The 46,895-nt window shown below is 30.0% G+C and carries 57 protein-coding genes and 5 pseudogenes; 14 read left to right on the top strand and 48 right to left on the bottom strand.

Features of this window, described 5'->3' with window-relative positions; genetic code table 11:
* From EDD60_RS13205 to EDD60_RS16495, 7 genes and pseudogenes are all read right to left on the bottom strand, one after another.
* Window positions 1-226: pseudogene (locus tag EDD60_RS13205) on the bottom strand (hypothetical protein); the annotation flags it as partial.
* 205 nt (window positions 227-431) lie between these two features.
* Window positions 432-674, bottom strand: a complete 243-nt coding sequence (locus EDD60_RS13200; protein WP_066444538.1) for a stage VI sporulation protein F — start codon at window positions 672-674, stop codon at window positions 432-434.
* Between the two features lie 32 nt (window positions 675-706).
* Window positions 707-1,714: an NAD(P)H-dependent glycerol-3-phosphate dehydrogenase gene (locus tag EDD60_RS13195; protein WP_066444545.1), complete on the bottom strand. Its 1,008-nt coding sequence runs from the start codon at window positions 1,712-1,714 to the stop codon at window positions 707-709.
* Between the two features lies 1 nt (window position 1,715).
* The gene (gene der, locus EDD60_RS13190; protein ID WP_066444547.1) at window positions 1,716-3,023 is read right to left on the bottom strand and encodes a ribosome biogenesis GTPase Der; all 1,308 of its coding nucleotides are present in this window, start codon (window positions 3,021-3,023) and stop codon (window positions 1,716-1,718) included.
* A gap of 15 nt (window positions 3,024-3,038) precedes the next feature.
* Window positions 3,039-3,698 carry a (d)CMP kinase gene (cmk, locus tag EDD60_RS13185; RefSeq protein ID WP_066444548.1) on the bottom strand — a complete coding sequence of 220 codons (660 nt, stop codon included), beginning with the start codon at window positions 3,696-3,698 and terminating at the stop codon, window positions 3,039-3,041.
* A 40-nt stretch (window positions 3,699-3,738) separates the two neighbouring features.
* Window positions 3,739-4,044: a hypothetical protein gene (locus EDD60_RS16500; RefSeq protein WP_243646689.1), complete on the bottom strand. Its 306-nt coding sequence runs from the start codon at window positions 4,042-4,044 to the stop codon at window positions 3,739-3,741.
* Window positions 4,041-4,403: a hypothetical protein gene (locus EDD60_RS16495; protein ID WP_243646688.1), complete on the bottom strand. Its 363-nt coding sequence runs from the start codon at window positions 4,401-4,403 to the stop codon at window positions 4,041-4,043. The genes EDD60_RS16500 and EDD60_RS16495 overlap by 4 nt, the downstream gene beginning before the upstream one ends.
* Window positions 4,404-4,512: 109 nt before the next feature.
* Between EDD60_RS16495 and EDD60_RS13175 the strand changes: the two genes are divergently transcribed.
* Window positions 4,513-4,695 carry a ferredoxin gene (locus EDD60_RS13175; protein WP_066444553.1) on the top strand — a complete coding sequence of 61 codons (183 nt, stop codon included), beginning with the start codon at window positions 4,513-4,515 and terminating at the stop codon, window positions 4,693-4,695.
* A gap of 33 nt (window positions 4,696-4,728) precedes the next feature.
* Here the strand turns inward: EDD60_RS13175 and EDD60_RS13170 are convergent, their stop codons facing one another.
* The 5 genes from EDD60_RS13170 to EDD60_RS13150 form a co-directional block, all read right to left on the bottom strand.
* On the bottom strand, window positions 4,729-4,944 hold the full coding sequence (locus EDD60_RS13170; protein WP_066444556.1) for a hypothetical protein: 216 nt from the start codon (window positions 4,942-4,944) through the stop codon (window positions 4,729-4,731).
* 119 nt (window positions 4,945-5,063) lie between these two features.
* A complete protein-coding gene (locus EDD60_RS13165; RefSeq protein ID WP_132226489.1) occupies window positions 5,064-5,807 on the bottom strand; it encodes a pseudouridine synthase in 744 nt (247 codons plus the stop codon).
* Between the two features lie 42 nt (window positions 5,808-5,849).
* Window positions 5,850-6,359: a spore maturation protein B gene (locus tag EDD60_RS13160; RefSeq protein ID WP_066444559.1), complete on the bottom strand. Its 510-nt coding sequence runs from the start codon at window positions 6,357-6,359 to the stop codon at window positions 5,850-5,852.
* Complete coding sequence (locus EDD60_RS13155) at window positions 6,352-6,921, bottom strand: hypothetical protein (protein WP_066444562.1); 570 nt, start codon at window positions 6,919-6,921, stop codon at window positions 6,352-6,354. Before EDD60_RS13155 ends, EDD60_RS13160 begins: the two co-directional genes overlap by 8 nt.
* Window positions 6,914-7,927: a D-alanyl-D-alanine carboxypeptidase family protein gene (locus EDD60_RS13150; protein ID WP_066444563.1), complete on the bottom strand. Its 1,014-nt coding sequence runs from the start codon at window positions 7,925-7,927 to the stop codon at window positions 6,914-6,916. The genes EDD60_RS13155 and EDD60_RS13150 overlap by 8 nt, the downstream gene beginning before the upstream one ends.
* 112 nt (window positions 7,928-8,039) lie before the next feature.
* On the opposite strand from EDD60_RS13150, the gene EDD60_RS13145 reads away from it, so the two are divergent.
* Window positions 8,040-9,038 carry a LacI family DNA-binding transcriptional regulator gene (locus EDD60_RS13145; RefSeq protein ID WP_066444566.1) on the top strand — a complete coding sequence of 333 codons (999 nt, stop codon included), beginning with the start codon at window positions 8,040-8,042 and terminating at the stop codon, window positions 9,036-9,038.
* 5 nt (window positions 9,039-9,043) lie between these two features.
* Here the strand turns inward: EDD60_RS13145 and EDD60_RS13140 are convergent, their stop codons facing one another.
* A complete protein-coding gene (locus EDD60_RS13140) occupies window positions 9,044-9,571 on the bottom strand; it encodes a DUF5662 family protein (RefSeq protein ID WP_066444573.1) in 528 nt (175 codons plus the stop codon).
* A gap of 108 nt (window positions 9,572-9,679) precedes the next feature.
* Between EDD60_RS13140 and EDD60_RS13135 the strand changes: the two genes are divergently transcribed.
* A complete protein-coding gene (locus tag EDD60_RS13135) occupies window positions 9,680-10,051 on the top strand; it encodes a hypothetical protein (protein WP_066444576.1) in 372 nt (123 codons plus the stop codon).
* A gap of 22 nt (window positions 10,052-10,073) precedes the next feature.
* Here the strand turns inward: EDD60_RS13135 and EDD60_RS13130 are convergent, their stop codons facing one another.
* The 5 genes and pseudogenes from EDD60_RS13130 to EDD60_RS13115 all read right to left on the bottom strand — a co-directional run bounded on the left by EDD60_RS13130 (window position 10,074) and on the right by EDD60_RS13115 (window position 11,763).
* Window positions 10,074-10,349 (bottom strand): DUF6429 family protein, encoded by a 276-nt coding sequence (locus tag EDD60_RS13130; RefSeq protein WP_066444835.1) that lies wholly within the window; start codon window positions 10,347-10,349, stop codon window positions 10,074-10,076.
* A 20-nt stretch (window positions 10,350-10,369) separates the two neighbouring features.
* Entirely contained in the window at window positions 10,370-10,840 is a 471-nt protein-coding gene (locus EDD60_RS13125; protein WP_066444579.1) for a hypothetical protein, read from the bottom strand.
* Window positions 10,837-10,971 (bottom strand): annotated as a pseudogene (locus EDD60_RS16755) (DUF3990 domain-containing protein); the annotation flags it as partial. The gene EDD60_RS13125 and the pseudogene EDD60_RS16755, both read right to left, overlap by 4 nt.
* A 108-nt stretch (window positions 10,972-11,079) precedes the next feature.
* On the bottom strand, window positions 11,080-11,190 hold the full coding sequence (locus EDD60_RS16490; RefSeq protein ID WP_243646687.1) for a DUF3990 domain-containing protein: 111 nt from the start codon (window positions 11,188-11,190) through the stop codon (window positions 11,080-11,082).
* Between the two features lie 15 nt (window positions 11,191-11,205).
* The gene (locus EDD60_RS13115; protein WP_066444582.1) at window positions 11,206-11,763 is read right to left on the bottom strand and encodes a Sir2 family NAD-dependent protein deacetylase; all 558 of its coding nucleotides are present in this window, start codon (window positions 11,761-11,763) and stop codon (window positions 11,206-11,208) included.
* Window positions 11,764-12,649: 886 nt separating this feature from the next.
* Here EDD60_RS13115 and EDD60_RS16750 point away from each other — a divergent pair.
* The 7 genes from EDD60_RS16750 (at window position 12,650) to brxF (ending at window position 19,879) form a co-directional block, all read left to right on the top strand.
* The gene (locus EDD60_RS16750) at window positions 12,650-12,763 is read left to right on the top strand and encodes a DUF4368 domain-containing protein (protein ID WP_082787337.1); all 114 of its coding nucleotides are present in this window, start codon (window positions 12,650-12,652) and stop codon (window positions 12,761-12,763) included.
* A 1,057-nt stretch (window positions 12,764-13,820) separates the two neighbouring features.
* Window positions 13,821-14,438, top strand: a complete 618-nt coding sequence (locus tag EDD60_RS13105) for a TetR/AcrR family transcriptional regulator (RefSeq protein WP_066444586.1) — start codon at window positions 13,821-13,823, stop codon at window positions 14,436-14,438.
* 48 nt (window positions 14,439-14,486) lie between these two features.
* Complete coding sequence (locus tag EDD60_RS13100) at window positions 14,487-15,263, top strand: SDR family NAD(P)-dependent oxidoreductase (RefSeq protein ID WP_066444589.1); 777 nt, start codon at window positions 14,487-14,489, stop codon at window positions 15,261-15,263.
* 18 nt (window positions 15,264-15,281) lie between these two features.
* On the top strand, window positions 15,282-16,457 hold the full coding sequence (locus tag EDD60_RS13095; RefSeq protein ID WP_066444592.1) for an MFS transporter: 1,176 nt from the start codon (window positions 15,282-15,284) through the stop codon (window positions 16,455-16,457).
* A gap of 18 nt (window positions 16,458-16,475) precedes the next feature.
* Window positions 16,476-17,321, top strand: a complete 846-nt coding sequence (locus EDD60_RS13090; RefSeq protein ID WP_066444595.1) for an SDR family NAD(P)-dependent oxidoreductase — start codon at window positions 16,476-16,478, stop codon at window positions 17,319-17,321.
* Window positions 17,322-17,925: 604 nt separating this feature from the next.
* Complete coding sequence (locus EDD60_RS13085) at window positions 17,926-19,335, top strand: ROK family protein (RefSeq protein ID WP_066444598.1); 1,410 nt, start codon at window positions 17,926-17,928, stop codon at window positions 19,333-19,335.
* A 115-nt stretch (window positions 19,336-19,450) separates the two neighbouring features.
* Window positions 19,451-19,879, top strand: a complete 429-nt coding sequence (gene brxF / locus EDD60_RS13080) for a BREX-3 system P-loop-containing protein BrxF (RefSeq protein WP_066444601.1) — start codon at window positions 19,451-19,453, stop codon at window positions 19,877-19,879.
* Window positions 19,880-19,900: 21 nt separating this feature from the next.
* Here the strand turns inward: brxF and EDD60_RS13075 are convergent, their stop codons facing one another.
* Together EDD60_RS13075 and EDD60_RS13070 are read right to left on the bottom strand one after the other, a co-directional pair.
* Window positions 19,901-20,092: an alpha/beta-type small acid-soluble spore protein gene (locus tag EDD60_RS13075; protein WP_132226488.1), complete on the bottom strand. Its 192-nt coding sequence runs from the start codon at window positions 20,090-20,092 to the stop codon at window positions 19,901-19,903.
* 46 nt (window positions 20,093-20,138) lie between these two features.
* Window positions 20,139-20,666 carry a tRNA (mnm(5)s(2)U34)-methyltransferase gene (locus EDD60_RS13070; RefSeq protein ID WP_066444605.1) on the bottom strand — a complete coding sequence of 176 codons (528 nt, stop codon included), beginning with the start codon at window positions 20,664-20,666 and terminating at the stop codon, window positions 20,139-20,141.
* A 13-nt stretch (window positions 20,667-20,679) separates the two neighbouring features.
* On the opposite strand from EDD60_RS13070, the gene EDD60_RS16745 reads away from it, so the two are divergent.
* On the top strand, window positions 20,680-21,282 hold the full coding sequence (locus EDD60_RS16745; protein WP_082787334.1) for a DUF2238 domain-containing protein: 603 nt from the start codon (window positions 20,680-20,682) through the stop codon (window positions 21,280-21,282).
* On the opposite strand, the gene EDD60_RS13060 is transcribed toward EDD60_RS16745, so the two are convergent.
* Together EDD60_RS13060 and EDD60_RS13055 are read right to left on the bottom strand one after the other, a co-directional pair.
* A complete protein-coding gene (locus tag EDD60_RS13060) occupies window positions 21,194-22,816 on the bottom strand; it encodes a B12-binding domain-containing radical SAM protein (protein WP_066444611.1) in 1,623 nt (540 codons plus the stop codon). The genes EDD60_RS16745 and EDD60_RS13060 overlap by 89 nt on opposite strands.
* 37 nt (window positions 22,817-22,853) lie before the next feature.
* Window positions 22,854-24,113 carry a M15 family metallopeptidase gene (locus EDD60_RS13055; protein WP_066444613.1) on the bottom strand — a complete coding sequence of 420 codons (1,260 nt, stop codon included), beginning with the start codon at window positions 24,111-24,113 and terminating at the stop codon, window positions 22,854-22,856.
* Window positions 24,114-24,276: 163 nt separating this feature from the next.
* Between EDD60_RS13055 and EDD60_RS13050 the strand changes: the two genes are divergently transcribed.
* Window positions 24,277-24,549, top strand: coding sequence for a hypothetical protein (locus EDD60_RS13050; RefSeq protein ID WP_066444616.1), 273 nt, complete (start codon window positions 24,277-24,279; stop codon window positions 24,547-24,549).
* A gap of 33 nt (window positions 24,550-24,582) precedes the next feature.
* Here EDD60_RS13050 and EDD60_RS13045 read toward each other — a convergent pair whose 3' ends face one another.
* Genes EDD60_RS13045 through EDD60_RS13035 form a run of 3 tightly spaced genes read right to left on the bottom strand, consistent with a single transcriptional unit; the run spans window position 24,583 to window position 26,465 of the window.
* Entirely contained in the window at window positions 24,583-25,242 is a 660-nt protein-coding gene (locus tag EDD60_RS13045) for an ABC-2 transporter permease (protein ID WP_066444619.1), read from the bottom strand.
* Entirely contained in the window at window positions 25,239-26,090 is an 852-nt protein-coding gene (locus tag EDD60_RS13040; protein ID WP_066444621.1) for an ATP-binding cassette domain-containing protein, read from the bottom strand. Before EDD60_RS13040 ends, EDD60_RS13045 begins: the two co-directional genes overlap by 4 nt.
* A gap of 3 nt (window positions 26,091-26,093) precedes the next feature.
* A complete protein-coding gene (locus EDD60_RS13035; protein ID WP_066444623.1) occupies window positions 26,094-26,465 on the bottom strand; it encodes a GntR family transcriptional regulator in 372 nt (123 codons plus the stop codon).
* 162 nt (window positions 26,466-26,627) lie between these two features.
* On the opposite strand from EDD60_RS13035, the gene EDD60_RS13030 reads away from it, so the two are divergent.
* Window positions 26,628-26,867, top strand: a complete 240-nt coding sequence (locus tag EDD60_RS13030) for a hypothetical protein (RefSeq protein ID WP_066444625.1) — start codon at window positions 26,628-26,630, stop codon at window positions 26,865-26,867.
* Window positions 26,868-26,891: 24 nt separating this feature from the next.
* On the opposite strand, the gene EDD60_RS13025 is transcribed toward EDD60_RS13030, so the two are convergent.
* From EDD60_RS13025 to EDD60_RS12950, 17 genes and pseudogenes are all read right to left on the bottom strand, one after another.
* Window positions 26,892-27,761, bottom strand: coding sequence for a DMT family transporter (locus EDD60_RS13025; protein WP_066444628.1), 870 nt, complete (start codon window positions 27,759-27,761; stop codon window positions 26,892-26,894).
* On the bottom strand, window positions 27,754-29,199 hold the full coding sequence (locus EDD60_RS13020; RefSeq protein WP_066444629.1) for an alpha-amylase: 1,446 nt from the start codon (window positions 29,197-29,199) through the stop codon (window positions 27,754-27,756). The genes EDD60_RS13025 and EDD60_RS13020 overlap by 8 nt, the downstream gene beginning before the upstream one ends.
* Window positions 29,200-29,262: 63 nt before the next feature.
* Window positions 29,263-29,526 carry a metal-sensing transcriptional repressor gene (locus tag EDD60_RS13015; RefSeq protein ID WP_066444631.1) on the bottom strand — a complete coding sequence of 88 codons (264 nt, stop codon included), beginning with the start codon at window positions 29,524-29,526 and terminating at the stop codon, window positions 29,263-29,265.
* Window positions 29,526-32,003 (bottom strand): heavy metal translocating P-type ATPase, encoded by a 2,478-nt coding sequence (locus EDD60_RS13010; protein ID WP_066444634.1) that lies wholly within the window; start codon window positions 32,001-32,003, stop codon window positions 29,526-29,528. Before EDD60_RS13010 ends, EDD60_RS13015 begins: the two co-directional genes overlap by 1 nt.
* A gap of 106 nt (window positions 32,004-32,109) precedes the next feature.
* On the bottom strand, window positions 32,110-33,078 hold the full coding sequence (locus tag EDD60_RS13005; protein WP_066444637.1) for a D-2-hydroxyacid dehydrogenase: 969 nt from the start codon (window positions 33,076-33,078) through the stop codon (window positions 32,110-32,112).
* Between the two features lie 15 nt (window positions 33,079-33,093).
* Window positions 33,094-33,468: a hypothetical protein gene (locus tag EDD60_RS13000; protein ID WP_066444641.1), complete on the bottom strand. Its 375-nt coding sequence runs from the start codon at window positions 33,466-33,468 to the stop codon at window positions 33,094-33,096.
* 7 nt (window positions 33,469-33,475) lie between these two features.
* Entirely contained in the window at window positions 33,476-33,982 is a 507-nt protein-coding gene (locus EDD60_RS12995; RefSeq protein ID WP_066444644.1) for a LytTR family DNA-binding domain-containing protein, read from the bottom strand.
* Window positions 33,963-35,237 (bottom strand): hypothetical protein, encoded by a 1,275-nt coding sequence (locus EDD60_RS12990; RefSeq protein ID WP_066444647.1) that lies wholly within the window; start codon window positions 35,235-35,237, stop codon window positions 33,963-33,965. The genes EDD60_RS12995 and EDD60_RS12990 overlap by 20 nt, the downstream gene beginning before the upstream one ends.
* A 516-nt stretch (window positions 35,238-35,753) precedes the next feature.
* On the bottom strand, window positions 35,754-36,746 hold the full coding sequence (locus EDD60_RS12985) for an alpha/beta hydrolase (RefSeq protein ID WP_066444650.1): 993 nt from the start codon (window positions 36,744-36,746) through the stop codon (window positions 35,754-35,756).
* Between the two features lie 35 nt (window positions 36,747-36,781).
* A complete protein-coding gene (locus tag EDD60_RS12980; protein ID WP_066444652.1) occupies window positions 36,782-37,006 on the bottom strand; it encodes a hypothetical protein in 225 nt (74 codons plus the stop codon).
* 15 nt (window positions 37,007-37,021) lie between these two features.
* Window positions 37,022-37,507, bottom strand: coding sequence for a cyclophilin-like fold protein (locus EDD60_RS12975; protein WP_207905364.1), 486 nt, complete (start codon window positions 37,505-37,507; stop codon window positions 37,022-37,024).
* Complete coding sequence (locus EDD60_RS12970; RefSeq protein WP_243646685.1) at window positions 37,485-38,045, bottom strand: flavodoxin family protein; 561 nt, start codon at window positions 38,043-38,045, stop codon at window positions 37,485-37,487. The genes EDD60_RS12975 and EDD60_RS12970 overlap by 23 nt, the downstream gene beginning before the upstream one ends.
* Window positions 38,046-38,205: 160 nt before the next feature.
* Window positions 38,206-39,012 (bottom strand): alpha/beta fold hydrolase, encoded by an 807-nt coding sequence (locus tag EDD60_RS12965; RefSeq protein ID WP_066444655.1) that lies wholly within the window; start codon window positions 39,010-39,012, stop codon window positions 38,206-38,208.
* 12 nt (window positions 39,013-39,024) lie between these two features.
* Window positions 39,025-39,870: an aldo/keto reductase gene (locus EDD60_RS12960; protein ID WP_066444659.1), complete on the bottom strand. Its 846-nt coding sequence runs from the start codon at window positions 39,868-39,870 to the stop codon at window positions 39,025-39,027.
* A 19-nt stretch (window positions 39,871-39,889) separates the two neighbouring features.
* Window positions 39,890-40,057 (bottom strand): DUF3737 family protein, encoded by a 168-nt coding sequence (locus tag EDD60_RS16625; RefSeq protein WP_207905362.1) that lies wholly within the window; start codon window positions 40,055-40,057, stop codon window positions 39,890-39,892.
* Between the two features lies 1 nt (window position 40,058).
* Window positions 40,059-40,720, bottom strand: a pseudogene (locus tag EDD60_RS16485) (DUF3737 family protein).
* Between the two features lie 38 nt (window positions 40,721-40,758).
* Window positions 40,759-41,307, bottom strand: coding sequence for a flavodoxin family protein (locus tag EDD60_RS12950; RefSeq protein ID WP_066444662.1), 549 nt, complete (start codon window positions 41,305-41,307; stop codon window positions 40,759-40,761).
* Between the two features lie 164 nt (window positions 41,308-41,471).
* Here EDD60_RS12950 and EDD60_RS12945 point away from each other — a divergent pair, with 164 nt between their 5' ends.
* On the top strand, window positions 41,472-42,362 hold the full coding sequence (locus EDD60_RS12945) for a LysR family transcriptional regulator (protein ID WP_066444664.1): 891 nt from the start codon (window positions 41,472-41,474) through the stop codon (window positions 42,360-42,362).
* Window positions 42,363-42,454: 92 nt separating this feature from the next.
* Here the strand turns inward: EDD60_RS12945 and EDD60_RS12940 are convergent, their stop codons facing one another.
* The 6 genes and pseudogenes from EDD60_RS12940 to EDD60_RS12915 all read right to left on the bottom strand — a co-directional run.
* Complete coding sequence (locus EDD60_RS12940) at window positions 42,455-42,808, bottom strand: TnpV protein (RefSeq protein WP_066444667.1); 354 nt, start codon at window positions 42,806-42,808, stop codon at window positions 42,455-42,457.
* Window positions 42,795-44,075: pseudogene (locus EDD60_RS12935) on the bottom strand (relaxase/mobilization nuclease domain-containing protein). The gene EDD60_RS12940 and the pseudogene EDD60_RS12935 overlap by 14 nt, the downstream one beginning before the upstream one ends.
* Before the next feature lie 14 nt (window positions 44,076-44,089).
* On the bottom strand, window positions 44,090-44,407 hold the full coding sequence (locus EDD60_RS12930; protein ID WP_066444669.1) for a plasmid mobilization protein: 318 nt from the start codon (window positions 44,405-44,407) through the stop codon (window positions 44,090-44,092).
* A gap of 176 nt (window positions 44,408-44,583) precedes the next feature.
* Window positions 44,584-46,281 carry a bifunctional DNA primase/polymerase gene (locus tag EDD60_RS12925; RefSeq protein ID WP_066444672.1) on the bottom strand — a complete coding sequence of 566 codons (1,698 nt, stop codon included), beginning with the start codon at window positions 46,279-46,281 and terminating at the stop codon, window positions 44,584-44,586.
* Complete coding sequence (locus tag EDD60_RS12920; RefSeq protein WP_066444674.1) at window positions 46,278-46,637, bottom strand: plasmid mobilization protein; 360 nt, start codon at window positions 46,635-46,637, stop codon at window positions 46,278-46,280. Before EDD60_RS12920 ends, EDD60_RS12925 begins: the two co-directional genes overlap by 4 nt.
* Window positions 46,594-46,806, bottom strand: a pseudogene (locus EDD60_RS12915) (site-specific integrase); the annotation flags it as partial. The pseudogene EDD60_RS12915 and the gene EDD60_RS12920, both read right to left, overlap by 44 nt.
* Window positions 46,807-46,895: the final 89 nt, after the last annotated feature.

Below are 46,895 nucleotides of genomic sequence, written 5' to 3'. Positions count from 1 at the left end.
GACAAGATATCAATGATAGAGGAAGATGGGCAAAACAACCAAAACTGGTGAAACTTAAACTAACATTTTTGGTGAAATTTATATTGACATTAACAACATCTTTCCCTTCAAAAAGCATGGCATTGATGATATCGGCAAAATGGGCCTTGACCTTAAAGAATCCTCTTAAAATCTTATCCTGTTTGGACTGTTGTTGTGGTTCTTGATATGTAAGCGTATTTATCATATAGATTTTCCTCCTTTTTATAGTTGAGAAACTCTAAGGAAATATAACCCCTATACTTATATATACGCTTGCAAAGTCTCATTTTTCTTCTTTTTAAGGCAAAAAAGTTGAAAAAGTTTATTGATACACTCTTATTATAGCACAAAGCAAACATTTATCAATTGCTTAAAGCATATTTTAAAATAAAAAAGAGTCCTCACGGACTCTAAACCAATTTATCAATATCTTGAGGTATTTGGTTATTTTGAATAATAGAAATAATTTTATTCATTTGTTCAGGTTTCACTTGTTTATTTGTCATTTTTGATATCTTATAAACAAATTCCTTGATATTTCTTTCATCATTTAGATCTTTCGTTTGTAAATCACTTGCAAGCGAAAGAATATCCTGTTTAGAAACATGTGTTTTACTAGAAACCTTATCCAGTAACTTATCTTGTTTATCCACTTTTATCACCTAAGATATTATATGCTTTTTATTTATAATTGTTCAGATTTTAAATCACGATTCATCAAAGAAGCAACAACTTCTTGAGGAGAGGCATTTTTATATAAAACTTCATAAACAGCATCAACTATTGGTGTCTCAATTCCATAATCATGACTCATGACATCATCATGAATGACTTTACAAGTTCTTACTCCCTCACAAGTCTTTGTATTATGTGTCATAAAATCCAGTGCTCGATGACTTTGACCAATTTCATATCCTGCCTGAAAGTTTCTTGAATGAACAGATGAGCAAGTTACAACAAGATCACCAATTCCAGTCAAACCAAAATAAGTTTCTTGTTTAGCCCCTTTAATCATCCCATATAGACTCATTTCATGAAGTCCTCGCGTAATTAAAGCTGCTCTCGTATTATCACCATAACCAAGTCCAGCAATCACCCCAGAAGCCACAGCAATAACATTTTTATATGCCGCACCATATTCAGCACCAATCTCATCGTTTGACGTATACACTCTAAAATAATGATTAGAAAATAATTTCTGAACATCTTTAGCTGTAGTCTCATCCAAAGAAACCGAACAAACAGCAGTTAATATTCTTTCCACCACTTCTTCAGCATGAGATGGACCAATTAAAGAAACAACCGGATTGATTTCATCTTCTGTTAAAACACTACGAATAGTATCTGACATACGCATATTCGTATTCATATCAAATCCTTTGGCTGCATTAATAATTGTCACTTTTTCTTTTAAGAGTGGCTTGATTTTTTGTAAAGTTTCTCTAACAAATTGCGTTGGAATAGTAATTAAAATATAATGCGCATCCTTAATTGTCATTTCCAAAGAAGAAGTAGCTACAATAGTTTCTTCTAATTGCACATCTTTAAAATACTTATAATTACAATGTCTGATATTGATATCATCAATTTCATCTGGATTAATTCCATACAACATCACTTGATGACCATTATCATTTAAAACACGAGCAAGCCCTGTTGCCCAACTCCCTGTTCCTAAAATTGCAACCTTCATATTAGTCCCTCTTTCTACAAATAATATGTATTGGCGTTCCTTCAAAACCAAACGCATCACGTAAACGATTTTCTAAATAACGTTTATAACTAAAATGTAAATATTGAGGATCATTAGTAAATAAAACAAATGTTGGTGGACAAATACTCACTTGATTAGCATAATAAATTTTTAATCGACCACCATTAAATGTTGTTGTTGGATTCATTGTTTGTGCATCAATTAAAACATCATTCAAGACACTTGTAGAAACACGTTTATGACTATTAGCATAAACTTCCTGAATCATTGGTAATAACAAATCAACACGTTTATTTTCTTTAGCAGAAACAAAAACAATTGGAGCATAATCTAAATACTTAAATTGTTCACGTAATTCATTTTCCATCTTTTGCATTGTCTTAGAATCTTTCGCAACCAAATCCCACTTATTAACAACCAGAATAACTGCTTTTCCTGCTTCATGAGCATTTCCAGCAACATGTTTATCTTGTTCAATAATACCTCGATCACCATCAATAACAACCAAAACAACATCACTTTTTTCAACTGCCGTTAAAGCACGTAAAATAGAATATTTTTCAACACTTTCATAAATCTTTCCTTTTTTACGCATTCCTGCTGTATCAACAACACAATATTTTTGACCATCTTTTTCAAAAGCTGTATCAATCGCATCACGCGTTGTTCCTTCAACATCAGAAACAATAACACGATCTTCACCTAAAATCGCATTTGTTAATGAAGATTTTCCAACATTTGGTCGCCCAATAATTGAAAAACGAATAACATCTTCCTCTTTTTCTTCTTCAACTTGAGGAAGCAATTGAACAATCTCATCCAAGATATCACCAATTCCAATCCCGTGACTTCCTGAAACCGCAATTGGATCACCTATTCCAAGACTATAAAAATCATAAATACTATCCTTAAAAGCTTGATCATCAATTTTATTAACCGCTAAAATAATCGGTTTATTTGATTTTTGTAACATTCTTGCAACAAATTCATCTTCCCTTGTTACACTTTCACGACCACTCACAACAAAAATAATAACATCTGCTTCTTCAATAGCTATTTGCGCCTGCATCTTAATTTGTTCTGTAAATGACGCATTTGCTAACTCAATTCCTCCCGTATCAATTAAACGAAACTCTCTTGTTAACCAAGAAGCATTTGCATAAATACGATCACGGGTAACTCCTGGAATATCTTCAACTATCGAAACTCTTTCTCCAACAATACGATTAAAAATCGTTGATTTTCCTACATTTGCACGCCCAACTATCGCAACAATTCCTTTGCGCATACCTTCACTTCCTTCCTATATTTTACTTTCAACAAGTTCCATAACGCGACTCACAACTTCTTCTAATGACATTTCAGATGTATCTATTTCAATCGCATCATCAGCCTTTTTTAAAGGTGAAATCTGACGATTCATATCTTGTTCATCACGCATTGCAATTTCTTTTTTAATCGCTTCTAAATCAGATGCCATCCCACGCTCCAAATTTTCTTTATGACGACGTAATGCACGACATTCAATACTTGCAATTTGATAAATCTTTAATTCAGCATCTTTTAAAACAACTGTACCAATATCACGACCATCTAAGATAACCCCACCACCTTGAGCCATCTCTCTTTGTTTTTCTACTAAAAATTCTCTCACTGCCTGATATTTTGATACAATACTTGCTCCCATTGAAACTTCATTTTGACGAATAGAAGATGTTACATCTTCACCATTCAAATAAATTGTTCCCTCTGGTTTCATTTCTATTTGCATATTTTTTAATAAATCACTAACCGCTTTTTCATCTTCAAAAGCCAATCCCTGTTTTAAAGTCGCATAAGCGACACAACGATACATAGCTCCTGTATCAATATAAGTATAATTTAATTTTTTGGCAACCATTTTAGCAATAGTACTCTTCCCCGCAGCCGCTGGTCCATCAATCGCAATTGAAATTTTTTTCATTTTCTTATCCTCCTTAAAAAACTAAGGTTTCCCCTTAGTCTTAAAATAATAACTGTTTTACAATAAAGAAAGCTAAAACTATAAAGACAACAATAAAGACAATAATGACATAATTCAAGACAGTCACAACTTTACTTTCTTCTTCCTCATCATCATCGATTTCATCTTCTATTATAGCTTGTTTTCTTTTAGACTCTACTGTCTTTGTTTCTTCAACAGCCTTTTCTCTTTTTGGTTTCTTTTGATTCTTCATCAAATCTGCAACCGTTAAATCTTCTTCAAATTTTCTTAATTCTTCAGCATCTTCTTCCGGTGACATTGCTGCTAATTTTTCAAGTAATGTCATTTTTTATGTGGTTCTTCAATATCTTCTTCAACATATCCTCCATGAGCCGGAACATGTTCTTCTTGTTTAATTTTATTTAAAATATCTAAACGTGTGTTATATTGTTCTTTACCAACATTCACTTTGGCTTCATTTAATGCCACACGAACTTCTTCATTATCTTTTTTTAGAGTTTCATAAGATAATGGCTCCATTAATGTATCATCAAGCTTTGGTTTTTCATCGCGAGGTAGAAAAGCCAAAAAGTCATCATCATCTTCATCAATAGCTGGAACACTTTGATGTTGATTAATCGCAACTTCTTCTTTCATTTCTTCTCTTAAATCTTTATATTTGTTAATTCTTGTTTGTTTTTCCATTCTTATCACCTCATTCATTATAACATAACTACAAAAATTATAAAATAATCTTTAAAAATAAATCCAATTAGTTTATAATAGGGTTATAACGAAATAGGAGGAATAAAAAATGTATAAAGTAAATGAAACTTGCATCGGATGTGGAGCATGTACTGGTGTATGTCCAGAAGTATTCGATTTAAATGATGATGGATTAGCTGAAAACATTATCGGTGAAGTACCTGCTGAATTAGAAGCTGCTGCTCAAGAAGCTGCTGAAGCTTGCCCAGTTGGTGCAATTGTTAACGAATAGTATTGAAAAAGATCTCGCTTTTGAGATCTTTTTTTATTTTTTTAAATCTGTTTTATAAAAATTCATTTCATTTTCAATCAATCTTTTTTTATCATCACTTTGAGGTTGTTTAAAAAAAGTAATTGTATGACATTTGTTACACCAAATAAAATGAATATCCTCCAATTGTTTATATTCAATAAAAGGCTCCTTTGCCCCACAAATTCCACACATATTTGCTTTTTGTTCATCTAAAACCACACTACGCATATTTCATTATACCTCCTTGTTTATCATTATAACCACTATTTTATTGACTGCAATAAACTTCACCATACAAATTTCTACAAAAAAAGAACACCTCTATAAAGATGTTCTATAATCTGACATTATCTTGTCAATTGAGTATTCTTTTTTGCGATTGCCATGTTCTTTAATTCTTTCACTTCTTGTGGCTTTAAGATACGATAACGTCCTGGTTTTAATCCTTTTAAATTAATTCCACCAACTTGCACACGATGTAACCTTTTCACATTATGCCCCATTGTTTCAAACATTTTCTTAACTTGACGATTTTTACCTTCAACAAGTTTAATCATTAACATCGTTGTCTTATGTTCATTATCCTTACCAACAACTTTAATCTTACATGGTAAAGTTTTCACTCCTTCAAGATAAATTCCCTTTTCTAATTTATGCAATGTTTCACCATTAACAAGTCCTGTAACAGTCACTTCATAAACCTTTTCTAAATGGGATGAAGGATGCATCATTAAATTAGCAAATTCTCCATCATTTGTCATCAATAATAAACCTGTCGTATCATAATCTAGTCGACCCACTGGATAAATTCTTTCCTTAACATCAGAAAAATAATCAATAACAGTTTCTCGACCTAATTCATCATTCAATGAACAAATACATCCTTTAGGTTTATAGAAAACATAATAAACTTTGTTTTCTCCTTCCAAGGCTTTATCATCAACTAAAATCAAATCACCTTGTTTCACCTTAAAGCCTAATTCACTAACGACTTCACCATTGACTTTGACTCTCCCTTGGCGAATGAGATCTTCTGCTTTTCTTCGTGAAGTTAACCCACTTGCCGCAATTGCTTTTTGTAGTCTTTCCATAGTCTCACGTCCTTTCGTATCCATTATACACAGATTTTTAAATTAAACAAACATTTTTAAATAAATCATAATAGCAAAGACAACCGAAAGGAAATCCATTGTTAAACCAACCCATAAAGCATAGCGAGTATCTTTCATTTTAATCGATGAAAAATATAAAGCAACGACATACATGGTTGTATCACTCCCACTTTGAATTAGTGAAGCCAAAAGACTTAATGGATGATCAACGCCAAAAACTTCATAAAATGAATATAAAAACGAAAGCGATGCATTTGCACTTATAGGACGTAGAAAACCAAGAATAAAAATATCAATGGGTAAATGTAATGATTGAATAAGCGGTTGAAATAAAGAACTTAAAACTTCTATTGTTCCACTACTTCTTAACAGTTGAACAAATAACATAAATGCCATTAAGGTTGTAAATATTGGTTTTAATAAAGTTAAAGCATCTTTTACACCATCAATAAATAATTCAAACATAGAACAACGTTTAAAAAGACCATCGATAAAAACAATCAATAAGAAAATAATTACAATTTTATTCATGATCAATCACCCTTTGTAATAACAGACCTATAATAATAATGGTGATTGAAATTATTAACATATATGGATAAAAAGCATATAAAGATGTTGACCCCATTTGTTTACGTAACATAATTAATGAAGATGGAAATAAGCACAGACCAGCCGTATTAACAATAACAAGCGTCAACATTTCTCGACTTGGTTTATTAGGATGAGGATTTAATTCATTTAAACGTTGAAATGCTTTAATTCCACTTAAAGTGGCTAATGAACCTAAGCCTAATAAATTAGCAACAACATTGGATGAAAGATAAGCATAAACATTATCTTGTTCAAGAATAGGACCATAAATCAGACGTAATAATGGTTTCAATAAAAAAGCAAGATAATTCATAAAACCCGAGTGTTCAATAATATTCAAAAAGCCACCCCATAGACAAGCCGAAAGAATAACACTCATTACTAAATCAAAAACAACATATGGCGTATCCATCATCGCATTCATCATATCTTCTTCACGATGTAAGAGTAAGCCAATCAATAAAAAGATGACAACACACCATTTCCATATCTTAGCCATTGACAAATTCTCCTAATAAAATAAGCCAATAACGAAAGATTGTCTGAATCCCATTTTCTTTTTGAACTTGATAGATTTTATCTTTTGAAACATAAACACTTAAAATATCATCGTCTTGTTGCAAAGTTGCTTTGGTTTGATCTTGACCACAATAATATAAATCTTTATCAATCAAAAAAGAGTGTCCATGATATTGATAAATGCCTTTTGGTAAAACCAATATCTTTTGATATTTTTCAAAACATTCTTCATATTTTTTTTGATGAAATTCAAAATCATTCCCACAATTAAATGTCACAATCACCAAAGAAACATCATTCTTAATAGCCCGAGTCACTAAAGTTCGCTTAGCTTTTTTTGTAAAACCAGTCTTTCCCCCAACACAATATTCATATTCTTTTAACAAACGATTTTTATTCTGCCATGTTCCTCCTCCATCTTCACGTTTATAACTTTCTTTCATAACAATATCATTAAAGATTGAATTTTGACTACAATAAGACATTAACAAAGCCATATCATAAACTGTTGATTGATTTCCTGCATCTTCTTCATCTAAACCTGTTGGATTGGAAAAATGAGTGTGAGTCATTTTTAAAGCTTGTGCTTTTTCATTCATCATTTTTACAAAAGTTGCAATATCTCCACCAACATTTTTAGCAATGACATTAGCTGCATCATTCCCACTTCTCAATAATAATCCATGAAGTAAATCTCTTAAATTTATATGGTCGCCAATATGTATATAGACGCCACTTCCCCAAGCCTGATTCACTTCTTCGCCTATTTCATATTCATCATCTAAATTGCCATTTTCAATTGCTACAATGGCTGTCATGATTTTTGAGATGGAAGCAACACTTTGTACATAGTCTTGATTTTTCCCTTCTAAAACAGTTTGATTATAAGAATCCATCACAATATAAGCTTTACCCTGAAAATCAACAGCTTGAACATTAATGATAGAAAAAAGCAAACACAAGAAAATACATAGATATTTTTTCATTATATCACCAGTTTTAATATATGTTTTGAATATCAAGTTATGACTGTTTACTTTTAGTAAATATTGATTTTAATTTTACTAAATGATAGAATGGTACTAAGGATGTGAGAATATGGCTACAATTAAAGATATTGCTAAGCTTGCTGGGGTTTCGAGTGCAAGTGTTTCAAGGATTTTAAACAATGATATGTCATTAAATGTTCCCTTAGAAACAAGACAGAAAGTTTTTGATGCCGCAAAGCAATTAGGATATGTCAAGAAAAAAAGAAAATTTGATGAAACTGTTATGACGATAGGAATTATTCAATGGTTGTCTCCAATTCAAGAAACTGAGGACCCTTATTATTTATCAATTCGTCAAGGAGTTGAAGAATTTTGTTTTCAAAATAAGATTGTTATTAAAAGAGCATTTCGTACAGATATTGATTATCTTGCTTCTTTAGAAGGGATTGAAGGACTTGTTTGTATTGGAAAATACAGTCATAAAGATATGGATATTTTTAAAAAGATTTGTCCTAATTTAATCTTTTTAGATATGAATATTGATCCGATTCATGAATGCAGCATTGTTTTAGATTTTAAGAATGCTATGAAATGTGTTATTGAATATTTAGTTTCTTTTCAACATAAGAGTATTGGATATCTAGGTGGTAAGGAATATACTGATAGTGAACTTTATCCAGATGTAAGAAAAAAATATTTTATTCGTTTTTGTGAAGAAAACAACATAAAATATCAACCTTATATAAAAGAAGATGCCTTTTCAATTGAATCAGGTTTTACAATGATGAATGATCTGATTCAAGCTCAGCAAGTTCCTTCAGCTATTTTTGCTGCTAGTGATCCAATTGCGATTGGAGCCTTAAGAGCCCTACATCAAAATGGAATGAAAGTTCCCCAAGATGTTTCTATTATTGGCTTTGATAATATTGATACAGCTAATTATACATCACCGCCTCTTACAACGATTTTTGCCCCAACGTTCGATATGGGATATATGGGAGCAAGAATGTTATTTGATGCGTTTAAACGTAATGAAAATATTTCACCTGTACGTATTCAATTACCATGCTTTTTAATTGAAAGAGAATCATGTACAAAACGAGACTGAAAAAATCAGTCTCGTTTTAAATCATCTCGTGAATTAATATAATCAATTGTTGCATCCAATCCATGATCATCTAAATAATAAAGTAATTTTTCTAATAATGCTCGAGAATCAGGATGCATGATATATGTATGTTTTCCTCGTTTATAATAAGCTAAAGGAAATTTATCTGAATAATTCTTCCCTTGATATGTCATACTTGCAGCAACGCGATCGCAAAACATTTCTAAAACATAACGTTTTGGCATTCGGGCTGGAAGTAATCCTTGTCGAGTAAAATCTACCCAAAATTCCCAATGATGTTTATTTCTACCTTTATGATGTAGCCAAGCAAGTGAATAGCCTTTATCTTCACGTTCAACAGAATTAGGCGATTTTGTTCCCTGATAATATCTTGCTCCAGTCAAAAATTCACAGGGTGCATATTTTGACAAATCATGCAATAATCCTTGTTTATATAAACCTATACGAAAACATAATGTCATAACTTTGATTTTATGCTTAGTTATTGTTCTAAAATGTCGAATTGCTTTCATTTTTCTCACCAATAATGAGTATACACCTTTTTTTATTACTAGTAAATGTCTTTATTTTTTTTAAAAGCGTGCTATAATAGTGTTCGTAGTCAAATGGAGGTGCAAATAATGCCTATTAAAATAGATATTCATGCTAATGTCAATGATTACGATTTAACAATTGAAAAATGTTCAGAAATTATATCTATATTACAAGATACTTATCGAAATATTCGTAAAGAAATGTATAATCATTTTTTAGGTATGCGAAGTTTAAAAAAAGCAATTATTTTTGCGATGATATTATTTGTCTTATACTTTTTAAGTGATGACTTTTTCTTCGTTTATTTGATGCCTATTTCTGTTATACTTTCGTTAGTCTCATCAATCATTAGTGCTGAATACTTAACATCACAAATGAAAAAACAAATCTGTCAACAACTACAACACTACAAAAACAAAAGAGACAGATTATTAAATGATCAAAAAATCAAGGTTTAATGCCTTGATTTTTTTGTTCAGATTATTTTTTCCAATCATCAATATGATATTTTTCTAATAATTTTTGTGCTTCTGCTAATCCTTTTTCGCTAAAAGTAACAGATTTTGTTCTTGATGGATGTTTTCCATCAAAAACGTATTCATTATCAACTAACTCATTAATAACATGAAAACTATATCCTTTCCAAGTTGAATAATACTGGGCATTATAAAAATCTTTTTCTCCAGTAAATCTTGAAAGATACATTAACATGAGTGTTAATTCTTTCATAGCTTCCTCTGGGTTGATCTTATCCATTAAAATCATTCCTTTCTAAATTAAAATCCACCTTCATTGTATGCTCTAGCAATAACATATGATGGTTCATAATATGCACTACCATTATAGTTATCAATTGTTTCGCAAATTTCATTATTGTAGACACGAATGATTCCTGAAACATAATCTTCATTAGGCAATGCTGTGTCAACAATTAATCTTGAATAAACTTTTCCCATATCTAATTCTGTAGGAATTTTATCACACAATTCTCGATTAACAAGAGTAATATCAAAATCCCCTTTTTCCAACATATAATCATTGATCCAATCTTCTTCAACTTGTTTTGGATTTGAACTATGCAATACATTTGCTACACTCATTAAATGATAGAGTTCATCATATCCAATTGTATTGACTACATATTTATTGTGTTGATGAAGTTTTCTTGCTACTCGTTCAATCATGTAACAGACAAAAAACAAATCATTTTCAGTAATTGCTTCATCTTCAAAATATTTATTTGTCATAGTGAATAGCTCCCTTCGTAACTGATTTGCTTTAAAGCTGCTTCAGTGCAAAATACAATTTGATGAGTTGGATACTTGAACTTTACCAATTCCCAGAATGCTGTTCTAGAAATATTATCTTTTACAAAGTCTTCAACATAATTCTAAATTGTATCATCAGCCATTGGTACTTCAACAATATCATAATCATAAATATTGACAATATGAGCATTTCTTTTTGTAATAGCCCAACGCTTTGCCTACTTTTCAATAACTGTATAATAAAAACCATACCCGAAATCTTTATAATTCCCATTCGTAAAAATTCTTGGTTCCTCTACAATCACACTACTTCCATAATACAATTTCATGATGGACACCCCTTCTTACTTTTTTATTAATTTTTCTAATACAATTCTTACATTATGAGCAGCATCTTCTTGTATTTCAATAATTCTTGCTCCTCTAGATTTAGCGACTTCTCTTAAATCACAAGCAATCGCTGTATGAAATGAACATCCAACTACAATAAAAATATCATCAGGATTTAAATCATAAACCATTTCATAGGCTTTTTGATAATTTGGGGCTGGATCACCATATAAGACTGGCTTATTATATAAAGAATAAGCCTTGTCCATCTCATCATCTTCAGGTAATCCCCCATGTAATTCCAAAGCATCACTTCCAGCAAGTTTATGTAATCCATCTATATTCATTGTAATGATTGGAATCTTATATTCAGCCAATGCCTTATGAGCATCATTAGGCTTTGCTCCATTCATATTTGCTTTTAATTGTCTAATCACTTCATTATATTCTTCATGATGTTTTTCAGCATAACTTCTAAATAACTTTTCTCTGACATCCGGTCTTTCCATAAACGTTGGAATGTTTGACTGTTTTGATATTCCTGCTCCAGTAAATGCAATTATTTTCATCATAATCATCCTTTCTTAATTAACACATTTTATGTTCATTAATGACCTTAACTTCTTCATCATCAAACAGAACAACTAATATTGATATTCTTATCATTTCCGTAATAAATGTTTTCAAAGCATTAAAAATTTCAACATCTTCTTGTTATTAGCATTACATAACACAGTTACTCCTTTAAATTTTTGATCAATTGAAATTAATGTTGATATTACTCCTACAAAAATAGAAACAATATAATTCCTATCATTTAATTGTTCTATATCTATTTAATATTTTTCTAATGTATCTACCAAAATATTGTAAGATGAATCTTTTTTTATTAATTTTTCAACATATTGCATTTTCCTATAGTCTTTTAAATTATATATTGGAAAATTTCATTAATACTTCATTCATATACATATATGTTAGATATTTTTGAGTATTATTAACAAACTCAAAATCTTTTTTTGATAAAACCCTTCTATTCATCCAAAAATAATCAATTGTAAAATATCTATCTCTTGGTTATTCTCTAATTCAGCTAAAGCAGATAATACTTTCGTGCTAGGATATTACGTTGCACCTCTTTCAATCTTCTTAATTACTCCAACCGTCATGCTAACTGAGATTGAGTATAGCTATTCTTAAGTCTCAAGGACTTTATGTAATCAGCAAAAAAACTAAAAATCTCCTTTCTTCATTATCAAGTAAACTTTTATCGCACTAAATGCTGATATTTAGTATATCTTACGATAAATTAATTTTAGAAATACTAAATAAACATATTCTATGTGATTTTATTATACCCCCAGATAGGAGGTGAATACAATGAGAATCGGTGTTAACTTTATAACTTATCAAGATTTAGCTAAACAAAATGATAGTATGCATAATATCAGTTAATGGATTAGTCTTATTGAAAGATGCAAACATATTAGTGATCTGAATTATGAGTTAGTTCATAAATTAATATCTAAAATCATTATCCACGAAAAAAGTTACTCAAGAAGGAACTATTAGTCAAAAAGTTGAAATTGAATATGCATTTATTGCCTGTGTAGAATAGTAATGTAGTATATGAGTAGGGAATGACAAACATCAACCATCTATTATGCTAAATCTAAATTCAAAATCTCCCCCTATTTTCTAAGACAAAAGACAAACAAGGTATACTTTCAAACAAAAATAATATTAATCAAGTAAATAAATGATGGTTATATTGTAGAGGCCCCTAATCTGATTAACAATAAATCGTATACAATCATCAACAACAATCCAATTGCCTAAGTTAATGATAAAGTTTATAAATTTTTAGAAAAAGAAAATTCGGTAGTTAAAGACTTTCCATTAAAATAAGTTTATAATATAGGTTAATCCAGAAGTAATCTTTTTTTACAAATTAAAATTTATTGGCTTATAAAAGATTTTTGACAATGTTTTTAAAGGAGTGTCAAAACCTATTAATAGATGAATTTTAAAAAAAGAATTATTATCATTTTAGATGGAGGGCTCATATATGGAAATTGAGATGAAAAAAGCTATAGCAAATGCTGATTTAACACAGCAACAAGTTACTGAGAAAATTATTATTTCAAGGCAAACGATATCAAATTGTAAGAATTGAAAATCTTTGTCAGATATTATTAACATTATAAATTTAAGTGACCTTTATCAAATCAGTATTGATAAATTATTGAAAGAAGACAAAAGAATGAAAGAGAAACTGAAAAAAATGAAATGGTTGCAAAAATAATAAGATATTAATATCAACAACGACAATTATGATTATTGTGGTTGCAATATATTCAACAAACATTTTTGTGGGTAATGCATTCTGTGACTTCTTTACTAGAGATATATTATGGGTAGTTGTTGCATTTACTATAACTTATATGAGTCAAAAAAGTTCTTATTATAATAAGAGTAAGAAAAGATTTAAATCAAAAATATGATTGAAAAATATTGAGTATTAAATAATAAAATCAATTTCTCTTTTCATTTTATAAAAAATATATCTTTAATAGATGAGCCAGTGTTATACTGTTTTCAAAATACTTTATAGGAGATGAAAGAATTAATGGATACAAAATCAATCTTAGCTTATGGGTTATATGATCTTTTAAAAAATAAGAGTATAGATGATATTCGTGTAGAGAAAATTTGTGAATATGTAGGATTAAGTAAGAAAACTTTTTATAATCATTTTAAAGACAAATATGATTTAGCACAATACTTATATGATAAACTTGTTTCTGAAACCATTTCAATAAATGATTATTATAAAAAATTAGCAAAAGGTGATGAAGGACTTAATAATACTGATTTATTATCAATTCCGATTCTTCATGATATTTTCTTTGTATTAAGAAGCACTCATAAAGAAATAAGTTCTAATCTTGTATTATCAAATGATTATAATTCACCACAAAATTATTTTTATCGACAATCTATTCAAGGAAGAAAGAATATCTTACTAAAAAGATTAAAACAAGCTCATCGACATCTTGATCAAGATGAAATAGATATTGCTGGAAAAATATTATATTTGATTAGTCAAGAATATTTTCAAAGATGGGATTCATTGTATGATGATGATTTACCAGTTGAAGAAATTAAGAAGTTAATTGAGTTGAGTAATGATATGATTGAATTTTTTGTTCAAAGAGGAAACGATTCTCATTTTCGTAAATTGTAAAAATATGAACTTCCTATCTATAATAAAAGATAGAAGGAGGATAAAAATATGAAACGATTTGAAGAAAAAGTTTTCTTAGATTTTGGAACAGCTTCAGGAATGGGTAAAGCTACAGCGCAATTATTTGCAAAAGATGGTGCAAAAGTAGTAATAGCTGATCTTCAAAACAGTCAAGGAGAAAAAGTAGTTCAAGAAATTATTGCTGAGGGAGGTGAAGCCATATTTATACCTGTTGATTGTACTCAAGAAAAAGACATTATCAAAGCAGCTGAACAAACAATACAAAAATTTGGATGTATTGATATGATGTTGTATCAACCAGGTGCAGGACATAGTGCTTTAATATTAGATGATGATATTGATTCATGGAAATGGGTTTTTGAATTGAATGTTTTCGGAGCTGCAAGAGCTATTAAGTCAGTTGGAAAATATATGAAAGAACAAGGAAAAGGTGCTATAGTTGTTACATCTTCCATTAACTCATTTGTTCCTGTGAAAGAAAATGCTGCCTATTGTTCATCGAAAGGAGCAATCGCACAACTTGTAAAAGTTGCTGCAATGGAACTAGGACCACAAATAAGAGTCAATGCAATTAATCCTGGTTTAACAGATACACCTTCTATTAAAGTTCTTACTCAAAATTATAACGCATGCCAAGTTGCTTATAAAAACATTGTTATGGAACGTTTTGGTAAGCCTGAAGAATTTGCTACAACAGCAAGATTCCTATTATCTGATGATGCTTCATATATTACAGGTGTAAGTTTAACTTGTGATGGAGGAATTAGTCTTTATGGTTATCCTGATTTATCTGAAGTCTTATAGGATGGAGGCATAGGAAAAATGAAGGACTCAAAAATATCAGGTTCAGTATTAGCTATTTGTGTATTGTCAATTTATATTTTACAATGTATCACATCTGGCATCAATCCAGCTCTAGCAAGTTTAGGAGAGTTATACCCTGATGTTTCTTTATCAACAATTACGATGGTTTCAACAATCTGTATGTTAGCTAGTATGCCGGGCAATTTATTAAGCGGTACATTTGTCAAAAAGATAGGGTTTAAACAAACAATGTTTATTGCATTTGGCTTTGCACTCGTAGGTGGTTTGACTCCCTTTTTTATAGAATGTCATATTTATGTTTTAATATTTTTAAGAGCTATGGTTGGCTTTGCGTATGGGATTTTCATGCCTATGGGAGCTTCTTGTATTTCAGCTTTTTATCAAGATGAAAAAAGATCAAAAATGTTAGGATATGGATCAAGTGTATCAGGACTTTCTTCCATGATTATTATTTTAATAGGTGGATGGCTAGTCAATATTTCTGTTAGAATGATGTGGTTATATCATTTAATAGTCTTATTGCCAATGTTTTGCGTAATGATTATGCCTACTCCTCCACAGCAAGATGAAATATCCCAAAAACAAAAAGGTATAAATTGGAGTCACGATACATGTTTTTTCATTATTGCACAAGGTGTTATTATCTTTTTCCTTTATCCTATTCTTGTCTATATGTCCAATATTATTGTTACAGAAGGAATGGGAAGTTCGGTAGATGCAGGCTATGTATCTTCTGTTCATTCGTTTGCTTGTTTTATTAGTGGTTTTGTTTTTAGCTATTTGTTAAAAATATTTAAAAAACGTCTTTTTGGAACAACCCTACTATGTATTGCTTGTGGTTTTCTTTGTGTAGCTTTAGCTGAAAATCTTCTTTTGCTTTATATAGGTAATGTCTTATCCGGATTTGGATATATGACCTTTGTTACTTATTGTATGGACTCTCTAAGTAGAGTTACAAAAAGTTCTCAATTATCAACTGCGTTGGGTGTAGGTTTTGCTTGTTCTACAATTGTTCCTACTATCTCTGTATATGTTTTTTCTTTCATAGGACAATTTATGAACATATCAGATGGAAATGTTCGTTATATGTTTATAATTAGTTCAATTGCATTTCTAATGTTTGGTACTTTTTTCTTTTTACGCCCAAGAAAAGTTATGTCAGAAAATATTTAATGGTACTAGGAGATAAGGATGAAAGATTATTTAAATTATAAAGATAAAATATGTGTTGTTACTGGAGCGGCTTCAGGAATAGGGAGATGTCTATGTGAGGAACTGATTCATTTAGGAGCAGAAATATATGGCTTAGATATTATTGATCCCCAAATGAAAGGTATACATTATATAAAAGTTAATTTAGAATTTCAAAAATCTATTGATGAGGCTTTTGAACTTATTCCTGATAAAATAGATAAATTATTTTTAGTAGCAGGAATTTCAGCAGATAAAAGATTCTCTTTTGAAACAGTATTCCATGTTAATTTTACTGCAAACCAATATATTTTAGATTATTATGCTTTAAAAAAAATGAATTCAAATGGTGCAATTGCTATTATATCTTCAATGGCGGGTGTTTATTGGAAAGAATACATATATGAATATCAAAATATTGCAGATATGAATGGCTGGGATGCTGTCAATGTAGAGTTAGAAAAATTGAATAAAAAGCATATGGTAGATGGTGCTTCATATATTTTATCTAAAAGAGCAATTATCTACCATGCTATGAAAAAAATAAAAGTATTTGGAGAACATAACATTCGTATCAATGTTTTATTGCCTGGCAGTACTTTAACTGCTATGACAGAAAAAATGATTGCTGATGGATTGAAAGAAGAATTATTAAAGACAGATGGTGTTGCAGGACGATTAGCAGATGTTCAAGAGATGGTAAAACCATTGTTATTTTTAAATAGTGAAATGGCAACTTTTTTAACTGGCAATATTTTATTAGGTGATTTTGGATTTTATATGATGGATTATGTAGGTATACAAAGTAATGATCATTATTATGATTTTTCAGTATTTAAAAAATAAAACACTTGAAAACTCGTAATGGTTATTACCCTAGTTAGAAAAAGAAAATACCTAAATTAAGGAGAGGATTTGATAATATTAAGAATTAATCAATAGAATCATTTTCTCTTTTCAATAATATTAATAAAGATACTTTAATTTAATTAGTGAGACTAAATAATTTTAGATGGAGTTTACCCTCACATTAAGATTACTGGTGGCCTTTTACTCAAAGAGTGAAATCCCACCTTTTCATTTTGTTATGCTAAGGATATAGAAAGAAAAAAGGATAATAATCTCCCCGACCAAAGTTTGATTAATTATCCTGTTTCATTGAACAATATGATAATAAAAATTTCTAAAAAATTCAAGATAATTAATCAAGAAATATATACTAAATTTGTAAACTATAAAATATTTCATCTTATTCTTCCGTTAATTGTATTTGATTTCATTGATAAATTAACACATGTTATTTTTTTATTGATTATCTTTCTTAATTAGATAAAATAATCTCACTCTTTTTAGTAAAAAGAAATATTTTTGAAAAAATTTTTTCAAAAACAGTAAAAATCATTAAAAAATATGTATTTCACTTTATAATGATACTAAGAGGTGATGAATTATGGATGAATTCTTAAGGGATATTCATACAATGATTTTTAAGGAATGGATTTTAATTCAAGATCAATCACATTGTCGTATTCATTTAGATGAAAAACATGATAATATTATTGTGATTGAAACAAATTATAGTTATAGTGAAATTATATTTAATCGTATGAATATCATTGAACTTAGTGTAACAAATACAACAACTCAAGAAATTGAATTCTATCTTCACTTCCAAATGAAAACAATGAAACATGCTACTGAGTTATTTAAAGAAATGATGGATAATATTCAACAACTTGTTGAAAAACCAAAGATAAAAATTCTTTTAAGTTGTAGTGGTGGTTTAACAACATCTTATTTTGCTTCTAAATTAAATGAAGCGAGTCAATTATTATATTATAATTATGAAATCACTGCAATTGGATACAATGAACTTTTTAATGTTGGTGATCAATATGATATTATTATGTTAGCTCCTCAAATTTCATATATGCATGCAAAAGTTCAAGAAATTCTAAAGGAACAAATTGTTATTAAAATACCTCCGCATGTATTTGCAAAATATGATGTAGCTGCAACCTTAGCTTTAATTCAATCGGCTTTAGATAAAAAACAAAGTCGTAAAGATCAAAGCAGTGCAACACCTCTACCTTTACAAATTGCAACCCACAATAACACAAAAATACTTTCATTATCCATTTTTAGAAATAGTTTAAGAGTTCATATTGCTTATCGTTTATATGATGAACAAAACACTATCCTTTTAGATAATGAAATTATTAAACCAACAACTTGTATTCAAGATTTATATGATGTCATTGATACCGTTCTTTTACAATATCCTGATATTCATACTGTAGGTATTTCTATGCCTGGTATTATCAATGATGGTTGTATTGTTTCAGCAAATGTAAATGGTTTAGAAGATTGCAATTTATTATCTTTATTAAATGCACGTTATCAACAAACCTTTGTTTTTGGTAATGATGTCAATACAGCTGCGGTAGGTTATTATGCTTCACAAAAAAAATATACTTCCCTGGCATTTCTCTTTCAACCAAGCAATTATTTTTCTGGAACGGGTATTATTATTAATGGACAATTAGTTAGAGGACGTTTTCATTTAGCCGGTGAAACTCAGTATTTACCAATGGATCTTTCTAATGATCGTATTTCTTTGGCTAAAACTCCTGAAGGAGCTTTAGAACTAGTTGCTAAAACAATTACAAGTATTGTCAGTATGGTGAGTCCTGAGGTCGTTATTCTATGCTGTACCATGATACCGCATATTCAGGAATTAAAAAAAGAAATGGAAAATTATCTACCAAAACAATATATTCCTGAAATTATTAAGGTTGATGATTTACAAGAATATACATTACTTGGACAATTGATTCTTTGTATTGAAGAACAAAAATAATGCAGTTTTATTGCTGCATTTTTCTTTTTCAAAAATCTTTTCTTTATTCGTAGAAAACGCTTACAATTAATGCTATAATAAAGACAGATAAACATATAAAAAGGAGAAGATAGCAATGGATATGAATAAGAAAATAGAGGAATTAAGTGATGCTCAACATAAGCTTTTACTCATTATTGGTAAACCAGGAAGTGGAAAATCTAAATTAATTCGTGAATATAGTCAAGAAACAGGCGTTCCAATTGTTGATTTAGATAAAATATTTACCCATACACCTAGCGAACAATTAATGCATGAAATGAAAAATTTCTTATCAACTTATCATCAAAAAGTATTATTATTAGATAATAAAAAAATTCTTTATGCAAAGAATAATAAAATTGATTTATTAGCCTTCTTAAAAGAATTAAGTGAAGATATCACTGTTGTTGCAACTTGGAATGGAACAATTGAAGATGGTCAATTATTCCATTTCTGTAAAGATGCCCCAGAAGATTTAATTTACTCTGTATCTCAGGGTGACTTTAAATACATCTTATGTTAATAAATAAGCAGGAAACCCTGCTTATTTATTTTGTCTTTTTAACTGTTCTTCTCCTAGTTCTACAAGTTTTCGCGTAATCGTACCACCAACAGAGCCACAAATATCACACATTGCTTCACCTTGATGATGAACACCATCAGAAATTTCAAATTTCATTTTATCAATCTCTTTCTTGGCTTCAGGAACAAGTAATCGTTTTGATCTTGAACTCATGGTTTTTCACCTTCTTTCAAGATTAGTTTGAAACAATTCAAAATGATTATACTGACTTTTTTTGTATTTCAATCACATAAGGAGCTTGATTTTTATTTAACATTTTATAACTTGAAACATTCCATTGATGGCTATCTAATTGACAAACATAGTCATCTATCCATAAACTTTCTTTATAACCTTCTTCATGTCCAGGATAAACAACAATAAATAAAACCTGTTGAACACTAGCAAGTGCTTTTTTAATAGCCATTTGCGTTGTTTTTAATAAGGTTGTCACATGATGATCAGCTAAAGGTAAATAGCCTAAATTAAAAATACCAATATCAAAAGAAGTGATATATTGATCCATATTTTGATGTCCATCTAAAATCAATTGGACATTATTTTTTTCTTTTAATAACTGTTTAGTTTTTTCAAGCGCTTCTTTTTGGATATCAAAAGCATAAACATATGAACAATAATCAGCTAAAAAAACTGTATCATGACCATTCCCCATAGTAAAATCTACACCTATTAAATCTTTAGGATATGATTGTATTCTTTCATGAACATAATCCACCATCGATAACATTTTTCTTTCCTCCATGAATAAATTCATTTATTTTTTCTATAATAGAACTATGAAAAAAATATATCAAATAACTTTAACCATTTATATCTTAACTATTCTTTATATTGGATTCACACACTTCCAATATACACTTTTCATTTCTGTAATTTTATTAGCTCCTCTTTTGTTTGTTAAAAATAAGCTTTATCAAACAGAATATCTCATTTATGTTTATCTTACTCAAGTATTAGGAACAAGTTGTCAATTTTATAATTTCCCTTACTATGATAAATGTATGCATTTTTTATCCGGTGCTATTTTTGTTATTTTGGCTTATTTCACCTTAAAAAATCACATTCCAGAAAAGAAATACCTTTATCTTATGATGAACTGTGTCGAAATGGCAATCGCTTTTTTATGGGAAGTTTTTGAATACAGTGGCTTGATTCTTTTTAACTATGATGCTTCAAGACACTATACAACCGGTGTCCATGATACCATGCAAGATATGATATTCTCTTTTATTGCTGGACTTATCATTTCTTATGTTATTTATAAATATCCATCTTACATTGATAGTCTTTATAAATCACCACAAGATAACCCTCCTGTAATTTCTCAACAATCGCATATCTAAACAACAACTCTTGATCAAGTTGGTATTTTTCAGCTAAAGTCCTAATCACTTCTTTTCTAGAAGTTGCACTTAAAGTTGGTTGATACCATCTTTTTGGTTTAACTTTAAATAAGGATAAATAATCTTGAATCAGTAATTCATGATAATCATCTGATAAATATTGATCTAAGTAAATAAACAATTCATCTAACTGATAACCTATTTTTTTATAATGATGATCTTGATAAAAACAAGCGAACTGATAGAAAAAATCAAATGGTGAAGTTTGTTGGTCCATCACTTTATTCATTGTTCTTACAAAACGTCCACTATTCCAATATTTTTCTAACATATCTTCAGCCATATGAATCTTTTCAATATCTGCTTTTTTCATCCAATGGTTTTCTATCATTTCATAAGGCGGTTCTGCTTGATAAACATAACCATAATCTTGTGCATCATGGCGTAATGAAGTTCCTCTTAATAGTTTTAAGAAACCTAATTGCAATTCTTTAGCCCGAAATGCAAAGACTTCATCAAATGATTGAGCAAAGCGATTATAATCTTCATAAGGTAGTCCGGCAATTAAATCAAGATGCAAATCACATTTTCCATCCTTCATTAATTGTTGAACAACATCACTTAATCGTTCAAAGTTTTGAATTCTCTTAACTGCACGATTGGTTGGTTCATAGGTTGATTGAATACCAATTTCAAATCTTAATAAATTCTTAGGAGCTTTCTCTTTAATGAAATCAATAATTCTTTGATCTAAAACATCAGCATTAATTTCAAATTGAAATTGTTGTCCTTCCTGATAGTTTTGAAAAATATAATCTAAAATCATAATTGCATGTTTTGCATCAGCATTAAAACTACGATCTAAAAGTTTAATTGTCTTAGCTCCACTATGACAAATAATATCTAATTGTTTCTTTAAATAATCTTCACTAAAAAATCTTAAACCTTTTTCTAATGAAGAAAGACAATATTGACATTGAAAAGGACATCCACGACTTGTTTCAAAATATAAAATACGTTTAGCCATATTCGCTTGATCTTGTTTTAAATGATAAGGTGAATCTAATGATTCTACATAACTTAAATCTACCATTGCAACTTCATTTGTCACATGACCTAAATAGCTAACACCACTTATATTCTTATCCAAATCCTTTTCAATAGCTTCTAATAACATTGGAAAAGCTTTTTCTCCTTCTCCACTTATTACATAATCAATAGCATAATTTTCTAAAAAATAAGCTGGTTCATAAGTCACTTCTGGTCCACCTAAAATAATACAAAGCTGTGGTTGTCTTTGTTTTAACATTGAACAAAGTGACTTGATATATTCAATATTCCAAATATAACAAGAAAAAGCCAAAACATCTAATTTCATTGATAATAAATCATCAACAATATGTTCTAAAGAATCTTTAATTGTATATTCTTTAAAATCAATATCAAATTGATGATAACAAGCAACATATAATAATCTTAATGATAATGATGTATGAATAAATTTAGAATTTAAAGTTGTAATTAATGTTTTCATATCTTTCTCCTAAAAATAATCTAGGGAAATCCCTAGATTATTTATTTTCTTTAATTTGTGGAATAATTCCTTCATATAAACAATATTCTTCTAACAGCCAATTATTGTCATGCATTGTCTTTGCTGCTTCTTTACCTACATATCTAAAATGCCATGGTTCATTTCTAATCCCAGTAATATTTGATTTATCAAGTGGGAAACGTAAGACAAAACCAAAACGATAAGCATTCTTTTCAACCCATTTTCCTTCTTCACTATCACCAAAAACAGCGACATCACCTTTAGCTTTCTTTTGAATGACACTTGTACTTGTTAAATCAACACTTAAACCAGTTTGATGTTCACTTGCTCCTGGAAGGGCAACTAAACTTGCTGCTGTGATGGCATCATATTTCTTGAAATAATCATCATATGTTTTCTTTTGATCTGCATATGAACGATAAGCACTATTAATTGCTAATTCATAGCCTAAATTCTTCGCTTCTTTTGCCATTTCTTCTAATGCTTTTGCAGCTTCTTTACGCATTTTTGAATTATCACAATCAGGTGCCACTGGAATATTAGGTTGAACTAAATCTTTTGGCACATATGTATCAGCTAACTGAAATCCTTTTTTAACCAATGTTAAAATATCATCAGGATTTTGGATTGTATAACTTCTTGTTACTTTATTTTCAGAAATAATGAAAGGATATGTTGTTGATAATACAGCATAGTTATAATTTTGTTTTTGTGCATATACTTTCATATACTTTTCCATATCTTGGAAAGCAAAACCTTTCACTTGCATATAAGGTTTAATTTGATCATAAGTATATTGCTTTGTAATCAAATAATCTAAATCATCAATACTGGCAGTTTCTAAGACTTTCCATATTTCATCATCACTATAACCTAAACTTGTTAATTTAGATGCTTGATTACTAAAAATCTTATCTACTGTTGAAACAACAACTTTAACTTTTAAATCATCATGGATTGTATAATATTCTTCATACTCATCATAGAATTTAACATTTTGACTTGTTTTAATCCAATCTTGAATATGTGTCATTTTATCATGTGATAAAATTTCTGAAACTTGCTGACTATCTAAAGATAAAATATCATTTTGTTGACCAAATGAATAACCTTTAAACATTAACTTAATACGACTTAAATTAAACCAAATAACAATGCCTACGACAACAACAATTGCCCCTGCAATTATTGCAATTCTATCCCAACGTACTCTTTGTCTCCTTGAAGATGAATACGAACTATAATAAGTATATCTTTTGTTTCTATTAAATCTCATAATCTACCTCTTTTCTTTGCCCTTATAGTTTATCATAAACGTTTTCATAATTCTACATTTTACACAAAAATTCCGATATTATTCCATCTATGTGTTCACAATTATATTGCAATCTTTGGCTATTTATGGTATTTTAAATGATGTATATAAAGGAGGTTTCTCTATGCATTTTGTCATTTGTGCTTTTATTGCACTTATTTGCTTAATAACTGCAATTTTGTTTACAGAAGTATTCCCAAAATGGTTTAAAGCAGTCCTTGCACTTATTGGTGCTGCAACTTCTGGTTACGCACTTGCTATATTAATAAGAAAGATTGCAATCGTTTCTAAGGCTTATGCTAAACCTGAATTATGGTCAACAGCTGGAATCTGTGCTGCAGTCATGCTTGTTATCATTATTATTGCAACTTTTGTTTTAAAAAAGAAAAAAGCATAAAAAAACAACTTCATGAAAAAGTTGTTTTTTATTTTACAATTCTTTTTTGTACATAATTTTAAGGCTAATACGATATGAGATGAATCCAACAATAATAACTACCCCAATCATAATAACAATTATTTGAAATAAATCTATTTGTGAAATCATACGCATTAAGAAAGTTAAATCTATATCAAAAAGTTTTACAATACTCATCACAATAAAACCAATGGCAAAGAGAACTCCAACAATTAATGCCATGGCTATATTACCTTTGTTTTGACCAAACTTTAATTGTAAAGGTAAAACGCATTGTATCATGATGACAGCACATAACAAAATCATAAAACAAGATAACAGCCAATCAGATAAAGAAATTAATTCTCCCTTACCAAGATAAAAACCAGTTGTTGCTAAGAAAGTAGAAACCCATGCAATGAAAAGAAGAATAAAGCCAAAGACATATTTTTCTTGAACATATTTCTTTCTCGTTGTTGGTAGTGTCATTAAATAACTTAACCCATTATTAAATTCATCATAAGTCATACTACTCACCATCATAATAATACTCAAGAAGCTTACATAACTTACTAAGAAGTCCTGACTCATCATATCAGTCACCAAAAAGATAACTGCCATTGCAATAAAGACAACGAAAAATGATTTTTGATTTTTAAGTAATTGAAAATCTTTAATTAATAATCCTTTCATGCTTTTTCACCTCTTATCATCATTGTAATTACATCATCAATTGAACCTTTTTCAATAACTAATGATGGATAATTATCCAAATAATATTGTTTTTGATTTGTTAAACAACAATATCCATAATTTTCTTTACGAAATCTTAAAATATATTGATGATCAAGGGAAGCATATTGTTGTTCATCAACCTTTAAAATAGCATAATCACTTAATAAAACATCCGTATCTTCATGGAGAATAATACTTCCTTTATCAATCATGTATAAATCATCACATAAGCCTTCTAAATCACTAGAAATATGTGAGCTAATCAAGATTGAACATGATTCATCTTGAGCCATATAGTCCCTTAGTATATCTAAAAGTTCCTCTCTTGCAATAACATCCAATCCTGCAGTAGGTTCATCTAAAATCAATAACCTTGCATGATATGATAATGCTAATAGAACTTTCAATTTGGCTTTCATCCCTGTTGAAAAATCTTTGATTTGTTTTTTTAGTGGTAAATTAAATTGTTGACATCTTTGTATAAATTGTTGTTTTTCAAAACGATCATATAAAGCATCCATAATAGGTATAATTGATTGAATTGTCAGATATTCACTGAATCCACTATCAGATAAAACAACGCCAATTTGTTGTTTATATTTCATTGATAAGTGTTGATTAGGACAATCAAAGATTTGAATATTACCATCATCAATTGAAATCAAATCTAAAATAGCTTTAAATGTTGTGCTTTTCCCAGCACCATTTTGTCCAATGAGACCAGTCACACATCCAGGTTGTACGTCTAAAGAGCAATTCAAGGTAAATTGATCATAACGTTTTGTAACATTTGTAAGTTTTAACATTGTTTACTCCTCCATAATCAAATGAAATAATTCACTTATTTCTTCATCACTCATGTTGCATCTACGACCTTTTTGGATGGCCATTTCCAAATCAGTTTCGACTTCTTTTCTTTGTTCTTCTTTTAAAATCTCTTGATTAGCGCCTTTGACATAAGTTCCTTTTCCATGAATCGTTGATACAAAACCTTCACTTTCAAGATTATCGTACGCTTTCTTGACCGTTAAAGCACTAATCTTTAATTCTTTTGATAAAGAACGAACAGATGGTAAATTATCATTTTCTTTGAGTTCACCATGAATAATCATGGTTTTAATTTGTTCTATGAGCTGTTCATAAATAGGCTGCATAGATGAATTATTAATAATAATCTTCATAATTCTCCTCCTCTGTTCACTAACAGTATATAACAGTATATAACACTTGTCAACTGTTATATACTGTTTATGTGAATTTAAATAAAATTAACATAATATTAAGATACTCTTGATAGTCCATTTCTTCAGTTTTTATATAATATAAGTGAAGAAGGTGATGATATGGAACACATTAAAAACGAATTTTATATACCGACTCTTGCTTTTGCTATTTTCTCCTTGTTTACTTCACTTTTAAGCATACTCAATCTTATTCCACTCATGATAACATATCAACTTCTTTATGAAGCAAAGAAAAAAGGAGTGAATCAAAAGCAAGAACAAATGATTTTAAACATCGTTGAATTTGCTGCCGTCTTAACTTTATGTTTTACTCTCTTATATTTCAGTATTATACTTTAAAATCCATTTCGTTTGAAATGGATTTTATGTTTTTTCATCAACACTATTTTGTAAAGTTGCAATCATAACAGTAACAAAAATAATAAATGTCCCTATCATTTCTTGATAACTCATTCTTTCCTGTAAAAAGACAATGGCTAAAACAATACTATAAACAGGTTCTAATACTGAAATAATACTGGCTGTCTGTGCTTTGATTCCTTTTAATCCTTGAATATATAAAGAGTGAGCTAATCCAGTAAAAACAACACCATAAATAATCAAATGAAAAAAATCAAGTACTGTTCCTTCATGAACTGTTGGTTTTATAATAGAAATCAAAATCGTCATCAGACAAGCAGCAACAGTTTGTTCATATAGAGTAATGACAACACTATCATATAAGGCAGCTAAACGACGATTAATAATTGAAAGTATAGCAAAACAAAAACTACTGCCTAAGCCATATAAGATTCCTAAAGTTGTGGCATTGTTTAACTCAAAAGCAGGAATCAGAAAAGCAATCCCTATAGCAATCATAACAACATTTAATAAATTCTTGAGTTGAAACTTTTCCTTAAAGACATATGGTTCTAAAAACACAACAAATAAAGGGTAAGTGGCAAAGGTAATGGTTCCAATTGAAACAGTTGAGATTTGGATTGACATAATAAATAAAAACCAATGCATCGCTAAAAAGATTCCTGCCAATAAATTCCAAAAATAATCGCGTAAACGTTCAAGACGTAATGAATATTCACGAAAATGAATGAAAGCATAAAGTGCCAAGGCTGAAAAAATTCCTCGTCCTAATGTCAGCAATAACGCTGACATTGGAATAATTTTAATAAAAACTCCTGAGGTTCCAAATAACAAAACAGCCAAATGAACAGAAAGCAAGCTTTTCTTATCCATTATTTTCCTCCTGACAAATATAGACACTGACACTTCCTCCCTGACACTTAAAAAGACCATGCCCTTGTTGATCAATCACAACTTGATTTTGACAATAACCTAAGGCATCATAAAATATTTTTCCAGCATAACGTTCACCGACATACATATCCTTGGTTCCTCCAACACTATCACTCATAATACAAGCTAATGAGCGTTGCTCACTATAACGAACCCATCCAATAACACTTGAATCATCAAAATAATCATCTTGTTTTCCTAAAGCATATTCTTTTCTTAACCATAATAAGCAATCTAAAACATCAGATTGTCCTTTGATTTGAGAATGTGGAATCCCATAATAATCGCCATAAAAAACACAAGGATACCCATCTTTTCTCAGTAAAATCAATGCATAAGCTAGTGGTTTAAACCAATCTTCAACCCATGACTGTAATCCTTGTGAAGGTTGTGTATCATGATTATCAACAAAAGTGACAGCCTGATTGGGCGCACTATCCACCAATGTTCCTTCAAAAATCTTTGACATATCATACTGTCCAAAACTATGTGAAGCTTCATAAAAATGATAATGCAAAGGAACATCAAATAAAGACATTTCACCTTCAACTTCATTTAAATAATTTAATAAATGATGAATATCTCCATGCCAATACTCCCCTACAGTAAATAATTCTTTTTGATAGTGGACTCTTATTTCACGAATCCAATCTTTATAAAAATGAGCACCAATATGTTTAACTGCATCCAATCTTAATCCATCAAGATGAGTCATTGATAAATACCATTGTCCCCAATTCTCTAATTCTGCTACAACATGTGGATTTGAAAAATCAATATCAGCCCCCATTAAATAATCAAAATTTCCATTTTCATCATCAACTTGACTATCCCAATTCTTATCTTTAAACAAAAATGTTGCATGACGCTTTGACAAAATATCATAATCAATTCCATCAAAACATGTCCAATTCCAGGTAAAATCACTATACATCTGATGACGATTAGGGAAGGTAAAAAGCGTTGGAACTTCGATTAATTCTTCATCACTAATCACTTGATTTTTATTATATTGATTAACTTCATAGGCTTTGACAAATTCATTTCCATCAGCACCCATTTTATGATTTAAAACAATATCGCCATAAACTTGTAAACCATATTGATGTAGAGCCTCAATAGCATCTAAATATTCATCTTTTGTTCCATATTTTGTGCGAATTGTTCCCTTTTGATCAAATTCCCCTAAATCATAAATATCATAAACCCCATATCCAACATCATGAATACCACCAATTCCTTTAAAAGCAGGTGGCATCCAGACTGCTGTTATCCCAATTTCTTTAAGATGCTTTGCATCTTCTTTTAAAAGTTTCCAAAGATGAGGATTACTTTCTAAATACCATTCAAAATATTGCATCATTACACCATTTTGCATCATTTTTTCCTCCTGCATACTATTATACTATTTTTTAAGACAAATAAAAATAGAGGTTTCCCTCTATTTCATTAATTGATCAATAATATCAATCATTTCATTAATTTTTTGATTGGCATCTTCTTGATTTAAGGCATCATGAACACAGTGTTTCATATGTGCTCCAATAATTTCCTTATTTGCCCGTTTCAAAATAGCTTGTGTAGCCATTATCTGATTAGAAATATCTACACAATAACGATCATCATCAATCATCTTTAAAATGCCATCAATTTGCCCTCTAGCCGTTTTTAACAAACGTGTTATTTGTGACTTATCAGCTTGCATTATTCAAATCCCTTAACTGTATAACCAGCATCTTCCACAGCTTTTGTAAGTGTTGCTTCAGCTACATCTTGAGATAATTCTAAATAAGCACAATTGTTTTTTAAATCAACTTCAGCTTTTACACCATCAATACCATTTAATGCTTTTTCAACGTGTGCTTGACAATGTGCACACATCATACCTTCAATATTCATTTTCTTTTTCATCATTTTTTCCTCCGTTTTCTCTCTTTTTGTTTTTGGTTTAAAAAATCTTAATCTCAAGGCATTACTTACAACAAAGACTGAACTTAAACTCATAGCAGCAGCCCCAAACATAGGATCTAATAACCATCCTAAAAATGGATAAAAAACTCCCGCCGCAATTGGAATACCAATCACATTATAGAAGAATGCCCAAAATAGATTTTCTTTAATATTCTTAATCACAGCATGACTTAAATCAATTGCATTAACAACATCTTGTAAATCATTTTTCATTAAAACAATATCTGCAGAATCCATAGCAATATCTGTTCCTGATGTCATTGCAATCCCAATATCCGCACGCATCAAAGCCGGCGCATCATTGATTCCATCTCCTACCATAATAACCCGTTCACCTTTTGACTGTAAATCTCTGATATGTTTTTCTTTATCTTGTGGTAGAACTTCTGCAATGACTTCAATATCTAGCTGTTTTCCTATGGCTTTAGCCGTTAATGCATTATCACCCGTTAACATATAAATAGACAAACCTTTGTGTTTTAATTGTTGGATTGCTTCCTTAGTTGTCTCTTTTAAAACATCACTCACAACAATCAGTCCAATAATCATTCCATCTCGTGCATAATAAAGTGGTGTCTTACCTGACATCGCCAGTTCACTTGCCAATTGATGAACATCAGATAAATCAACTTGATTTTCTTCCATCAAACGTTGATTCCCTGATAAAAAGATATGTTCATTTTGTTTTCCTTTTAATCCTTTACCTTGTAACATCTCAAAATTTTCAATTGTTTGAAAATCAATATTTTGACTTTGAATATAACTTACAATTGCTTTAGCAATTGGATGTTGTGAAGCACTTTCTAAAGAACCAGCAATTTTTAACAAGTCTGTTTTATCAATATCAATTGGATAAACCTCAGTGACTTGTGGCTTTCCTTTAGTCATTGTTCCAGTTTTATCCAAGACGATACTTTTAGCCTTTGATAAAAGTTCTAAATTTTCAGCCGATTTAATTAAAATACCTAATTGAGCTCCTTTTCCAGTTCCCACCATAATTGCTGTTGGGGTTGCTAAACCTAAAGCACATGGACAAGAAATGACCAAAACAGCAATCGCACATGTTAAAGCAAAATGAAAAGTTTGTCCTCCAAGTGTCATCCATGTGATAAACGTTAATAAGGATATACTCATAACTATTGGCACAAAGATACCACTGATTTGATCAGCCAGCTTAGCAATCGGAGCTTTTGAAGAACTGGCATCTTCTACCAAAGCGATAATTTGCGACAAAGTTGTATCTCCACTCGTATGAGTTGCTTGAACATGAATATATCCATCCACATTCATTGTTGCCCCAATCACTTGATCATGAAGGCCTTTATCAACGGGTAAACTTTCACCCGTAATCATAGATTCATCAATTGATGTTTGTCCTTTTACAATGACACCATCAACTGGAATACTCTGACCAGATTTCACCACAACAATATCACCAATTTTGACGTCTTGAATATCAACCACTTTTTCTTGTCCATCAACAAGTATAGTTGCAACTGAAGGCATAAGATTCATTAGTTTTTCAATTGCTTGGGTTGTTTTCTTTTTAGAACGTGATTCTAAGTACTTTCCTAATGATATAAGAGTTAAAATCATCCCAGCTGATTCAAAATAAAGTTGCATCATATATTGATGAGCTCCGACCATATCACCATGACCTAAATCATAACCCATCATAAAGATAGCATAAATACTATAAATCGCAGCTGCTGATGAACCCATGGCAATTAATGTATCCATGTTAGGACTCTTATGTAATAATGCTTGAAAACCTCTTTGAAAATAGCCTCGATTAATATACATAATCGGTAAAGTTAAAAATAATTGAGTTAATGCAAATACCATCATATTTTCATGATCTGTCAACAAAGATGGTAAAGGTGCTCCCATCATATGTCCCATTGATATATAAAATAATGGAATCAAAAAGACAAATGATAAAATCAATGACCTTTTTTTATGATCAACACTTTCTTCCTGTTGTTTGGAAGTCACAGAATTATTTTCTAAAGCTGCTTTATATCCAGCATTTTCAACAGCTTGAATAATTGATGCTTGATTTAATTGATTTTCATCATACTCAACAACCATCGAATTGCTTAATAAATTAACATTCACATCGACAACTCCATCAAGATGTCTAATCGCTTTATCAATATGTGCACTACAAGCACTACAGCTCATTCCAATAACATCATATTTTTCTTTCATGGCATAACCTCCCACCCCCCTAGGGGGTATATTATCATTATAAGTATTTTTTTATAAAAAGCAAATGATATGCAAAAAGACTATACAAAAGTATAGCCTCACATCTTTATTTATAATCAATGACTTTTCGATAACCAGTTTGAAAATCAACTTCATTTTCTAAAGGTTCATTTTGATTAAGATGATGAATATTTCTAATGACTAAATCCGTGAAATAATGACGGGCACTCCTCCAAGCATAACCACCAGAAACATGTGGAGTGATAATGACATTATCAAAATCCCATAATTCATCTTGTTGAGATAGTGGTTCTTCTTCAAAGACATCTAACCCAACTCCATAGAGATGACCTTTCTTTAAAACTGTTTTTAAATCTTCACTTACGATTGCACTTCCCCTACCTACATTAATAAGCACAGCATCTTTTTTCATTAACATCAATCTTTTTTGATCAAACAAATGAATGGTTTCTTTTGTTTGTGGTAATGCCAAAATAACATAATCAGCTTTGGGTAAGACTTCATCTAAATGTTCAGTTGTATAAATTTCATCAATATGTGGTGGTAAATCACATAATCTCCTTTTCACGCCAATAATATGACAATCAAAAGCTTTTAAACGTTTAGCAAGTTCATAACCGATATCACCTAATCCAACAATAACCACTGTACTATGATATATTTCCTTACCAGTTGATAATCGATTCCAAAGATGCTCTTGCATTTGTAAAGTATATTGTTTTAAATTCTTATTTAACAATAAAATCATTCCTATGATATGTTCAGCAATCGCTTTGCCATAGGTTCCACTCGCATTTGCAAGTTTGATTTGTGGAGCTAAACGTCCTGGTTTAATAAAGGCTTCACTCCCTGCACTTTGTAATAATAAAGCTTGAATATGAGGTCGATTTAAATCTATATGTCCATTCGGATTCCCAACAATAATATCACACCAATCTATCATTTCCTGAGTAACATCTTCACTTGTACTATAAGTCAAAGAATCATTAGGAAAAGCTTTCTCAATTTTTTGAAAATCTTCTTCATGTAATGGTGCTAACATCAATATCTTCATCCTTACACCTCCTCTTTATTCAATAGTATCATTTTTATTCCAATTGTCCAGTGCAACATTTAATAGCTTTTCCATTTTATATTCACGATATAACTGTATACCAACAGATATCAACGTATAAACAAGTAACCCTAAATAAATTCCCCCACCAGCAAAATGGAAAAACAAACATATACTTACAATCATCCCTAATAGTAAATAAGGCGTCCAACGAAGTAAGTGACGAAGTAAACTATATAATGATTCAATCAATAAAGTGACTAACACTGAAAAAAGAATCATCATTAAAAATATATAAACATCAATATAAATAACTATGCCAGTCATTTGAAAAATATACCACATAAAAATCAAACTTGTTACAAAACGAATACTTAATTTTTCCAACATTAGTTCATCACCTCATCTTCAAATATTTTTTAAAACTTGCAATATAATTACGTGTTAATTCTACATACTCGCCATTCTTTAAATAAATCCGATATTTCATATTTAATAAGGGTTCTAATGATTCAATCATTCGACAATTAATAATTAAAGATTTACTAATCCTCACAAACCCATAATCAAATAAACGTTCTTCTAATTCATAAAGTTTCTCTTTAATCTCATATTGTTCATCCATTGTATGAATATAAGCTTCCTTAGAAAAACCTTCAATATAAACAATCTTATAAACATCAATCTTATAAATCCGTTGATTTTTCTTGCCATAAATAACTAAAGCAGATGTTTCTAACGATTGTAAATACGCTTCCACTTCTTCTAAATGCTGCATATCAAAAACATAAGCAACCCCTTGAAAATCAAGTCCTCTTTCAACCAAAACCACATCCAAATCATTATATCTTTGAAACTTTTCTTGTAAAATGGATATATTTTGATTATGAGCTAGAATTTTCATAAGGTTCTAATACATATTCCTTTTCTATGATTTGTTGATTTTGGTCTTTATAAACGACCTTCAATCGCGTTGATTTTTGATAAGAAGTATATACGGAAGTTTCAAAAACAATGGTACGAAAATCATGATAATCCTCATTAAAATGACGATCATTCATATACTCTAATTTTTCTATTTCTTGATTATTGTTATCAATGAATGATAGTGATTGAAGTCTGATACTTTGATTTTTCCATTCTATTCTTGGATAACTCAAAATATAATCTTCACTCACATAACAACGACTGATTTTCACAAAATCGTCTTCATAACCATATTCTTGATAATTCATTTTTTGAAGTTTGGCTGGATATGAAACATCATCTAAAACGATTCGACATTGTGGAAGATAATGATTATACAAATGAATAGCAAAACGGCTATCCAATACATCTTCCATATAAGTGAGATTATCATCAATTTCATGAAAATATCCTTGTGAAATAATATTATCCCCAATATAAATTTGTGCTTTTTTTGGTTTGATATGATCTTTTAAAATCACAGTAGGTCGATTTTTTAAATTGACCTCACTTTGATGAAGGTATGGTGCTTGATAATCAACAACATATTGAACTGTTGCTTTATCACTAACAATTTCATAAGCTTCAAAATAACAATTTTTATTTTCAACAAAGTCTATTAAATAAGAATGTGCAATAACAATAAGTGAAATACTCACCCCAATAATCACTAAATATCCATAATAAGGAATATGTTTTCTTGTGAGCTGAGGTCTTGTTTCTTGATGTGTTTGTTTTTTTATTTTATATAAATGCCACAATGTCGCAATCACAAAGACACTGATAAAAAGTGATGCCACCGTGTTAAACTGGTAAAGCCTTTGTTGATAACAAAAAGCTTTACATAACCCGCTGATAAAATAAAGACTACTCCATAACTTTAATTTTTTGATATAATCATAATCTTTATTTTGTTTGATTACAAATAACAAATAACTTCCATATAAAATGGTTTGCCCTAATAAATAGATAAATCTAACATACGGGATAAAGGTTAATGTAATCATCAGACAACTCATCAGTGAAAAAGCTAAATAAGCTTTTTGATGTGTATAATGATAAGCATAAAGAAAACCAAGTAAAATAATAAGTAGACCTAAACTTAAAGGAAACAATTCTACACTGTAGACACTGGCATCTAAATAATGAAAATGTAAACAGAAGAAGCCAAAAATAATTAGTCCTAGTCCCATTCTTTCCACCTCCTACTTTAAGTATACTGATTTTTTTCACATTTAAAATGTTTTTGGATTGACTTACATATAAACAGTTCTACTTACATTATAGCAAAAAAATCACCCGTAGGTGATTTTATTCATTCTCGATAAATGCTTTATTTTTACTAACCTATTTAAGTTAGTGCTTTGCAAAAATATTCCACTATTTCTCTCGTATTTTATATAATGTTTTTCTCTTGATGAATATATGGTATCAAAATAGAATCAATGAATCAACAAAAATAGTATCAAATCAAATTTTTGTAAGGCTTTTTTCAATATAAACTGTATTAATGCCATTCAATTATGTAACTCTGAAGAATGAATTTTTATCATTTACTGCCCTACTTAACTATTTAACTATATAGTTATTATCTTTATGCATTAGAAGATTCTAATGGTACTTAAAATGATTCTCTTTAAAGAAATTTTATATAAAATCTCTTTAATTATTAATCAACAGACAAGTGTATTGTGTTTAATATCTACAGATTAATAGTTTAGATTTATTTTTAAGAATTCCTCAATCTTATCAAATGGAATAACATCTAAATTATCGTAAAGATCTGTATGAACAGCTCCAGATATAGTTAATAATTCTTTATTTGATGCATATTTGCTATCTTTAATCATATCCTCATAAGCATCTTTACCAAAATAGTAAGAATGTGCTTTATCTCCATGTATTATTAATACTGCACTTCTAATTTCATTTGAATACTGTAAAATTGGTTGATTGATAAAAGACATAGTACCAATTTTATTCCAACCTTCATTAGAGTTTAAACTTCTTTTATGATATGCACGCCCCTTATAATATTCTGAATAATCTCTTACAAAGAATGGTGCATCTTCAGGAACAGGAAGTTCCATACATCCACCAGCTCTTTCATAACTTCCGTTTTTATAATCAATTAATCGTTGAGCATTTAAAGCAATTTTTGCATTATATCTTGCTTCTTCGCTGTCTTGCTCATCAAAATATCCATTTGCACCCACTCTTGACATATCATACATTGTTGAAGCAACAGTAGCCTTAATTCTTGTATCAAGGGCTGCTACATTTAGAGCCATACCGCCCCAACCACAAATACCAATAATTCCAATCTTATCAGCATCTACATTACCTTGAACCGATAAAAAATCTACTGCAGCTTGAAAATCTTCTGTGTTAATATCAGGACTAGCCATATATCTTGGCATTCCACTAGATTCCCCAGTAAATGATGGATCAAAAGCAATACTTATAAAACCTCTTTCAGCTATTTTTTGTGCATATAATCCAGAACATTGTTCTTTTACAGCACCAAAAGGGCCACATACAGCAATCGCTGCTAATTTACCTTCCATATTTTTTGGTGTATACATATCCGCTACAAGTGTAATACCATATCGATTGTGAAAAGTAACTTTTTGATGATCTACCTTTTCACTTTTTGGAAAAGTTTTATCCCACTCAGATACTAAATTTAAATCTTTATTCATAAAATATTCCTCCTATTTATGTTTTATTAAATTTTTTATTTTTTAATTTGAAAAACTATATAATCTAAACAATCTATTTTCTTCTGACTTTCATGAAGATTTTCTAACAAAACTGAACGATGCTCTGAAAGAAATTTTAATAATTCAGTAACCTTTTCATTCTCTGCTAAAACCATACATTTCTCTATTTTTTCATGATTACATCCTAAATCCAACAAACACTGTTTAAACTCATTACGTTCATCAATAAATTTTGTCATATTCATTCCTCTTACTTATTCGATTTCAAATGTAACTTCTACATTTTCGACACTTAATGTTTTTTCCAGATTATCTATATCAGAAATACGACCTAATTTTGTATAATGGTATGTTGTACTAAAATCTTTATAAAAGATAACTAAACAATCATTATTGAATAGCATAATATCACCAGTGTTAATATTTCCAGTATAGTCATTACTTGAAGGTAATTCCTCACTCAAATAACTATACTTTTCATTTCCATTTAATTCATTCATGGTCATTGTAATAGGTAATTTTTTAATCAATGCTTTTGTCGAATCATTTGAATATAATTTGGCATGAAATGTTTGATTTTCTATAACTATATTAACATCTATCATTTTATTTTTCTCACTACTTTCTTGTTGTTCAATGGTTGATTTTTCTCTCACTATATTGTTGACAGGTTTATTATCACTACATGAAGTTAAAATCATGATAATAATAACAAAACTAAATAGCTTTACCCATTTCATACGCCTTTTGTAAAGCTTCATGCCCTTTAATAGCACCAACTCCATCTACACCGCCTGCAAAAACATAGCCTTTCAACTCTGCTTTTTCAAAACAACTTATCCAACCTTGAATGCCAGTAATTGTACCGTCAACAGCACTTTCATCCTCGTCAGCAGCACTTGCTAGCAAATAAATATCTCTAAATGAATAATCAGCAGTATATAGAGGGTTTGCTCGATCTAACATTGTTTTCATTTGCCCACTCATGCCATAATAGTATACTGGTGTTGTAAATACAATCACGTCTGCTTTTAACATTTTTTGTGCAATCCAATTGGCATCATCTTTAATCACGCATTGCTTTGTTTTTTGACAAGCAAGACATCCTTTACAGAAATTGATTGCCTTATCATGTAAACTGATTTTTTCTACTATGTTATCCGTTTCTTTTACTCCACGAATAAACTCATCTGCAAGTAGATTAGAGTTCCCTTTCACTCTTGGGCTGGTTGAAATAACTAAAACATTTTTATTTATATATTTTTCCTCTCTTTTCAAGATATTTAACATTAAATTTTAGATAATATCTTAGATAATTCTTTTAAAACATTTAGACATCAAATAAGAAACCAAATAAAATGAAGCAAATTGAGTTTGGAACATATTCATAATACTAAAATAGATATATTAAATTTTTATACAAAATACATTGTAAAAATTAATTGATATTCTGTAACCACTGTTTAACTAGTGCCTCAAATATATCAGGTTGTTCCGTTTGCATATTATGACCAGCTTTGTCAACCATATAAAAACTTGCTTTTGGATAATCATCTATCAAGTTCCATAAATCTTTATAACCTACGCAAATATCCTGATGCGCTGTTATAAATAAAACTGGCTTATCATAACACAATTTTTTGATTTTCTCGTCAATATCAAAAGAACATGTGTAATGATTTTTAAGAGTCATAAGAAATTCTTGATTAGCTTCTTGAAGCGCACTATGCGCTGATTGATGGAATCTTTGATATGTTGTTTCATTAATGACTACTGCATACTCAAGGTAAGCATCTTTATCGTCAGCATTCAGCTTTGATAGAAACTCTTCATCTGCATATTTTATACATGCGTTTTCAACATTTCTATTCTCAGGATGTACTACAGGACAAAGAAGCATCATTCCATCTACCTGTTTTCCAAAATATGATAATACTCCTCTAGCAATATATCCACCATATGACTGTCCTACAACTAAAAATGGTTGATTGATATGTTCTTTAATAAAAGAAACAATGATATCTAAAATAGCATCTGAACTTGCATACTTTATATTGAATTTAGATTTTCCCATTCCAGGTAAATCGATATAAATGCGTTGATATCCATGGCATTTTTTAAAAACTGGCTCCATACACGCTTTCATATAAGCCATATTTCCACCAAAACCATGAATAATGACAATAGGCTTCCCTTTGCCAATAACATCATAATTTAATATAGAATCTTCATATTGGTAAAGCATTGTATTCCTCCTTTATTCGCTATCTGCACCTTTCCAGCCAGTATATTGCCCTATCGACTTTAGTTTTTCCATATCTTTATCACTAATTTCGAAATCAATATTGAGATTTTGAATCATATATTCTCGATGGGTTGTTTTAGGTAGTACAACCGTATCAAGTTGATAATCAAAACGATTAGCAAGTTGTGGTAAAGTACAATTATATTTTTTTGCCATGTCTTCTAATACTTTATTTCCTTTTAATTTTCCGGTTGCGTTTGGAGAATATGCTTGAACAAGTATTCCTCTCTTTTTACATTCTCCCATTAATTGTTTTGGGTAATGTGTAATATTACATAATAATTGATTAGCCATTGGCTTAATTGTGCAATGATTAATAATATTATCTAAATCCTCAACCATAAAATTAGATACACCGATAGCTTTTGCTTTACCCTCATAATATGCTTCTTCTAGTGCTTTCCATACTTCAATATTTTCTTCATTATAAGTTTTGTCTGTTGGATGAAACATTTCATCAAAAGGTCTTGGCGAATGGATCAATAAAAGATCAACATATTCCACTTGTAAATTATTCAATGATTCATCAATTGCCTTTAATGCATCTTCATAAGTTTTGACTTGGTCTGTTATTTTTGTTGTTAAAAATATTTCACTTCTAGCAATATGACTATCTTTGATTCCTAGACCCACACCCACTTCATTACCATATAATCTAGCTGTATCAATATGACGATAACCAACTTCAATAGCCTCTCTAACTGCTCTTCTTGCTGTGTCGTCATCCATCTTCCATGTTCCAAATCCTAACGCAGGAATTTGTATTCCATTGTTTAATAAATATTTTTTTGTAATCATTTTTCTCTCCTCATTCTTTTTAATTTTGAACAATGATTTCCCCGTGAGCATTTTCATCGTCCATAATAATCTTTCCAACAGCAGGCACAACTATTTTACCTTCTAAAGGATTTTTAATACTGACTACTGAAGAATTAATAGTTGCTTCTACTTGTGATTTTTCAAAACATAAATCTGTATCAACCATCTCACAATTTACTAATTTTAAGTTTTTTACAATAACAGAATGGTTGTGTACCAATAATCTTACAATCAATCAAAGTAAGTCCATCACTATACCAAGCTAAATATTCTCCTTTTACTACATTGTTTTTCACAGTTATATTTTTACCATGCCAAAAGGCATCTTTAGTATCGAAAATACAGTTTTCAAAAGTTGCATTTTCTATGTATTGAAATGAATATTTACCTTTGAATTCCACATCACCAAATTTTAAATTCTCACTTCTCATCATAAAATACTCACTTATTGCAGTACATTTATTCATTGTGATATTTTTTACTGACCATCCAAACTCTTGAGAAATAATATCACAATTTTCCATAATAACATTTTCACATTCTCTTAATGCTTTAATTCCATGTAATTTTGTATTTTAATCTCAATTCCATTTGAATACCAAAGTGCTGCACGACACAACTCGGTCATATTTGAATGATTAATCTTCAAATTATGATCATGCCAAAATGGATACCTTAGATTAAAATAACTATTTTCAACAACTATATTTTTCGTTTCTTTAAATGCACTTTCTCCATCTCTAGGTCCATCAAAAGAACAATTCTTTATTGTTAAATCTTTTGTCCCATAAAATGCTCTTTCTTCATCAAATGTCTTGTTTTCAATCATGTTTCCCCCTCCAATCTATAACAACCATTAAATATCTTTTATATAATCTTCTTTCCAAAGTTATAAACTTCTCCGAGATTTTTTTCATCAATACTGTGATTACCGCTCTCACCTTTACAACCACCAGCAAGATATGAACCTAAATCATTCCAACCAAGTGCTTCTGTCAAGATATGATAATACGATAGTGAGTGGTCAAATGTCCAATCTTGATTATCTCCAGCAGTCATAAGTAGAATACTATTTTTTCTTGGATATTTATCATTTGTTGAAAGTGCATATAAACGATCAATAAATGATTTAGCAATTGCTGAAATTGACCAAAAGTAGAGTGGTGAAGCAATGACAATTGTGTCACACTCATTAACCAGAGGGTATAAATCCTGCATATCATCACGAATTGCACAAATGTGATGATTAAGTTGACAAGCGCCACATCCTTTACATCCCTTTATATCTTTGTTTCCAAGAAAAACTTTTTTGACCTCATGTCCTGTTTCAAGTAAACCTTCAATAAATGAATTAGCTAATTTGTCTGTATTCCCGTTTAAATTCCCACAACAAACAACAACTAAAATTTTCTTCATTAATCAACCCTCCCAGATAATTTCATATGTAAGACTATCCATACACTAAAAGTATATTATTATATACATAAAATTACAAATACCTATATTAAATATCTACCTATGCTTTATAGTTATACCTATTTATGCTATAATAACCTTATCCGAGATTGGAGTGAATTATTATGGAATTTAGAGTATTACAATATTTTCTAGCAGTAGCTAGAGAACAAAGCATTTCAAGAGCAGCTGAATTTCTTCATCTTAGCCAGCCAACACTTTCTCGTCAATTAAAAGACTTAGAAGAAGAACTAGGAAAACAATTGTTTATTCGTGGTAATCGAAACATAACTTTAACAGAGGAAGGAATGATACTACGAAAACGAGCTGAAGAGATTACAGAATTAGTACGAAAAGCTGAACAAGAAATTTCCTGCAATAACGATATCATCACTGGTGACATTTATATAGGAGCTGGTGAAACAGAAGTTATAAAAATAATTGCTAGAGTTGCTCAAAAAATCCAACAAATGCATCCTCAAGTGCATATTCACATTGTGAGTGGAGATACAGAATATGTCACAGAGCAATTAGATAAAGGGTTAATTGATTTTGGATTGGTATTTGAGCCTACAGAATTATCAAAATATAATTATAAACAATTGCCATATCGCGATGTTTGGGGTGTCTTAATGCGAAAGGATTCACCTTTATCAAGTAAACAAACTGTCTGTCCAAGTGATCTATGGGATAAACCTTTAATTATTTCGCGTCAAGGAAGGGATGGATATGTTTTACCTGTATGGATGCAAAAAAATCTCAGCGAATTAAATATTGTAGCAACTTACAGTTTACTCTATAATGGATCAATTTTAGTTAATGAAGGAATTGGATATGCATTATGCCTTGATAAAATCATTAATACAACTGGAAATTCTAATTTATGTTTTAAACCTCTTAACCCTAAATTAGAAATAGGTATGAATATTATTTGGAAAAAATATCAGGTATTATCAAAAGCAAATGAATTATTTTTAAATTTTCTTACAGAAATCATTCAACCCATAACTAGCTAATATTGTGCAACCTTAGTCACTAACATATTCAACAATGTAAAAAGCGCCCTATAATTAAGGACGTCTTTTTATATTGTGATTTTCAAAATTTCTTATCGATAAATGTATTCATTTTTAACAAACTCTTCAACACATTGTTTAATGTTATTCATCTCCTGAACACATCTTATTTGATCCTTTTCTTTGAGTTCTTCAGTAACATTCCACTTTACTTTGTATTGCTTCATTAATCGGTTATAAAGTTCATTCATCTCGTTATCAAACTTTTCAAGATAATCAAACAACTCTCCACTGATTAATAAATTAGTATAGATAATAGAATGTTGTTCTTTTAAATATTGTTTTCTCATTCTTCCAAATCGTGACAAGTGTACTTCTTTCTGTTCTGGTAATTTTAAATTAGGATATAATAATCCATCAATTTCAATATATTTAGTTTCTTTCATATGCTTTGCCCTTTCTACTTTTTACATTTACTTTTTCTTCTAAAAACTTATTGATGTGTAATGATTGTTCTTCAATTTCTTCACAATAACCTAGCCATTTTCTTAATAATCCAATTTTAGGTGTTAATTCTTTTGCTTTATTTTTTAATTCTTGTATCTCTTTTTCATCATTACAATATCGAATTTGATTACGATATTTCTGTCTTGTTGCGATTAATTTTTTCATTTCTGCTTCAAAACCAGTCATCACGATGTTTAAATCATCTAATGTTTGTATATCAAACTTACATATAATTGTTGTTTGCCATGTAATTGTATCTAACTTTTGGGATGCTTTTATAACCTCTTTTTGATACTCTGGACTTGGTTTTGTTCGGTTGGTTTTAGGTAATATCTTTAAAACATATTGATAATGTAGAAACAATCTTTGTAATCCTGTTAATCTTTTTTGCTTATATTTTTCAAAATACGGTCGTATATCAAATCCTAAACAATCATATCTTTCAAATCCATTTTGTTGCACTTTATTATAATCTAGTATTCTTTTCATCAATTTTTCATTTGTATAATCACTTCCAAGTGATTTCAAACGAATGAATTTTCTACTCATTGGATGTTTAACAGAAATATTTTTTTCACTTATTTTATATTCATATCCTAATAATTGAAGTTCATTATAGAATTGCGTTGGTGTGTAACTAATAGAAATTGCCTCATCAATATCTTCTTGTATCATACTTTTTAATGTCTTTTCTTGAAAACAATATGCTCTTGACTTGCTTACATTACTTCTTTGTTCAATAACAGAAAGTCCATATTCTCTGCATAATTCATCAGATATATTTCGCATTCTTTGAATATCATTGTAGGTATTACAGTAACGCTTTCCATCTACAAATGAAGTTGAATTGATTAGAAAATGATTATGAATATTATCTGTATCTAAGTGGGTAGATACAATAACTTCAAATCAATCTCCCCACATTTTCTTGGCAAATTCAACACCTAACTCATGTGCTTTATCTGCATCAATCTCATCTTCTTCAAACGATTGGTAACCATGAAATGCTAAAATTTGACTTTCATCATGATAATGTTTCTTAGTATTTTCCATATTCTCTCTAGGATTTTCAAAGGAACAATTGAGATAACTTACATATCGTTTTTCTAATGTTTTCTCATCATTGATAACATATTGTGTCACTGTTTTTAACGGATTAGATACATAATTCACTAAGTGATCCAATCGACTTTTCACTGCCCACATACCAGTTGTTGCCATTAACTTGCACCTCTTACTGCTGTTTCTGTTGTTTTAATGAGTGTCTTTAATTGTGACAACAACGATAAAGTTTCTTGTTCGACTAGTGGTTGGTAGTACGCTAATCTAACTAACTGATTTAAATTATTACCAATAGAATTAAATTCATTGATAAGTTTTTGATAGTCGATGTTAGGTTGTTCTCTTGGAACTTTATCTAATAAAACTGTTCTCATATATTTCTCTCGGCTGGTATATCCTGCCTTTGAAACGTATGCGTTTAATGACGATAATTCATCATTAGTAAAACGAATTTTAATTTCTTTTGTTCGTTTCATAACTTCATCACTCCTTTCACTGGGTCTTAGGGTTATCCCTAAATTTTGTATTTTGCCCCCAAAATACGCTGCTTGCTGATACAGTATTCCATGTAGTATGGTCTATTTTTATTTCTAATTGGTGACGATGTGACGGTCTAAAACATATACTTTCCTATCGTCACACCGTCACTCCTTTAATCTTCTTCCTCACCATGATAAGTGAGTTTCATTTGTCTTGCTTTATTCTTTCTCTCTGCCTTTTCATAACTAATAAATGTACTTTGCAAAGTATCAATATTACTTGTGAGGAGTACCTGTAATCCTTTACCGGTCAATGGTAGTGATAATTTAGAACACAATGCTTCATGTGAGCCAACATAATTTTTTTCTTTTACAATGTAATTGACTACTTTAATTAGATTTTCATTGACGTCTTCTTCTATTTCATTTTCTACTACCTCAAGTAATTGTCGTTCATTTAAATGCAAGGTCAATTCATCATCTGGAATATCTTTTCCTTGAATTGCCAGTTGTCTATTTTTAGATAAATGATTTTTCTTATACATGACAAGAATACTATCAGAACCAGCCATCAAGCCTCGACTTCCATAGATTCCATCAAATGGATGATTCGTATCTATCTCTTTCTTAACATGCGTTATCAATACAATAGCGATATTGTACTTACAAGCTAGTTCGTGATAGAACGTTGCCTCCTTATATTCACTCTCATATTCACGATCATTCTTTTTTCTAATCTTTGCAAAAGTATCTATAATAACAATCTTCAAATCACTATGTCGCTTCAGTTCTTCTTGAATACGACTTTCAACATCGTAATTAAAATCTTGTTTTAAAATATCTATGATAAAATTATCTTGCTTTTCTACTTGCATTGTTCTCAATCTTTTTTTAATCTTTGTCTTTCTATCTTCAAAAGCCAAATACAATGCTGTTCCTTTTTCAACCTTTCTTCCTAGAAAATCTTTACCTGTCGCAATTGCATCCGATAATTGTAAACCTAGAAAGGTTTTTCCACATTTCTGTGGAGCACCTAGAAGTGTTAATCCAACTGAAATCATATCTTCAACAATATCAGGTTCATCATCTTCTTGTGAATCAAGCAATTCTGTTACAGTATAACTCCCTTCATAATGCATTGTATTTTTCATTTCAATAAATCCTTTTTTATATTTCAAAGAACTTTGAATGATTGTTTCTACTTCTTTATCTGAAAATGGTGGCTTACATCTTAATTCATTTTCTTTATTCAAACATAAACGAATTGCCTCATCACATAATCCTTTCTGCTGAAGAAAGCAACCTATCTTAAATAAATAGTTATTTCTTTCACCTTCATGAATATAGTACACCATTGAATCTACTTTCGTTGGTTTGGTGTTTTTTTCCAAAAACTGATAAACAGCATCATTGGCATGTGCAATAGGACTATCAAAGGATATGAAGTATTTTTTATTTTCAATAACACTTTCTGCTCCAACAACATATCCTCCTTCTCCACGTATGTCTATGGCTTCATACAACCCGACTTTACATGAAATCGGTCTATCCACGTAGTAATACATATGCCATCCATTATTAGCAGTTTTCACAACAAGTGTTTTAGGAAAATTATTTAAAAATGGTTCAATAGATTGATACCCATTCTTTCCGTTTTTATTATCAACATCTATCACTAACAATCCATTACCGGTTCTAACACCGACATTGTAGTCGGTATTAGAAAACCAGTTCATTATTGTATCTTGATCTGTTGTAGCTTCTTCTTTCCATGATTTTAGGACTTGTCCACTTTTAGAATTGACTTTCAATGGAAATACTTTAAAATGATATTGAGCATACATTAAAGCACTTGTTAGTTTAGGATTCATTGGCGTGCTTCCTTATCTGCTTTAATGAGTGCTTCTTTTTTATTTTTCATGTTAATAATAATTTCTAGCATATATTGAAGTAGTTCCAAGTCATCTATATCCATTTCTTCTAATTGTTGAACTTCATGAAATAATTGAATAAAGCCTCTTAATTCTCTTCTTAAAGAACGATAAACGTATGGATTGCCTTGAACAACATACGCTTGATCACTCATACAATGAATGAGATAATCTTGTTTTGTCAAACCACTTAATAAAACTTTACGATTTAAAAGAAGATTTTCTTCTGGTGATACTCGAAACGCAATAATTTTATTGCGCCAACGTCCTTGATAATCTCTGTTCTTCTGTGACATCAAACGCTTCCTCTCTTTCTTCATCTAATTTATTAGCAATTTCTTTTCCTTTGGCTGGGAATAAATGTGCATATCGATAAGTAATGTCAATACTTTCATGCCCTACACAATCAGCAATGGCTACTGCACTAAATCCTAACTCAATCAATAGCGATACATGTGAATGCCGTTACGGTATAATAACGACAAACGGAAAAAGCCTTTATTTTCAAGGGGTTTGAGCGTTTGCCGTCATTTATTCAATTCCTTTTCCAAGTT

Source organism: Longibaculum muris (assembly GCF_004343035.1).
GTDB lineage: Bacteria > Bacillota_I > Bacilli_A > Erysipelotrichales > Coprobacillaceae > Longibaculum > Longibaculum muris.
This window is presented reverse-complemented; position numbering and strand designations above follow the sequence as displayed.

Coding starts and splice junctions, on each gene's coding strand:
- EDD60_RS13195 (WP_066444545.1), bottom strand. CDS start 1,714: ATGAAGGTTGCAATTTTAGGAACAGGGAGTTGGGCAACAGGGCTTGCT.
- der (WP_066444547.1), bottom strand. CDS start 3,023: ATGCGCAAAGGAATTGTTGCGATAGTTGGGCGTGCAAATGTAGGAAAA.
- cmk (WP_066444548.1), bottom strand. CDS start 3,698: ATGAAAAAAATTTCAATTGCGATTGATGGACCAGCGGCTGCGGGGAAG.
- EDD60_RS16500 (WP_243646689.1), bottom strand. CDS start 4,044: ATGACATTACTTGAAAAATTAGCAGCAATGTCACCGGAAGAAGATGCT.
- EDD60_RS16495 (WP_243646688.1), bottom strand. CDS start 4,403: ATGGAAAAACAAACAAGAATTAACAAATATAAAGATTTAAGAGAAGAA.
- EDD60_RS13175 (WP_066444553.1), top strand. CDS start 4,513: ATGTATAAAGTAAATGAAACTTGCATCGGATGTGGAGCATGTACTGGT.
- EDD60_RS13170 (WP_066444556.1), bottom strand. CDS start 4,944: ATGCGTAGTGTGGTTTTAGATGAACAAAAAGCAAATATGTGTGGAATT.
- EDD60_RS13165 (WP_132226489.1), bottom strand. CDS start 5,807: ATGGAAAGACTACAAAAAGCAATTGCGGCAAGTGGGTTAACTTCACGA.
- EDD60_RS13160 (WP_066444559.1), bottom strand. CDS start 6,359: ATGAATAAAATTGTAATTATTTTCTTATTGATTGTTTTTATCGATGGT.
- EDD60_RS13155 (WP_066444562.1), bottom strand. CDS start 6,921: ATGGCTAAGATATGGAAATGGTGTGTTGTCATCTTTTTATTGATTGGC.
- EDD60_RS13150 (WP_066444563.1), bottom strand. CDS start 7,927: ATGAAAAAATATCTATGTATTTTCTTGTGTTTGCTTTTTTCTATCATT.
- EDD60_RS13145 (WP_066444566.1), top strand. CDS start 8,040: ATGGCTACAATTAAAGATATTGCTAAGCTTGCTGGGGTTTCGAGTGCA.
- EDD60_RS13140 (WP_066444573.1), bottom strand. CDS start 9,571: ATGAAAGCAATTCGACATTTTAGAACAATAACTAAGCATAAAATCAAA.
- EDD60_RS13135 (WP_066444576.1), top strand. CDS start 9,680: ATGCCTATTAAAATAGATATTCATGCTAATGTCAATGATTACGATTTA.
- EDD60_RS13130 (WP_066444835.1), bottom strand. CDS start 10,349: ATGGATAAGATCAACCCAGAGGAAGCTATGAAAGAATTAACACTCATG.
- EDD60_RS13125 (WP_066444579.1), bottom strand. CDS start 10,840: ATGACAAATAAATATTTTGAAGATGAAGCAATTACTGAAAATGATTTG.
- EDD60_RS16490 (WP_243646687.1), bottom strand. CDS start 11,190: ATGAAATTGTATTATGGAAGTAGTGTGATTGTAGAGGAACCAAGAATT.
- EDD60_RS13115 (WP_066444582.1), bottom strand. CDS start 11,763: ATGATGAAAATAATTGCATTTACTGGAGCAGGAATATCAAAACAGTCA.
- EDD60_RS13105 (WP_066444586.1), top strand. CDS start 13,821: ATGGATACAAAATCAATCTTAGCTTATGGGTTATATGATCTTTTAAAA.
- EDD60_RS13100 (WP_066444589.1), top strand. CDS start 14,487: ATGAAACGATTTGAAGAAAAAGTTTTCTTAGATTTTGGAACAGCTTCA.
- EDD60_RS13095 (WP_066444592.1), top strand. CDS start 15,282: ATGAAGGACTCAAAAATATCAGGTTCAGTATTAGCTATTTGTGTATTG.
- EDD60_RS13090 (WP_066444595.1), top strand. CDS start 16,476: ATGAAAGATTATTTAAATTATAAAGATAAAATATGTGTTGTTACTGGA.
- EDD60_RS13085 (WP_066444598.1), top strand. CDS start 17,926: ATGGATGAATTCTTAAGGGATATTCATACAATGATTTTTAAGGAATGG.
- brxF (WP_066444601.1), top strand. CDS start 19,451: ATGGATATGAATAAGAAAATAGAGGAATTAAGTGATGCTCAACATAAG.
- EDD60_RS13075 (WP_132226488.1), bottom strand. CDS start 20,092: ATGAGTTCAAGATCAAAACGATTACTTGTTCCTGAAGCCAAGAAAGAG.
- EDD60_RS13070 (WP_066444605.1), bottom strand. CDS start 20,666: ATGTTATCGATGGTGGATTATGTTCATGAAAGAATACAATCATATCCT.
- EDD60_RS16745 (WP_082787334.1), top strand. CDS start 20,680: ATGAATAAATTCATTTATTTTTTCTATAATAGAACTATGAAAAAAATA.
- EDD60_RS13060 (WP_066444611.1), bottom strand. CDS start 22,816: ATGAAAACATTAATTACAACTTTAAATTCTAAATTTATTCATACATCA.
- EDD60_RS13055 (WP_066444613.1), bottom strand. CDS start 24,113: ATGAGATTTAATAGAAACAAAAGATATACTTATTATAGTTCGTATTCA.
- EDD60_RS13050 (WP_066444616.1), top strand. CDS start 24,277: ATGCATTTTGTCATTTGTGCTTTTATTGCACTTATTTGCTTAATAACT.
- EDD60_RS13045 (WP_066444619.1), bottom strand. CDS start 25,242: ATGAAAGGATTATTAATTAAAGATTTTCAATTACTTAAAAATCAAAAA.
- EDD60_RS13040 (WP_066444621.1), bottom strand. CDS start 26,090: ATGTTAAAACTTACAAATGTTACAAAACGTTATGATCAATTTACCTTG.
- EDD60_RS13035 (WP_066444623.1), bottom strand. CDS start 26,465: ATGAAGATTATTATTAATAATTCATCTATGCAGCCTATTTATGAACAG.
- EDD60_RS13030 (WP_066444625.1), top strand. CDS start 26,628: ATGGAACACATTAAAAACGAATTTTATATACCGACTCTTGCTTTTGCT.
- EDD60_RS13025 (WP_066444628.1), bottom strand. CDS start 27,761: ATGGATAAGAAAAGCTTGCTTTCTGTTCATTTGGCTGTTTTGTTATTT.
- EDD60_RS13020 (WP_066444629.1), bottom strand. CDS start 29,199: ATGCAAAATGGTGTAATGATGCAATATTTTGAATGGTATTTAGAAAGT.
- EDD60_RS13015 (WP_066444631.1), bottom strand. CDS start 29,526: ATGCAAGCTGATAAGTCACAAATAACACGTTTGTTAAAAACGGCTAGA.
- EDD60_RS13010 (WP_066444634.1), bottom strand. CDS start 32,003: ATGAAAGAAAAATATGATGTTATTGGAATGAGCTGTAGTGCTTGTAGT.
- EDD60_RS13005 (WP_066444637.1), bottom strand. CDS start 33,078: ATGAAGATATTGATGTTAGCACCATTACATGAAGAAGATTTTCAAAAA.
- EDD60_RS13000 (WP_066444641.1), bottom strand. CDS start 33,468: ATGTTGGAAAAATTAAGTATTCGTTTTGTAACAAGTTTGATTTTTATG.
- EDD60_RS12995 (WP_066444644.1), bottom strand. CDS start 33,982: ATGAAAATTCTAGCTCATAATCAAAATATATCCATTTTACAAGAAAAG.
- EDD60_RS12990 (WP_066444647.1), bottom strand. CDS start 35,237: ATGGGACTAGGACTAATTATTTTTGGCTTCTTCTGTTTACATTTTCAT.
- EDD60_RS12985 (WP_066444650.1), bottom strand. CDS start 36,746: ATGAATAAAGATTTAAATTTAGTATCTGAGTGGGATAAAACTTTTCCA.
- EDD60_RS12980 (WP_066444652.1), bottom strand. CDS start 37,006: ATGACAAAATTTATTGATGAACGTAATGAGTTTAAACAGTGTTTGTTG.
- EDD60_RS12975 (WP_207905364.1), bottom strand. CDS start 37,507: ATGAAATGGGTAAAGCTATTTAGTTTTGTTATTATTATCATGATTTTA.
- EDD60_RS12965 (WP_066444655.1), bottom strand. CDS start 39,012: ATGCTTTACCAATATGAAGATTCTATATTAAATTATGATGTTATTGGC.
- EDD60_RS12960 (WP_066444659.1), bottom strand. CDS start 39,870: ATGATTACAAAAAAATATTTATTAAACAATGGAATACAAATTCCTGCG.
- EDD60_RS16625 (WP_207905362.1), bottom strand. CDS start 40,057: ATGGTTGATACAGATTTATGTTTTGAAAAATCACAAGTAGAAGCAACT.
- EDD60_RS12950 (WP_066444662.1), bottom strand. CDS start 41,307: ATGAAGAAAATTTTAGTTGTTGTTTGTTGTGGGAATTTAAACGGGAAT.
- EDD60_RS12945 (WP_066444664.1), top strand. CDS start 41,472: ATGGAATTTAGAGTATTACAATATTTTCTAGCAGTAGCTAGAGAACAA.
- EDD60_RS12940 (WP_066444667.1), bottom strand. CDS start 42,808: ATGAAAGAAACTAAATATATTGAAATTGATGGATTATTATATCCTAAT.
- EDD60_RS12930 (WP_066444669.1), bottom strand. CDS start 44,407: ATGAAACGAACAAAAGAAATTAAAATTCGTTTTACTAATGATGAATTA.
- EDD60_RS12925 (WP_066444672.1), bottom strand. CDS start 46,281: ATGAATCCTAAACTAACAAGTGCTTTAATGTATGCTCAATATCATTTT.
- EDD60_RS12920 (WP_066444674.1), bottom strand. CDS start 46,637: ATGTCACAGAAGAACAGAGATTATCAAGGACGTTGGCGCAATAAAATT.